This is a genomic window from Paraburkholderia graminis, from assembly GCF_003330785.1.
In the GTDB taxonomy this organism is placed as follows: Bacteria; Pseudomonadota; Gammaproteobacteria; order Burkholderiales; family Burkholderiaceae; genus Paraburkholderia; species Paraburkholderia graminis.
In genome coordinates this window covers 3159670-3216804 of the sequence record NZ_CP024934.1, presented here as the reverse complement: position 1 = coordinate 3216804, position 57135 = coordinate 3159670, and the positions used below count along the sequence as shown (strand labels likewise).

At 63.2% G+C, this 57135-nt stretch carries 52 protein-coding genes (1 of these 52 only partly in view); 25 read left to right on the top strand and 27 right to left on the bottom strand.

All coding sequences use genetic code 11. The annotated features are described in order from the left end of the window. Nucleotides 1-45: 45 nt before the first annotated feature. Nucleotides 46-891, top strand: coding sequence for an aldo/keto reductase (locus tag CUJ91_RS14325; protein ID WP_029968070.1), 846 nt, complete (start codon nucleotides 46-48; stop codon nucleotides 889-891). 31 nt (nucleotides 892-922) lie between these two features. Here CUJ91_RS14325 and CUJ91_RS14320 read toward each other — a convergent pair whose 3' ends face one another. From CUJ91_RS14320 to CUJ91_RS14270, 11 genes are all read right to left on the bottom strand, one after another. Beyond that, nucleotides 923-1405: a hypothetical protein gene (locus CUJ91_RS14320; RefSeq protein WP_006050079.1), complete on the bottom strand. Its 483-nt coding sequence runs from the start codon at nucleotides 1403-1405 to the stop codon at nucleotides 923-925. Nucleotides 1406-1519: 114 nt separating this feature from the next. Next, nucleotides 1520-3664 (bottom strand): ABC transporter ATP-binding protein, encoded by a 2145-nt coding sequence (locus CUJ91_RS14315; protein ID WP_114156427.1) that lies wholly within the window; start codon nucleotides 3662-3664, stop codon nucleotides 1520-1522. Then, on the bottom strand, nucleotides 3661-4530 hold the full coding sequence (locus tag CUJ91_RS14310; protein ID WP_006050081.1) for an ABC transporter permease: 870 nt from the start codon (nucleotides 4528-4530) through the stop codon (nucleotides 3661-3663). Before CUJ91_RS14310 ends, CUJ91_RS14315 begins: the two co-directional genes overlap by 4 nt. Beyond that, nucleotides 4527-5534: an ABC transporter permease gene (locus CUJ91_RS14305; RefSeq protein ID WP_006050082.1), complete on the bottom strand. Its 1008-nt coding sequence runs from the start codon at nucleotides 5532-5534 to the stop codon at nucleotides 4527-4529. Before CUJ91_RS14305 ends, CUJ91_RS14310 begins: the two co-directional genes overlap by 4 nt. A gap of 59 nt (nucleotides 5535-5593) precedes the next feature. Beyond that, nucleotides 5594-7267, bottom strand: a complete 1674-nt coding sequence (locus CUJ91_RS14300) for an ABC transporter substrate-binding protein (protein ID WP_114156426.1) — start codon at nucleotides 7265-7267, stop codon at nucleotides 5594-5596. Between the two features lie 351 nt (nucleotides 7268-7618). Further along, entirely contained in the window at nucleotides 7619-8647 is a 1029-nt protein-coding gene (locus CUJ91_RS14295; protein WP_053858665.1) for a HoxN/HupN/NixA family nickel/cobalt transporter, read from the bottom strand. An 18-nt stretch (nucleotides 8648-8665) separates the two neighbouring features. Then, a complete protein-coding gene (locus tag CUJ91_RS14290; protein WP_006050085.1) occupies nucleotides 8666-9190 on the bottom strand; it encodes a cupin domain-containing protein in 525 nt (174 codons plus the stop codon). Between the two features lie 196 nt (nucleotides 9191-9386). Further along, nucleotides 9387-11492, bottom strand: coding sequence for an elongation factor G (fusA, locus tag CUJ91_RS14285; protein WP_006050086.1), 2106 nt, complete (start codon nucleotides 11490-11492; stop codon nucleotides 9387-9389). A 266-nt stretch (nucleotides 11493-11758) separates the two neighbouring features. After that, on the bottom strand, nucleotides 11759-12289 hold the full coding sequence (locus tag CUJ91_RS14280) for a DUF192 domain-containing protein (protein ID WP_053858664.1): 531 nt from the start codon (nucleotides 12287-12289) through the stop codon (nucleotides 11759-11761). Between the two features lie 144 nt (nucleotides 12290-12433). Beyond that, nucleotides 12434-12628: a hypothetical protein gene (locus CUJ91_RS14275; RefSeq protein WP_027212290.1), complete on the bottom strand. Its 195-nt coding sequence runs from the start codon at nucleotides 12626-12628 to the stop codon at nucleotides 12434-12436. Nucleotides 12629-13014: 386 nt separating this feature from the next. Beyond that, nucleotides 13015-13584, bottom strand: coding sequence for a pseudouridine synthase (locus tag CUJ91_RS14270; protein ID WP_114156425.1), 570 nt, complete (start codon nucleotides 13582-13584; stop codon nucleotides 13015-13017). Nucleotides 13585-13923: 339 nt separating this feature from the next. On the opposite strand from CUJ91_RS14270, the gene icd reads away from it, so the two are divergent. The 3 genes from icd (at nucleotide 13924) to CUJ91_RS14255 (ending at nucleotide 16689) form a co-directional block, all read left to right on the top strand. Further along, nucleotides 13924-15180 carry an NADP-dependent isocitrate dehydrogenase gene (gene icd / locus CUJ91_RS14265; RefSeq protein ID WP_006050089.1) on the top strand — a complete coding sequence of 419 codons (1257 nt, stop codon included), beginning with the start codon at nucleotides 13924-13926 and terminating at the stop codon, nucleotides 15178-15180. A gap of 236 nt (nucleotides 15181-15416) precedes the next feature. Next, on the top strand, nucleotides 15417-15722 hold the full coding sequence (locus tag CUJ91_RS14260) for a DUF1330 domain-containing protein (RefSeq protein WP_114156424.1): 306 nt from the start codon (nucleotides 15417-15419) through the stop codon (nucleotides 15720-15722). A gap of 157 nt (nucleotides 15723-15879) precedes the next feature. Further along, nucleotides 15880-16689 (top strand): hypothetical protein, encoded by an 810-nt coding sequence (locus CUJ91_RS14255; RefSeq protein WP_244230943.1) that lies wholly within the window; start codon nucleotides 15880-15882, stop codon nucleotides 16687-16689. 165 nt (nucleotides 16690-16854) lie between these two features. Here the strand turns inward: CUJ91_RS14255 and CUJ91_RS14250 are convergent, their stop codons facing one another. Beyond that, nucleotides 16855-17061: a cold-shock protein gene (locus tag CUJ91_RS14250; RefSeq protein WP_007180614.1), complete on the bottom strand. Its 207-nt coding sequence runs from the start codon at nucleotides 17059-17061 to the stop codon at nucleotides 16855-16857. Nucleotides 17062-17609: 548 nt separating this feature from the next. Between CUJ91_RS14250 and clpS the strand changes: the two genes are divergently transcribed. Beyond that, nucleotides 17610-17924, top strand: coding sequence for an ATP-dependent Clp protease adapter ClpS (clpS, locus tag CUJ91_RS14245; protein ID WP_006050100.1), 315 nt, complete (start codon nucleotides 17610-17612; stop codon nucleotides 17922-17924). Then, on the top strand, nucleotides 17921-20218 hold the full coding sequence (gene clpA / locus CUJ91_RS14240) for an ATP-dependent Clp protease ATP-binding subunit ClpA (RefSeq protein WP_006050101.1): 2298 nt from the start codon (nucleotides 17921-17923) through the stop codon (nucleotides 20216-20218). Before clpS ends, clpA begins: the two co-directional genes overlap by 4 nt. 95 nt (nucleotides 20219-20313) lie before the next feature. Here the strand turns inward: clpA and dut are convergent, their stop codons facing one another. The 6 genes from dut to CUJ91_RS14210 form a co-directional block, all read right to left on the bottom strand. Beyond that, on the bottom strand, nucleotides 20314-20760 hold the full coding sequence (gene dut / locus CUJ91_RS14235; protein ID WP_006050102.1) for a dUTP diphosphatase: 447 nt from the start codon (nucleotides 20758-20760) through the stop codon (nucleotides 20314-20316). A gap of 17 nt (nucleotides 20761-20777) precedes the next feature. After that, a complete protein-coding gene (locus CUJ91_RS14230; RefSeq protein ID WP_029968046.1) occupies nucleotides 20778-21797 on the bottom strand; it encodes an LLM class flavin-dependent oxidoreductase in 1020 nt (339 codons plus the stop codon). Between the two features lie 64 nt (nucleotides 21798-21861). Further along, complete coding sequence (coaBC, locus tag CUJ91_RS14225) at nucleotides 21862-23076, bottom strand: bifunctional phosphopantothenoylcysteine decarboxylase/phosphopantothenate--cysteine ligase CoaBC (RefSeq protein WP_114156422.1); 1215 nt, start codon at nucleotides 23074-23076, stop codon at nucleotides 21862-21864. A 140-nt stretch (nucleotides 23077-23216) separates the two neighbouring features. Continuing rightward, entirely contained in the window at nucleotides 23217-23723 is a 507-nt protein-coding gene (lspA, locus tag CUJ91_RS14220; RefSeq protein WP_035569887.1) for a signal peptidase II, read from the bottom strand. Nucleotides 23724-23734: 11 nt separating this feature from the next. Beyond that, nucleotides 23735-26572 (bottom strand): isoleucine--tRNA ligase, encoded by a 2838-nt coding sequence (ileS, locus tag CUJ91_RS14215; protein WP_053858655.1) that lies wholly within the window; start codon nucleotides 26570-26572, stop codon nucleotides 23735-23737. 165 nt (nucleotides 26573-26737) lie between these two features. Then, nucleotides 26738-27733: a bifunctional riboflavin kinase/FAD synthetase gene (locus tag CUJ91_RS14210; RefSeq protein ID WP_006050108.1), complete on the bottom strand. Its 996-nt coding sequence runs from the start codon at nucleotides 27731-27733 to the stop codon at nucleotides 26738-26740. A 116-nt stretch (nucleotides 27734-27849) separates the two neighbouring features. Here CUJ91_RS14210 and purN point away from each other — a divergent pair, with 116 nt between their 5' ends. From purN to nadC, 6 genes are all read left to right on the top strand, one after another. Beyond that, nucleotides 27850-28503 carry a phosphoribosylglycinamide formyltransferase gene (gene purN / locus CUJ91_RS14205; RefSeq protein ID WP_006050109.1) on the top strand — a complete coding sequence of 218 codons (654 nt, stop codon included), beginning with the start codon at nucleotides 27850-27852 and terminating at the stop codon, nucleotides 28501-28503. Continuing rightward, nucleotides 28500-29759, top strand: a complete 1260-nt coding sequence (locus CUJ91_RS14200) for an RsmB/NOP family class I SAM-dependent RNA methyltransferase (RefSeq protein WP_006050110.1) — start codon at nucleotides 28500-28502, stop codon at nucleotides 29757-29759. The genes purN and CUJ91_RS14200 overlap by 4 nt, the downstream gene beginning before the upstream one ends. A 72-nt stretch (nucleotides 29760-29831) precedes the next feature. Then, on the top strand, nucleotides 29832-31205 hold the full coding sequence (locus CUJ91_RS14195) for a mechanosensitive ion channel family protein (RefSeq protein WP_006050111.1): 1374 nt from the start codon (nucleotides 29832-29834) through the stop codon (nucleotides 31203-31205). A 202-nt stretch (nucleotides 31206-31407) separates the two neighbouring features. Further along, nucleotides 31408-32604 carry a DesA family fatty acid desaturase gene (locus tag CUJ91_RS14190; RefSeq protein WP_006050112.1) on the top strand — a complete coding sequence of 399 codons (1197 nt, stop codon included), beginning with the start codon at nucleotides 31408-31410 and terminating at the stop codon, nucleotides 32602-32604. A 130-nt stretch (nucleotides 32605-32734) separates the two neighbouring features. After that, nucleotides 32735-33874, top strand: coding sequence for a quinolinate synthase NadA (gene nadA, locus CUJ91_RS14185; protein ID WP_114156740.1), 1140 nt, complete (start codon nucleotides 32735-32737; stop codon nucleotides 33872-33874). After that, entirely contained in the window at nucleotides 33874-34803 is a 930-nt protein-coding gene (gene nadC, locus CUJ91_RS14180) for a carboxylating nicotinate-nucleotide diphosphorylase (RefSeq protein ID WP_114156421.1), read from the top strand. Before nadA ends, nadC begins: the two co-directional genes overlap by 1 nt. Nucleotides 34804-34884: 81 nt before the next feature. Here nadC and nadB read toward each other — a convergent pair whose 3' ends face one another. The 4 genes from nadB to radC all read right to left on the bottom strand — a co-directional run bounded on the left by nadB (nucleotide 34885) and on the right by radC (nucleotide 38181). Continuing rightward, on the bottom strand, nucleotides 34885-36483 hold the full coding sequence (gene nadB / locus CUJ91_RS14175; protein ID WP_114156739.1) for an L-aspartate oxidase: 1599 nt from the start codon (nucleotides 36481-36483) through the stop codon (nucleotides 34885-34887). 238 nt (nucleotides 36484-36721) lie between these two features. Beyond that, entirely contained in the window at nucleotides 36722-36889 is a 168-nt protein-coding gene (gene rpmG / locus CUJ91_RS14170) for a 50S ribosomal protein L33 (protein WP_006050116.1), read from the bottom strand. A gap of 10 nt (nucleotides 36890-36899) precedes the next feature. Next, on the bottom strand, nucleotides 36900-37133 hold the full coding sequence (gene rpmB, locus CUJ91_RS14165) for a 50S ribosomal protein L28 (protein WP_053858652.1): 234 nt from the start codon (nucleotides 37131-37133) through the stop codon (nucleotides 36900-36902). A gap of 283 nt (nucleotides 37134-37416) precedes the next feature. Further along, entirely contained in the window at nucleotides 37417-38181 is a 765-nt protein-coding gene (gene radC / locus CUJ91_RS14160; RefSeq protein WP_029968031.1) for a RadC family protein, read from the bottom strand. Between the two features lie 177 nt (nucleotides 38182-38358). Between radC and CUJ91_RS14155 the strand changes: the two genes are divergently transcribed. The 7 genes from CUJ91_RS14155 (at nucleotide 38359) to CUJ91_RS14125 (ending at nucleotide 45413) form a co-directional block, all read left to right on the top strand. Next, complete coding sequence (locus tag CUJ91_RS14155; protein ID WP_006050119.1) at nucleotides 38359-38814, top strand: FKBP-type peptidyl-prolyl cis-trans isomerase; 456 nt, start codon at nucleotides 38359-38361, stop codon at nucleotides 38812-38814. A 2-nt stretch (nucleotides 38815-38816) separates the two neighbouring features. Further along, on the top strand, nucleotides 38817-39776 hold the full coding sequence (gene ispH, locus CUJ91_RS14150) for a 4-hydroxy-3-methylbut-2-enyl diphosphate reductase (RefSeq protein ID WP_006050120.1): 960 nt from the start codon (nucleotides 38817-38819) through the stop codon (nucleotides 39774-39776). Between the two features lie 543 nt (nucleotides 39777-40319). Then, a complete protein-coding gene (locus CUJ91_RS14145) occupies nucleotides 40320-41519 on the top strand; it encodes a branched-chain amino acid ABC transporter substrate-binding protein (protein ID WP_029968029.1) in 1200 nt (399 codons plus the stop codon). 229 nt (nucleotides 41520-41748) lie between these two features. Next, nucleotides 41749-42699, top strand: a complete 951-nt coding sequence (locus CUJ91_RS14140; protein ID WP_006050122.1) for a branched-chain amino acid ABC transporter permease — start codon at nucleotides 41749-41751, stop codon at nucleotides 42697-42699. Between the two features lie 22 nt (nucleotides 42700-42721). Beyond that, nucleotides 42722-43891 carry an ABC transporter permease subunit gene (locus CUJ91_RS14135; protein ID WP_006050123.1) on the top strand — a complete coding sequence of 390 codons (1170 nt, stop codon included), beginning with the start codon at nucleotides 42722-42724 and terminating at the stop codon, nucleotides 43889-43891. A gap of 23 nt (nucleotides 43892-43914) precedes the next feature. After that, entirely contained in the window at nucleotides 43915-44691 is a 777-nt protein-coding gene (locus tag CUJ91_RS14130) for an ABC transporter ATP-binding protein (protein WP_006050124.1), read from the top strand. Nucleotides 44692-44708: 17 nt separating this feature from the next. Beyond that, nucleotides 44709-45413, top strand: coding sequence for an ABC transporter ATP-binding protein (locus CUJ91_RS14125; protein ID WP_029968028.1), 705 nt, complete (start codon nucleotides 44709-44711; stop codon nucleotides 45411-45413). A 147-nt stretch (nucleotides 45414-45560) separates the two neighbouring features. On the opposite strand, the gene CUJ91_RS14120 is transcribed toward CUJ91_RS14125, so the two are convergent. The 3 genes from CUJ91_RS14120 to CUJ91_RS14110 all read right to left on the bottom strand — a co-directional run bounded on the left by CUJ91_RS14120 (nucleotide 45561) and on the right by CUJ91_RS14110 (nucleotide 48525). Then, nucleotides 45561-46028: a GNAT family acetyltransferase gene (locus CUJ91_RS14120; protein WP_114156738.1), complete on the bottom strand. Its 468-nt coding sequence runs from the start codon at nucleotides 46026-46028 to the stop codon at nucleotides 45561-45563. 19 nt (nucleotides 46029-46047) lie between these two features. After that, nucleotides 46048-47232: an acetylornithine transaminase gene (locus CUJ91_RS14115; protein WP_114156420.1), complete on the bottom strand. Its 1185-nt coding sequence runs from the start codon at nucleotides 47230-47232 to the stop codon at nucleotides 46048-46050. A gap of 261 nt (nucleotides 47233-47493) precedes the next feature. Beyond that, entirely contained in the window at nucleotides 47494-48525 is a 1032-nt protein-coding gene (locus CUJ91_RS14110) for a CDP-6-deoxy-delta-3,4-glucoseen reductase (RefSeq protein WP_114156419.1), read from the bottom strand. A gap of 137 nt (nucleotides 48526-48662) precedes the next feature. On the opposite strand from CUJ91_RS14110, the gene CUJ91_RS14105 reads away from it, so the two are divergent. Further along, on the top strand, nucleotides 48663-49721 hold the full coding sequence (locus tag CUJ91_RS14105; protein WP_044021327.1) for a Rossmann-fold NAD(P)-binding domain-containing protein: 1059 nt from the start codon (nucleotides 48663-48665) through the stop codon (nucleotides 49719-49721). Nucleotides 49722-49824: 103 nt separating this feature from the next. Here CUJ91_RS14105 and CUJ91_RS14100 read toward each other — a convergent pair whose 3' ends face one another. Together CUJ91_RS14100 and CUJ91_RS14095 are read right to left on the bottom strand one after the other, a co-directional pair. Beyond that, the gene (locus CUJ91_RS14100; protein WP_006050130.1) at nucleotides 49825-50013 is read right to left on the bottom strand and encodes a hypothetical protein; all 189 of its coding nucleotides are present in this window, start codon (nucleotides 50011-50013) and stop codon (nucleotides 49825-49827) included. 189 nt (nucleotides 50014-50202) lie between these two features. Then, complete coding sequence (locus CUJ91_RS14095) at nucleotides 50203-50922, bottom strand: pseudouridine synthase (protein WP_114156418.1); 720 nt, start codon at nucleotides 50920-50922, stop codon at nucleotides 50203-50205. 93 nt (nucleotides 50923-51015) lie between these two features. Between CUJ91_RS14095 and CUJ91_RS14090 the strand changes: the two genes are divergently transcribed. The 5 genes from CUJ91_RS14090 to gsiB all read left to right on the top strand — a co-directional run. Continuing rightward, nucleotides 51016-52269 (top strand): MFS transporter, encoded by a 1254-nt coding sequence (locus CUJ91_RS14090; RefSeq protein WP_114156417.1) that lies wholly within the window; start codon nucleotides 51016-51018, stop codon nucleotides 52267-52269. Nucleotides 52270-52426: 157 nt separating this feature from the next. Next, nucleotides 52427-53410 carry a MurR/RpiR family transcriptional regulator gene (locus tag CUJ91_RS14085; protein ID WP_114156416.1) on the top strand — a complete coding sequence of 328 codons (984 nt, stop codon included), beginning with the start codon at nucleotides 52427-52429 and terminating at the stop codon, nucleotides 53408-53410. Continuing rightward, complete coding sequence (locus CUJ91_RS14080; RefSeq protein ID WP_114156415.1) at nucleotides 53407-54408, top strand: isoaspartyl peptidase/L-asparaginase family protein; 1002 nt, start codon at nucleotides 53407-53409, stop codon at nucleotides 54406-54408. Before CUJ91_RS14085 ends, CUJ91_RS14080 begins: the two co-directional genes overlap by 4 nt. 59 nt (nucleotides 54409-54467) lie before the next feature. Then, a complete protein-coding gene (locus CUJ91_RS14075; RefSeq protein ID WP_114156414.1) occupies nucleotides 54468-56390 on the top strand; it encodes a dipeptide ABC transporter ATP-binding protein in 1923 nt (640 codons plus the stop codon). A 130-nt stretch (nucleotides 56391-56520) separates the two neighbouring features. Then, nucleotides 56521-57135: the 5' end (the start) of a glutathione ABC transporter substrate-binding protein GsiB gene (gene gsiB, locus CUJ91_RS14070; RefSeq protein ID WP_114156413.1), read on the top strand. Its footprint extends 948 nt past the window's final position; 615 of the gene's 1563 nt are visible here — the first part of the coding sequence; its start codon is at nucleotides 56521-56523; its stop codon lies off the right edge, out of view.

Genomic DNA, 57135 nt, shown 5'->3' with positions numbered 1-57135 from the left:
GCATGGTCGGACATTCAGCCATAGTCAGTCACTTCAGGAGCCAGCATGACGAGCGACATCGCAAGCGTGAGCCTGCCCGACGGCGAGCGCATCCCGAAACTCGGGCAGGGCACATGGGAGATGGGCGAGCAGCCGGCGCGCCGCGCGGCTGAGATCGACGCGCTGCGATGCGGCGTCGAGCTCGGCATGACGCTGATCGATACCGCCGAAATGTACGGCGACGGCGCAACCGAGTCGCTGCTCGGCGAAGCGCTTGCAGGACTGCGTGACCAGGTGTTCCTTGTCAGCAAGGTGTATCCGCATAACGCGAGCCGGCGCGGCGTGATTGCGGCGTGCGAACGCAGCCTCAAACGTCTGAACACGGATCGGCTCGATTTGTATCTGCTGCACTGGCGCGGCTCGGTGCCGCTCGCGGAGACGGTCGCGGCCTTCGAGGCGCTGCGCGAAGCCGGCAAGATCCGCCACTGGGGCGTGAGCAACTTCGATACCGACGACATGGAAGAACTCGTGGCCACGCCCGGCGGCGAGTCGTGCGCGACGAACCAGATTCTGTATAACGTCGCGCGGCGCGGGCCGGAGTTCGACCTGCTGCCCTGGCTCGCCGCGCGCAATATGCCGGCCATGGCCTACAGTCCCGTCGATCACGCGCGTCTGCCGCGCCGCTCGCCGCTCGACGATATTGCGAGCGCGCGCGGCGTCTCGGTGTTCCAGGTGGCGCTTGCGTGGGTATTGCAGCAGCCAGGCGTGTTCGCGATTCCGAAGGCGGGCCGCGTCGAGCACGTGCGCGACAACTATCGTGCGCTCGAGTTGCGGCTCGACGCAGAGGAGCTTGCCGCCATCGACGGCTACTTCAAGCCGCCGCGCGGCAAGCGCGCGCTGGAAATGCTCTGAGCGTCGTGCTCATCGCACGGGCAGTGCGTCGTCAATTGCAACTGTGATGCATGTGCACCGAGCCCAGCACCGCGACTTCGGCGGGCGTGTGCTTGAGCGACTCGTCGTTGACCTGGCCCGCGTCCGTGACGAATTCCTCGACGATCGACGACACCGGCGCATTGCGCAGACACAGCGACACGCGCTGCGTTTCGTTGGCCGGCAAGGACGTGCGTTGACCGAGGAACAACACGCCGTACTGATAGCCGTGGATGATCCCGCGAATCGCGCCGACACACTGGCCCTGCGCGACGTTATCGTTTTTCTGCTTGCAGGTCTGCGCGAGCGAGTACGCGGAGAAGCTGGGATCGACAGGCGGCGCGGCCTGCGACAACGTGGGCGAGAGCGGCTGCGCGGCCGGCGCCGGCTTTTGCGTGCCGGTCTGCGCATGCGCAAGCGAGGCGAGACTCAAAGCGGCGGCCGCGGCAAGGCCGGCGACCGCACGCACCGCGTAGCGGGGGACGTTTCGTTGCATGTTGTGATGCCCTCATATCGAACGTTGAATTGATATGAGGCAATTGCGGCGCTTTGGTTCCAGGCACGCGCGGCTGGCGCATCTATTGCGATGGGTCGCGTCCGGCGTTTTGCGTTAGACAGTTGGCGCGTCGTCGGGAATGTCGTTGACCTCGTCGCGCGGGGCGGCTTGCAGCATGCGCAATTGATCGACGGGAATATGGCAGCGGATCAGGTGCTTGCCTTCGGTAGTTTCCGTGCCGCCGCTTGCGTCCGCAAACGGCGGGTCCTGCTGCTCGCAGATCGCGCCCAGCTTGCGCGGGCAGCGCGTATGAAACACACAACCCGACGGCGGCGATGCGGCGCTCGGCAAATCGCCTGAAAGCCGAATGCGGGTTTTACGCGCGTGGGCATCGAGTGTCGGTACCGACGACAGCAGCGCTTCCGTATAAGGATGCTGCGGTCCGTCGAACACCGCGGCAGCCGGCCCGATTTCGAGCAGCCTGCCGAGATACAACACGGCGATACGATCGGACAGATAGCGCACGACATGCAGATCGTGCGAAATGAACACGTAGCTGACGCCGCGCTCACGCTGCAAGTCGGCGAGCAGATTGAGAATCGCGGCCTGCACGGAGACGTCGAGCGCGGAAGTCGGCTCGTCACACACCACCACGCGCGGCTCGCCCGCGAATGCGCGCGCAATCGCGACGCGCTGCTTGAGTCCGCCGGAAAGCTGGCGCGTGCGCGAGCCGAGATAGCGCTCCGGCAAACGCACGGCGGCGGTCAGCGTGGCAAGCCGTTCGTCGATGGCGGCGCCGCGCAGCGCGCCAAGACGCGACAACGCGCGGCCTATCAGACGCTTGACCGAATGCGCGCGATTCAACGCCGAGTCGGGATTCTGGAATACGATCTGCAGCGACTTGACCTGCTCGTCGTTGCGTCGCGTGACGCGCGCGGCGAGCGGCGCGCCGTCGAGTTCGAGCACGCTGCCGGGGTCGGGCGTGAGCAGGCCGAGCATCAGCTTCGCAAGCGTCGTCTTGCCGCTGCCTGATTCGCCGACGAGGCCGAGCGTCTCGCCGGCTGCGAGATCGAGCGATACGTTGTCGACCGCGCGCAACCCGCCGCCCGATACATGGAAAGTCTTCGACAGATTTTCGGCCCGCAGCACGAGCGCACGCGGCTCGTTGCCGCTCATCGCGCGATGGTCCGCGGGCAACGCTTGCGCGCTCGCGCGCGGCAACTCGATCGCGCGCTCGTGATAATGGCAACGCGACATCTGATCGCCATGCGCTGCGCTCACGCGATACGGCGGCGGCGCTTCGCGGCGGCAGCGGTCGTCGGCGAGACGGCAACGCTCGGCATAGATGCAGCCTTGCGTGACCGACCCCGGCGACGGCAAGCCGCCCGCAATCGTATCGAGCCGCTCGCTGTCCTTGCTGCGCCCCGCCGTGGGCAGGCAGCGCAACAAGCCCACCGTGTACGGATGACGCGGCCGCGTGAAGACATCTTCGGTCGCGCCTTCCTCGACCAGCTTGCCCGCGTAAAGCACGCCGACGCGCTCACACATGCGTCCGATCACGGCAAGGTTATGGCTGATGAACAGCACGGCCGTGCCCAGCTCCGCACGCAGTTGCGCGACGAGATCGAGCACTTCGGCTTCGACAGTGGCGTCGAGCCCCGTGGTCGGTTCGTCGAGAATCAGCAGCGCCGGGTTGGAAGCGAGCGCCATCGCGATCACCACGCGCTGCTGCATGCCGCCCGACAATTGATGAGGATAGCTGGCCATCACCCGCTCGGGCGACGCAATGCGCACCCGTTGCAACATCTCGAGCGAGCGCTGCAATGCTTCTTCGCGCGCGAGACCGGCGGCTTCGAATGCTTCGGACACTTGCCGCGCAACCGTGAGCGACGGATTCAACGCGCGGCCGGGGTCCTGATAGACCATCGAAATCGTATTGGCGCGCAGCGCCCGCAATGCATCGGCGTCGAGCTTGTTCACCTCCGCGCCCGCGATCGCGATCTTGCCCGCCTTCACTTTGCCGTTGCGCGGCAGATAGCGCAGCGCCGCCATCGCGACGGTCGACTTGCCGCAGCCCGATTCGCCGACGAGCCCATACGCCTCGCCGCGCCGCACGCGAAACGACACGTCTTGCAGCACTTCGCGATCGCGTCCGCGCATCCGGTACGTGACCGTCAGGCCGACGACGGTCAGCGCATCCGTGCGATCGCTCTTCGAGACGTCGAAGGCGGGGAACGAGGAGGGCGGCGGTCCGTTCATCGGTCGAGTACACCTTGTACGCCGTCGGCGATCAGATTCACGCCGACCACGAGCGACGCAATCGCGGCGGCCGCGAACACGACGGTCCACCATGCGCCGCCTGCCATCAGCGTGTACGACTCGGAGAGGGCGAGGCCCCAGTCGGCGGATGGCGGCTGAATGCCGAAGCCGAGAAACGACAGCGTGGCCACCGCGAAGATCGCGTAGCCGAGCCGCACGGTCGCCTCGACGATGATGGGCGGCAGCACGTTCGGCAAGATCTCCGCGAACATGATGTACGGCGCGCGTTCGCCGCGCAGTTGGGCGGCGGCCACGTAGTCGAGATGGCGCTCGGCGAACACGGCCGCGCGCACGGTGCGCGCGGTGATCGGCGCGAACGTGATGCCGATCACGAGTATTACCGTGAAGTTCGACGCGCCCACCGCGGCAAGCGCGAGCAACGCGACGATCACGAGCGGCAGCGCGAGAATGGCGTCGATCGCGCGGCCCACCACGTTGTCGACCCAGCCGTCGAAGTAGCCGACCACGAGACCGAGCGCGGTGCCCGTCGCCGTGCCGAGCAGCGTCGCGAGCGGCGCAATCGTGAGAATGTCGCGCGCGCCGACGATCACGCGCGAGAACACGTCGCGTCCCAGTTGATCGGTGCCGAACCAGTGCGTGTGATCAGGCGGCATCAGCGAGTTGAGCGGGTCGGACGCGTAGGGATCGACGGGCACAAACCACGGCCCGGCGATCGCGCAAACAATCCACCATACGACGATGACAAGGCCGACGACGAACGTCGGCGAGCGCAGCAGCACGCGCAACGGGTCGAAGCGCGGCTCGCTGGCGGCGCGCGGCGCGGCCGGTGGAACGATCGTGCTCATTCGGCGCTCCTCACGCGCAAGCGCGGATTGAGCAGCACGTGCAACGCATCCGCGATCAGATTGGCGGCGGTGTACACCACGCCGATGGTCAGTACGCCGGCTTCGAGCATGGGGAAGTCTTTGGCCTTCGCGGCGTTGTAGATCAGCGAGCCGATGCCCGGATAGCGGAATAGCGTCTCAACCACGACGAGGCCGCCGATCATGTAGCCGAGCTGAGTCGCGGCCACGGTGATGGTCGGCAGCAGCGCATTGCGCAGCACATGCCGCCAGATCACGACATGACGCGGCAAGCCCTTCAATATCGCGGTGCGCGTGTAGTCGGCGTCGAGCGCTTCGACGGTGCCGGCGCGCGCCATCCGCGCGATGTAGCCGAAGAACACGAGCACGAGCGGCAGGATCGGCAGGATCAGGTAACGCAACTGTTCGAGCGCGCCGGCATCCGGCGGATACGACGCCTCGATGGGCAGCCAGCGCAGCCACACGCCGAACACGAGAATCAGCACGATCGACGAGACGAACTCGGGCACGACAGTCGCCGACAAGCCCGCGATGCTGATCGTGCGATCGAGCCAGCGTCCCGCGTGCATGGCGGACCACACGCCGCCCGCAATGCCGAGCGGCACGACGACGATGAACGCGAGCAAGCCGAGCTTCGCGGAATGCGCGAGCGCATCGGCGATGAACGGTCCCACCGGCTCGCGATACGCGTACGAAAGCCCCATGTCGCCGCGCAGAAAATGCGTGATCCAGTCGACGTATTGCGTCGTCAGCGGACGGTCGGCGCCGAGTTGATGATTCAGCGCGGCGACCGCGCGCGCGTCGGCGAGCGGACCGAGCACCGCGCGGCCGATGTCGCCGGGCAACAGTTGGCCGCCCGCAAACACGATCATCGACAACAGCCACAGCGTGATCAACGAGAGGCCGACGCGCGTCGCCAGAAAACGCACGACGCGCCCGGCGTTGCCGTTCGGCGCGGAAGCGGAGGGATTTGCAGTGGTCGACATAGTGAACGGCTGACCAGTCAAAGGCGGCGCGCGAGTAAAACGCTCAGACGCTGGGACGCTCAGGCGCTCAGCACCGCGCGGTCGAAATAAAGCTGCGCGAGCGCGGTGAAACGCACGCCGTTCACGCCCTTGCGCATCGCGATCAGTTGATCGTAGAAGAATGGAATGATGATCGGCGTTTCGTCGAGCAACAAGGTCTGAATCTGCCCGGAGATTTTCTTCTGCGAGGCGAGGTCGACAGCCGCGACGAACTGCGCGACCAGTTGATCGTATTGCGGATTCTGAAAGTGCGCGGCATTCCATGTGCCGCCGCTCGTGAGCGGCGCGTTCAGAAACACATTCGGCACGCCGCGATGACCGTAGTCGGTGATGCCGAGCGGCGAGTCGAGCCAGTCCGATTTGCCCGGCGTACCCGCGCCGTAATACAGCGACTGGCTCTCGACTTTCAGATTGATGCGCACGCCGATCGCCTTCGCCGCGTTCTGCACGACGACCGCGAGATCGGGAATCTCCATGTACTTTTCGGTGGTCAGCGTGACGTCGAAGCCGTTGGGCACGCCCGCTTGTGCGAGCAACTGCTTGGCCTTCGCGACGTCGATCCTGCGCTGCGGCACGCCCGCATCCGACGAAGGAAACACCGGCGCGAACGGACTGTCGTTGCCGAGTTGCGCGCGGCCCTTGAAGAGGCCGCGCACCAGCACATCGCGATCGAGCGACAACGCGAGCGCCTGGCGCACGCGCTTGTCCTTGAAAAGCGGATTGTCGTTGCGCATATGAATCTGCCGATGCGCGCTCGACTTGACGCCCACTGCCTTGTAGTCGGGATTGTTCAGAATGGCCGCGCCGCCCTGCACGGTGAACGTGCCCATCACATCGGCCTGATGGCCTTGCAGCGCGAGCAGTTGCGCCTGCTGGTCCGCGTAAAACGAAAACTGTACCCGTTGCGGTAACGCTTTTTCGCCCCAGTAATCGGGATTGCGCACGAACGACGCGTCGACCTTCGCCTGATACTTTTCGAGCTTGAACGGCCCGGTGCCGATGAAGCTCTTTTCATAACCGCCCGCGTAATTCGCCGGCAGGATCACTGCGTTGTAATTGTCCGAGGAAACGTAGTAGGGGAAGTTGCCGTTCGGTGCGTCGAGGTGGAAAGCGACCGTGTGGTCGTCGACCGCCTTTGCGCCGCCTTTGGACAGCACGCCCTTTAGCACCGACAGCGCCGCCGAGCCGCTTGCCGGATCGGCGAGACGGTCGAACGTCGCGACCACGTCTTTCGCGGTGAACGGCTGGCCGTCGTGGAACTTCACGTTCTCGCGCAGCTTGAAGGTCCACACATCGCCCTTGTCGTTTGGCTTCCACGACAACGCGAGCGCCGGCTTCAAAACGAGCTTTTCGCCGTCGTCGTCGATCAGGAATTCGCCGGTCTGGTTCAGCAGCGCGAGGCTCGCTGCGTCCGTCACCGTGAGCGGATCGACCGCGCCGGCGGGCGTCAGATGCGCAACGCGAATCGTCTGATTCGACGGCGTGCCGGGTTTCGCGCTGCCCTGTGCCGATGCGCGCGGCGCGTCGAGCACGCCGCCGCCCACGAGCGACAAGCCGATCACGCTCGCATAGCGCAGCAGTTCGCGGCGCGTGATGCGGCCGGCGCGGAATTCGTCGATGGCGTGATTGCCGTAGGCGTCGGCGGTGCGGCGGGCGAGGTCGAGAGCGGGAAATCGGTCAGCGGGAGTCTTCATCGTTGGAATGTCCAGTCCGTTCGGTTGCCGGTTCTGAGAAGCCGCGCCGGATGCGCGGCAGGTTGACTGCGCATGGGCGCTGTTTCGGCGATGCAAGGCCGTTTCAGTTTAAGCGATTGCTCGCGGATTGGAGCGCTCGCGTCGGCGTGAGATCCGCGATCGGCGGATAAAAAGGGCCGGTGTGTGTCGTGATGACAACGGTTGCGATGGCTTCACGGGGCATCGCGCGGAAGCCGCGCGTCCCTGCTGCGGGCTGCGCGCGTGGACTTCGATTGCCATTGGTGGCGCTATAGCGAACGAACCGGCAACGGAGCTATGAAGAGCTTCAACGCTCGAGCGCGGTTCATCAACTCACCGCGCTGCGACGTCCGGCCGCCGCCAGCGATGAAACAGCACCGAGCCGATCCAGCACGCCATGAACGCCGCGACGATTCCGTAGCCGAGCACACCGAACTGCTCGTTGACGCTCGCCGCCGCATCCCACACGCCGCCACTGAGCCCGAGTTTGTCCGACAGCAGTCCCAACGCTTCGACGCCGCCGATCACAATCGCGATGACCGCCGACACGAACGTGATGCTCGCGTTGTAGTAGAGCTTGCGCTTGGGGTCGTCCATCGCCCAGCCGTATGCGTGGACCATCAGCACGTTATCCGTCGAATCGACGAGCGTCATGCCCGCGGTGAAGAGCGCGGGGAACACGAGGATTGAATACAGCGGCAAGCCCTTGCCGGCTTCGGACGCGGCGATCGCGAGCAGACCGATCTCGGTCGCGGTGTCGAAGCCGAGGCCGAACAGCACGCCGACAGGGTACATATGCCAGCTTTTCGTCACGAGCCGGAACAGCGGCCGCAGCGCGCGCGATAGCAGGCCGCCGGGCGCGCCCGCATCGGCACGATCGAACGCGATCACAGCGGCTTCGCCGTCGCGCTGCACATGACGATAGCGGCGCCATACATCGCGCAGAATCACGAGATTCACAGCCGCGAGCACGAGCAGAAACGTCGCCGAAACCAGCGTGCCGATCGTGCCGCCCACGGCCTTGAACGTCTCGAAGCGGCCGTGCAGCGAATGCGCGGTCCACGCTATGCCGAGCGTCGCCAGGATCACGATGGTCGAATGTCCCAGCGAGAACGCGAGACCCACGCCAAGCGGGCGCTTGCCGGTCTGCATCAGCTTGCGTGTGACGGCGTCGATGGCGGCGATGTGGTCCGCGTCGACCGCATGGCGCAGACCGAATCCATACGCGAGCAAGGCCGTGCCGATGAGCAGCGGATAGTGGCGGAACGCGATCAACGCCCACGCCCAGGCGGCGAGATTGGCGGCGATCAGAACGGCGTACAGCGTGAGAAGGCGAGGGCGCAGCGAAGCGGTCGGCGTCATGAGTCGCGTGAGAGTGGATTAGTGATCGTGCGGATGTTTGTGAATCGGATCGACCCAGTACACCGTTTCGGGCTGCTCGACGGCGTCGATGTTCAGATTGACCACGACCGCTTCGTTGTCGCTGCGCACGAGCACGCATTCGAGCGGATCGTCGGTGCTCGCATTGATCTCCTGATGCGGCACATACGGCGGCACGAAGATGAAGTCGCCGGGGCCCGCTTCGGCGGTGAACTCGAGATGCTCGCCCCAGCGCATGCGCGCCTGGCCGCGCACCACGTAGATCACGCTTTCGAGCGCGCCGTGATGATGCGCGCCGGTCTTCGCATTCGGATGAATCGTCACGGTGCCGGCCCAGATTTTCTGTGCACCGACGCGTGCCGCATTGATCGCGGCGGCGCGATTCATGCCGGGCGTCTGCGCCGTGTTGGTGTCGAGCTGATCGCCCCTGATGACCTTGACGCCATGCTCGCGCCAATCGACAGGCGCCGGCTGCGGCGCGTCTTTCTCGTCGTTGTAATGCGGATGTTCGTGATCCTGGCTCATCGCGTGTCTCCTCGTGGCTTGGGAGGCGGGGCGAGCTTCGCGGCCCCGTCCGGCATTTTTACACGTTAAAAAAGCTGCGCGTCGCGTGAGTGCGCTCACGAGCTTATTCGATCGACGAAAAAAAGCCCGTCCACGAGGGACGGGCTTCGCCTGCTTTGCCTTGCAGAACCCAGGCTTTTGTCACCGGCGCACAGGCTTACTTGTGCTTCGCGTTGATGACGGCTTCCGCGACGTTGTTCGGCGTTTCAGCGTAGTGCTTGAACTCCATCGTGTAGGTCGCGCGGCCTTGCGTCGCCGAACGCAGCGATGTCGAATAGCCGAACATTTCTGCGAGCGGCACTTCCGCGCGCACGAGCTTGCCGCCGCCGCCCGCGATGTCTTCCATGCCTTGCACCATTCCGCGACGGCTCGACAGATCGCCCATCACGTTGCCCATGAAGTCTTCGGGCGTTTCGACTTCGACGGCCATCATCGGTTCGAGCAGCACGGGCTTGGCCTTGCGCATGGCTTCCTTGAACGCCATCGAGCCGGCCATGCGGAACGCGTTTTCATTCGAGTCCACGTCGTGGTACGAACCGAAGGTCAGCGTCACCTTCACGTCGACCACCGGATAGCCCGCAAGCACGCCGGCCTTCAGCGTTTCCTGGATGCCCTTGTCGACGGCCGGAATGTATTCGCGCGGAATCACGCCGCCCTTGATCGCGTCGACGAATTCGTAGCCCTTGCCCTGCGGCGCCGGCTCGAGCGTGATGACCGCGTGGCCGTACTGGCCGCGGCCGCCCGACTGCTTGACGAACTTGCCTTCGACGTCCTCGACCTTGTTGCGCACGGTCTCGCGATACGCAACCTGCGGCTTGCCGACCGTTGCCTCGACACCGAACTCGCGCTTCATCCGGTCGACGAGAATTTCCAGGTGCAGCTCGCCCATGCCGGAGATGATCGTCTGACCGGATTCCTCGTCCGTTTGCACGCGGAACGACGGGTCTTCCTGCGCGAGACGATTGAGCGCGATGCCCATCTTTTCCTGGTCGACCTTGGTCTTCGGCTCCACGGCCTGCGAGATCACCGGCTCGGGGAAGATCATCTTTTCGAGGATGATCACGTTGTTCGGATCACACAGCGTGTCGCCGGTTGTCGCTTCCTTCAGGCCGACTGCCGCGGCGATGTCGCCTGCGTAGACTTCCTTGATTTCCTTGCGCTCGTTCGCGTGCATCTGCAGGATCCGGCCGAGGCGCTCCTTCTTTTCCTTGATCGCGTTGTAGACGGTGTCGCCCGAATTCACCACGCCCGAGTACACGCGGAAGAAAATCAGCTGGCCGACGAACGGGTCGGTCATGATCTTGAAGGCGAGCGCCGAGAACGGATCGGTGTCGTTCGGATGACGCTCGATTTCGTTGTCGTGCTCGTCGTGACCGGTGATGGCGGGCACGTCGACCGGCGACGGCAGGTAGTCGATCACCGCGTCGAGCATGGCCTGCACGCCCTTGTTCTTGAACGCGCTGCCGCACAGCATCGGCACGATTTCATTGGCGATGCAGCGTGTGCGGATGCCGTGCTTGATTTCGTCTTCGGTCAGCGTGTCGCCGCCCAGATATTTTTCCAGCAGTTCCTCGCTCGCTTCGGCGGCGGCTTCGACCATCTTGTCGTGCCACTCCTTCGCCGTAGCCGCGAGTTCCGCAGGGATATCGCGGTACTCGAACTTGATGCCCTGGTTCTCTTCGTCCCAGAAGATCGCCTTCATCTTGACGAGATCGACCACGCCCTGGAAGTGCTCTTCCGCGCCGATCGGAATCTGGATGGGCACGGCGATACCTTTCAGGCGGTCGCCGATCTGACGCTGCACGCGGAAAAAGTCCGCGCCGACGCGGTCCATCTTGTTGACGAACGCGATGCGCGGCACCTTGTACTTGTTCGCCTGACGCCAGACGGTTTCCGATTGCGGCTGCACGCCGCCGACCGAGTCGTAGACCATGCAGGCGCCGTCGAGCACGCGCATGGAGCGCTCGACTTCGATCGTGAAGTCGACGTGCCCCGGCGTGTCGATGATGTTGATCCGATGCTCGGGATAGTTGCCGGCCATGCCCTTCCAGAAGGCGGTGGTGGCCGCCGACGTGATCGTGATGCCGCGCTCCTGCTCCTGTTCCATCCAGTCCATCGTCGCCGCACCGTCGTGAACCTCGCCGATCTTGTGGGTCACGCCGGTGTAGAACAGGATGCGTTCAGTGGTGGTGGTTTTGCCGGCATCGATGTGAGCGCTGATGCCGATATTCCGGTAGCGCTCGATGGGAGTCTTGCGGGGCACGTGAACCTCCTTGGAATAGCGCGCCTGAAACGCTTGCCGGGCGGCAGTCTGTGCCGCCCGAACCGCGGGAGTGCTGCGTTGCTAAGACTACTAGGATAGCGCGTCGGCCCGTCTTTTGCAGGAATCTTGCCAGGTGTGGCTGTGGCGTGGCTGGCGGTGTGGCTGGCGGTGTGGCTGGCGGTGCGCGGAGCGTAAAAACGACAAAAGCCGATGCCTTATGAACAGGCACCGGCTTTGCGGTGAGCGAGGCGACGCTGCGCGTGGTTTTACTGCGCCGCCGGAAGCCCCTGAATCTTCATGCCAGGCTTGATCCCTTTCGACGTGAACCAGCCCTTGCTCATCTCGAGCGCGTACACACCGTTGTTCTTCGGGCAGTGGTTATTCGTCGTCTCGGCCTGCATTTCGTCGATGTCGGTCACGGTGCCGTCCGCGCGAATGAACGCGATCGACAACGGAATCAGCGTGTTCTTCATCCAGAAGCAATGCACGGCGTTTTCATTGAAGACGAACAGCATGCCTTCGTTGGGCGCGAGGCTGGTGCGGTACATCAGGCCCTGCTCGCGGTCGGCGTCGTTGGCGGCGACGGCCGCGTCGATCACGAACATGCCCGCGGTCAGCTTCGCGCGCGGAAATTCGCCCGGCTGTTTTGCGCCAGAGGGCATTTGCTGCGCGTGAGCAGGCAGCGCACTCAGAGCCGAAAACGATATGGCCGCGAACGGCAGGATTGCGGCAACGGCGAGACGTGCCATGAAAGGTGTCATGAAGCGCGCCATCAACGAGCGCAGGGGAAATCGCACGGCGTGACTCCTTGCTGAGATTAACCGGGGAATGTTACGCGAGCGCGTCAAAAACAAAAAGGCAGATCGCCTTGCGGTGATCTGCCTTTCAACGCCGTAAGAACGGCAATGAAGCGAGTTCTTGACTGCGTTTTTACGACAAACTTACTCCGAAGCTGCCGAAGCGGCTGCTGCAGCAGCTGCCTTCTTGTGCGACTTCTTGTGAGCGTGCTTCGTGGTCTTCTTTGCCGACGAAGCTGCTGCTGCCGGAGCTGCCGAAGCTGCTGCCGGTGCCGAAGCTTGTGCGAATGCTGCCGTTGCGAAAAGGCCAGCGACCAGAGCGGCGATCAGTTTGTTCATTTTGAAAATCCTCAGCTTGAGTTAATTAACCAAATGACCCGGTTATGTTTGAGTCATGTCGGTAAACGTGCCATCCACCTTTCGGTTGACAGCGCATCGAACAAATTTTCGACGCGTCTGCCGAGCGCTCAGACTGCCCGCACGGACCGCACAAGCGGCTTGTACAAAGGCTCTTAAGGCTGAATGCCGGACAGCTTCGGGCGGCATCTGCGTCGAATAACGCGTGAGCTTGCGCACCGGTTGACGTCAATTTTGCGGAAAATTTCAGCACGCGACATTGAGGTGAACCAGGCTTCGCGCCATGCATGCGCGAGCCGCTGTTTCACGGCTTTTTCATTAGCTGGTTTCACGCGCGATTTTGTTCGCGCATACAACGAGTTAGCGAATCAGGCGACGCCTTCCCAAGGCGCGTTGTGCGGCAACTCGACGCTCTCGCCCGGTTGCAGGCCGAGCGAAAAAATATCCAGCGCGCCGATGCCGACGCGCACGAGACGCAGCGTCGGAAAGCCGACCGCGGCCGTCATGCGGCGCACCTGGCGGTTCTTGCCTTCGGTGATGGACAACTCGATCCATGTCGTCGGAATCGCGGCGCGATAGCGAATGGGCGGCGTGCGCGTCCATAGCGTGTCGCCTGGCTCGACGTACTCGGCGCGACACGGCTTCGTCACGTAATCGCCGAGATCGACGCCGCGCGCGAGCTTCTTCAGCGCGGCCGAATCCACCGCGCCTTCCACTTGCGCCCAATAGCGCTTGACGAGCTTGTGACGCGGCTCGGCGATGCGCGCTTGCAGCGCGCCGTCGTCGGTGAGAAGCAGCAGGCCCTCGCTGTCCGAATCGAGACGGCCCACCGGATACACGCCCGGCACCTTGACCCAGTCGGCGAGCGACGCGCGCGTTTCGTGCGCGGAAAACTGGCAGATGGTGCCGAACGGCTTGTTCAGAGCGATGAGGCGCATAGGAAGGTGATGATGTCGTGCGGCGCCCGCCGCAGCAGCATGAGGCGCGACGCGGGGCCGCAGGAGCGATGCCTGTGGCGAATGGCGGGATAATAATGCATAGGGCGCGGCGGGGCGGCTGCGCTCATCGACGAGATGGACAAGACAACAGACGGACGCCGTGCTTTATCCCAGTCTGCATGTTGGAAAACCCCGAGCCGCGGCGGCCTCGATGCCGCGGCCGTGTGGGCTAGAATAACGGCCAGGCCGCGTGCGCGCGTCCGGCATTGCGCGTAGCGAGGAGCATCGTCTTGGCAGTCTCCCATCAGCTTGCAGCACAGCCTTCACTGGAGTCCGATCATGCCGTATCAGCACATCAAGGTTCCGACCGGTGGTGACAAGATCACCGTCAATGCGGATTTCTCGCTCAACGTTTCGGATCAGCCGATCATTCCGTATATCGAAGGCGACGGCACCGGCCTCGACATCACGCCGGTCATGATCAAGGTCGTGGACGCAGCGGTCGAGAAGGCTTACGCGGGCAAGAAGAAAATCCACTGGATGGAGATCTACGCGGGCGAGAAATCGACGCGAGTGTACGGGCCGGACGTGTGGCTGCCTGAAGAAACGCTACAGGTGCTGAAGGAATATGTGGTGTCGATCAAGGGACCGCTCACCACGCCCGTCGGCGGCGGCATCCGTTCGCTGAACGTCGCGCTGCGTCAGGAACTCGATTTGTACGTATGCCTGCGTCCGGTGCAGTATTTCAAGGGCGTGCCATCGCCGGTGCGTGAGCCGGAAAAGACCAACATGGTGATCTTCCGCGAGAACTCCGAAGACATCTACGCGGGCATCGAATGGCCGGCCGAATCCGAGCAGGCAAAGAAGGTCATCAAGTTCCTGCAGGAAGAGATGGGCGTGAAGAAGATCCGCTTCCCGGATACGTCGGGCATCGGCATCAAGCCGGTCTCGCGCGAGGGCACGGAGCGTCTCGTGCGCAAGGCGATTCAGTATGCGATCGACAACGACCGCCGCTCGGTCACGCTCGTGCACAAGGGCAACATCATGAAGTACACGGAAGGCGCGTTCCGTGATTATGGTTATGCGCTCGCGCAGAAGGAGTTCAACGCGGAGTTGATCGACGGCGGCCCGTGGATGAAGGTCAAGAATCCGAAGACGGGCGGCGACATCGTCGTCAAGGATGTGATCGCCGACGCTTTCCTGCAGCAGATTCTGTTGCGCCCCGCCGAATACGACGTGATCGCCACGCTCAATCTGAACGGCGATTACGTGTCTGACGCGCTGGCCGCGCAAGTGGGCGGCATCGGCATCGCGCCGGGCGCGAACATGTCGGATTCGGTCGCGATGTTCGAGGCCACTCACGGTACGGCGCCCAAGTACGCGGGCAAAGACTACGTGAATCCGGGCTCGGAAATTCTCTCGGCCGAAATGATGCTGCGCCATCTCGGCTGGCTCGAGGCGGCGGATCTGATTATCAAGTCGATGGAAACGTCGATTCTGCAAAAGCGCGTCACGTACGACTTCGCGCGTTTGATGGAAGGCGCCACGCAGGTGTCATGTTCGGGGTTCGGGCAGGTGATGATCGAGAATATGTAGTCCGGCTTTCGGGACGCGCGGCAACGTCCCGTCAGGTCGATAAAAACCCAGCTAATGCGAACGATTAGCTGGGTTTTTTATTTCATGTCCATTTGCATGGCGCGCCAACACGGATTATTAGTGCGGCTCGAATTGTCTTGTTCTTCGCGACGACTTTATCGGCGGCATTGACGCGGGCACAGTGTGAGGCTCGGGCTGCGCACAGTGCGCGGCTGTCAACCACAGGAATATCACACGTGCCAAAAGGTTATTTGATCGCACACGTCAACATCACCGACGCAAACGCTTATGCCATCTATTCAAAAGCCGCAGGCGAAGCGATAGCGAGCTTCGCCGCTAATCACGTCGCGCCAAAGGTCATCGCAGTTTCCGGCCGACACGAACATGTGGAGGGCGAGACGCACACGAAGCACATGGTTATCGAATTCGATTCGTTCGCTGACGCGAAGGCGTTCTATGAGAGCCCGGAATATCAGGCGGCGAAAGTTTTGCGCTTAGGGGCGGCGAGCGGGAATTTTGTTTTGGTGGAGGGGGCCGGTTAACTCAATCAGCCGGGTTTTCCCACGCCTAACGATCGCTGATTGCACCCACACCTCCACAGCCCCAACTTTATCGAGACGCACAACGCGCCGCCTCGGTTAAGTTACGGCGCGGCGGACGACAGCCGCCTCCCGCATGCAATCAGATAACGATCAGAACATGAACCCAGCTCACATCGCCGCAAACGTCTACGTCGCCACGCCGAGCTACGGCGCCGTCGTTACCACGGGCTACGCACTCGGACTGCTCGACCTCTACGACATGTCGTCGACACACGGTTTCGGCATTCGCGTGAACTTCAACAGTTTCGACAGCCTCATCACACGCGCGCGCAATACGATGGTCGCCGAATTCCTCGCGGACGACCGCTTTACTCACCTGATGTGGATCGATAGCGACATCGGTTTCAGGGGCGAAGACGTCGTGCGTCTCCTGCGCGCCGATCGACCCGTCGCGGCAGGCGTTTATCCGTTGAAGAACGACGGCTGGCCGGCAACCGGACTCACGCATGCGATGCCGGCCGGTTCGACCAAAGCGGACTTCCGCGCGCTTTACGCGACGTATCCGGCCGTCGCGCGCACCGACTCGCTCGAGCCGGACGCCGACGGTTTCCTCGACGCGCGCTATGCGCCGACCGGTTTCATGCTGATCCGCCGCGAGGTGTTTGTCGCGCTGATCGCGCGTTATCCGGAATTGCGGTGCCGCTCGCCGTTCGTCGGCCGCCCGGAACTCGACGAGGGCAAGACCGCCGACTTTCTTTATGCGTTTTTCGATACCGGGATCGATCCAGAGACGCGGGTATACCTGTCGGAGGACTACTGGTTTTGTCACCTGGTCGAGAGCATCGGCATCACGCCCGTCATCGATACGCGCTCGAACCTCAGCCACCAGGGCATTGCGACGTACGAAGGCGACCTTTCTCGAAGCCTCGAACTTCAGCGCTCGATGACACGCGAAGCCACACAATAAATAGCCAGCGCGACAATTTGCCCGTTATTTGGGACATCGACGATTCGCCGCGGACGGTAAATCGCCGCACCGAAAACGCACGCAAAAAAAGAAGCGAAAAAATAATCGCCCAAAAAGAAACCCGGCGCGAAGCCGGGTTTCAAAAGGACGGGTATCGAACAAGTATCAGGCGGGTGCCTGGATGTTCGATGCCTGCTTGCCCTTCGGGCCTTGCACGACCTCGAAGGTCACCTTTTGGCCTTCCTTGAGGGTCTTGAACCCATTCATCTGGATGGCCGAGAAGTGTGCAAACAGATCCTCGCCGCCTTCATCCGGCGTGATGAATCCGAAACCTTTTGCGTCATTGAACCATTTGACCGTACCAGTTGCCATTCCAACTTCCCCTGTAACTCATGTCACTACCACGAGCCCTCGAAAAGCTCGACGGCCGCGTGATGCAGCCGCTCCCTCCTCACAAGCTCACCATCGGCATTTTTTCGAAATTTGGCGCAGTGAAAAAAGTGCCAGCTTGATTGTTGAGGCTCTTTATTCGAGTGTCAAGAAAATTTTGAGATGCCCTGACACACGTTGCAAACAGGCGGTTTCCAGGGTTTTTCCCGCTTTCGTTATGTGCGGTTGCGCAAGCGGGCTGTCTTGAAAAGTCGCATAATCGTCTCACATGGTGTTCTGCGGGTCGCTCGCCGCCGGTTGCGCGAGTGGGCGGCGGTCAGCCAGCTCCGGCAGGTTGTGCGATACTCGATCCGACTGCGGCGCAGCACGGCCGCAACGCATGATCTGGACTGGAGCCGGCCCCGCAATCGGCTCGTCGAATGGCGCACGCAGGCGGTAATTTTCGCCGTGCGGTAGCGAACGGGCTCACTGGCCGGCTGGCCGGGTTTTGACAGGATTGCGGGCCTGTCCTAGTTGTTTAGAATGGGTGTATGGCGATTATCCCGGACAAGCAGGACGGCACCGTACTGGAGCGGCAGGAGAAAAAGCTCAAGCCGCCATCCATGTACAAGGTGGTGCTGCTGAATGACGACTTCACGCCAATGGAATTTGTCGTGATGATCGTGCAGGAATATTTCAATAAAGATCGTGAAACCGCAACGCAGGTGATGTTGAAGGTGCATCGCGAGGGCAGGGGAGTTTGTGGGGTCTATACGCGGGACATCGCGTCGACCAAAGTCGAGCAAGTCGTTACCCACGCACGGCAGGCCGGGCATCCGCTGCAGTGTGTGATGGAGGAAGCATGATTGCCCAGGAACTGGAAGTCAGCCTGCACATGGCGTTCATGGAAGCACGCCAGGCGCGGCACGAGTTCATAACGGTCGAACATCTCTTACTGGCGCTGTTGGACAATCCGACAGCGGCAGAGGTGTTGCGTGCATGCGCGGCCAATATCGAGGATCTGCGCCAGAACCTGCGCAACTTCATTCATGACAACACGCCGACCGTGCCTGGCACGGACGACGTCGACACGCAGCCCACGCTGGGTTTCCAGCGTGTGATCCAGCGCGCGATCATGCATGTGCAGTCCACCTCGAATGGCAAGAAGGAAGTGACCGGCGCGAACGTGCTGGTCGCGATCTTCGGCGAGAAGGACTCGCACGCGGTGTATTACCTGCAACAGCAGGGCGTGACGCGTCTGGACGTGGTCAATTTCATCTCGCACGGCATCGCCAAGACGAGCAGTTCGGACGCCGCGAAAGCGAGCGACGCGAACGCCGAGTCCGACGAAGCCGCCGCGCAGAAAGAAACGCCGCTCGCCCAGTTCACGCAGAACCTGAACCAGATGGCGAAAGACGGCCGCATCGATCCGCTGATCGGGCGCGAGTCGGAAGTCGAGCGCGTGGTGCAGGTGCTGTGCCGTCGCCGCAAGAATAATCCGCTGCTGGTGGGCGAGGCGGGCGTCGGCAAGACGGCGATCGCCGAAGGGCTCGCCTGGCGCATTACGCGCGGCGAAGTGCCGGATATTCTGGCCGACGCACAGGTGTATTCGCTCGACATGGGCGCGCTGCTCGCGGGCACCAAGTATCGCGGCGACTTCGAACAGCGTCTGAAGACGGTCCTGAAGGAACTGAAGGAGCGTCCGCACGCGATTCTGTTCATCGACGAAATTCATACGCTGATCGGCGCGGGCGCCGCGTCGGGCGGCACGCTGGACGCGTCGAATCTGCTGAAGCCGGCGCTCTCGTCGGGCACGCTCAAGTGCATCGGCGCGACGACGTTCACGGAGTATCGCGGCATCTTCGAAAAAGACGCGGCATTGTCGCGCCGTTTCCAGAAGGTGGACGTGACGGAACCTTCGGTCGAACAAACCGTGGCGATTTTGCGCGGGCTGAAGTCGCGCTTCGAAGAGCATCACGGCGTGAAGTATTCGTCGGGCGCGCTGTCGGCGGCGGCTGAGTTGTCGGCACGCTTCATCACAGATCGTCATCTGCCGGACAAGGCCATCGACGTGATCGACGAGGCGGGCGCGGCGCAACGCATCCTGCCGAAGTCGAAGCAGAAGAAGACCATCGGCAAGAACGAGATCGAGGAAATCATCTCGAAGATCGCGCGTGTCCCGCCGCAAAGCGTGTCGCAAGACGATCGCAGCAAGCTGCAAACGCTGGATCGCGATTTGAAGAGCGTGGTGTTCGGGCAAGACCCGGCCATCGACGCGCTGTCGGCCGCGATCAAGATGGCGCGCGCGGGCCTCGGCAAGCTGGACAAGCCGATCGGCGCGTTCCTGTTCTCCGGCCCCACGGGCGTCGGCAAGACCGAAGTGGCGAAGCAACTGGCGTTCACGCTCGGCATCGAGCTGATCCGCTTCGACATGTCGGAGTACATGGAGCGTCACGCGGTGAGCCGGTTGATCGGCGCGCCTCCGGGCTATGTCGGTTTCGACCAGGGCGGCCTCTTGACCGAGGCTGTCACCAAGAAGCCGCACTGCGTGCTTCTGCTCGACGAAATCGAGAAGGCGCATCCGGACATCTACAACGTGCTGCTGCAGGTGATGGACCACGGCACGCTGACGGACAACAACGGCCGCAAGGCGGATTTCCGCAACGTCATCATCATCATGACGACGAACGCGGGCGCCGAGGCAATGGGCAAGTCGGTGATCGGCTTCACGAACCGCCGCGAAACCGGCGATGAGATGGTCGACATCAAGCGCATGTTCACGCCGGAGTTCCGTAACCGTCTGGACGCGACCATCAGCTTCCGTGCGCTGGATGAAGAGATCATCATGCGTGTGGTCGACAAGTTCCTGATGCAACTGGAAGATCAGTTGCACGAGAAGAAGGTCGACGCGCTCTTCACCGACGCGCTGCGCAAGCATCTCGCCAAGCACGGTTTCGATCCGTTGATGGGCGCGCGGCCAATGCAGCGTCTGATCCAGGACACGATCCGTCGCGCGCTGGCCGACGAGCTGCTGTTCGGCAAGCTGATGAACGGCGGGCGCGTGTCGGTCGACGTCGATGCGGAAGACAAGGTGCAGTTGACCTTCGACGAGCATCCGGCGCCGCGCAATCCGAATCCGGAAGCGGTGGAAGTCGAGTAAGCGTTAGCGAGTAAGCCTGTTGCTTACTCGCCGAACAAAAAACGGCGTGGACCTCAGGGTCCACGCCGTTTTTCTTTGTGCAGAGCGAATCTGAATCAATGCTTGCCGGTGCTGCCGAATCCACCCGCGCCGCGCTCGCTTTGCTCGAACTCGTCGACGATATTGAACTGCGCCTGCACGACCGGCACGATCACGAGTTGCGCGAGACGCTCCATCGGATTCAGCACGAAGGTCGTCTCGCCGCGGTTCCACGTCGAGATCATCAGTTCGCCTTGATAATCCGAATCGATCAGGCCGACCAGATTGCCGAGCACGATGCCGTGCTTATGACCGAGACCCGAGCGCGGCAGAATCAGCGCCGCATAGCCGGGATCGCCGACGTGAATCGCGAGCCCCGTCGGCACTAATGCGGTTTGACCCGGTTCGAGCGTCAACGGCTCCTTAAGGCACGCGCGCAAATCGAGGCCCGCGCTGCCGGTGGTCGCGTACGCGGGAAGCTGATCGCGCATGCGCGCATCGAGAATCTTCAAGTCGAGTTTCATGCAGGTTTTTCGAGAGTTTAAGGAGTTGAAGCCGGGCGCCCGAGTTCGAACGCGTCGGCAAGAAGTTCATAGGAACGCAGACGCGCGCGATAGCTGCCTGCGACGGTGAGCACGATCAGTTCGTCGGCCTGGAATTGTTCCTGCAATGCATGGAGCCGCTCGGTCACGACTTCGGGCGTGCCGACGATGCTGCGCGGTTTTTCGCGATCGATCACCAGTTGCTCGCGCTCGCCGTACTCCTGCGCGATGCCTTGTTCGACGGTCGGAATCGGCTCATTCAGGCCATAAGCCATTTGCACGCGACGCAGATCGACGGCCTTTTCCAGATCCGCTGCTTCCTGTTTCGTGTCGGCGCAAATCACGAAGACGGCGGCGGCCAGATACGGTTGCTGTGTTTCCTGACTCGCCTCAAAGCGCTCGCGATACGCGCGCGCAACCTGATGTCCGAAATGCGCGTTGATGAAATGCGCGAACGCGAAGCGGATGCCCAACTGTGCGGCGAGCAGGCCGCCGAATTCGCTCGAGCCGAGCATCCATAGTTGCGGACGCGTCGGCACTTGCGGTTGCAACAGCACGCCTTGCGCGATGTGGTCGGCGGGCAGCGTGCCGTGCATCAGTCCCACCAGATCGGCCACTTGCTGCGAGAAGAATTCGCCGCGGTTGTAGTCGCCCGCAGCGACCGCCTGCGCGGTGCGCATGTCGCCGCCGGGCGCGCGTCCCACGCCGAGATCGATGCGATTCGGGAACAGCGCCTCGAGCATCATGAATTGCTCGGCGACCTTGAACGGGCTGTAGTACGGCAGCATGATGCCGCCGGAGCCGAGCCGGATGCGTCGCGTGACGCTGCCAAGGCGCGCGAGCATCACTTCCGGACATGGGTTCGACACGCCGCGCAAGCCGTGATGTTCGGCGCACCAGTAGCGCGTGTAGCCGAGGTCGTCGGCAAGTTGCGCGAGTTCGACAGTGGCGGCGATAGCGTCCGCCACCGAGTGCCCTGAGATGACGGGCGTTTGATCGAGCACGGAAAGTAGCGTCATGTCGGTGTGCTCCAGATGCTTCGGTTCGCTTCGCTTTGTGGTGTCTCGGCGGCGCGCGGCAAGTTCAGCGAATCAGGCTTGTGTCGGGCAGACGCTTCGCGATTTCCGCGATCAACGCGCGCGCGAGCGTCTGCTTGTCGGCGCGCGGCAGCCGGGTAGCACCGGCGGCTTCGAACAGGATCACTTCGTTGTCGTCCATGCCGAACGTGAGCGGCCCGAGATTGCCGATTAGGAGCGGCACATTCTTGCGCACACGCTTCTCTTCGCCATGCACTTCGAGATCGCCGCTCTCCGCAGCGAAGCCGACGGCGAACGGCGGATGCGGCAGCTTGGCCACCGAGGCCAGAATGTCCGGATTCTCGACGAACGAAAACGTGGGCAGCGCGCGGTCGGCGGCTTTCTTGATCTTGTGTTCGCTCGCGTGATCGACGCGCCAGTCGGCGACCGCGGCCACGCCGATGAAGATGTCCGCGTCCGCTACCGAACGCATCACCGCATCGTGCATCTGCTGGGCGGTCTGCACGTCCTCGCGGAACACGCCCCACGGTGTTTCGAGCGCGACCGGACCCGCGACGAGATGCACGTCGGCGCCGGCCTGCTGCGCGGCGCGCGCGAGTGCAAAACCCATCTTGCCGCTCGAGCGATTCGTGATGCCGCGAACCGGATCGAGCGGTTCGAACGTCGGGCCGGCTGTCAGCAGCACGCGCCGGCCGGACAGAATCTTCGGCGAGAAAAACGATGCGATCGCTTCGTACGTTGCCGCGGCTTCGAGCATGCGGCCGTCGCCGATTTCGCCGCACGCCTGCGGTCCCGAATCGGGGCCGAGCACTTCGACGCCGTCCGCGCGCAGTTGCGCGACATTGCGCTGCGTCGCCGGGTTCTGCCACATCTGCCGGTTCATCGCGGGCACGACGAGCAACGGACAATCGCGCGCGACGCACAACGTGGCGAGCAGATCGTCGGCCATGCCGTGCGCGAGTTTCGCGAGGAAGTCAGTGGACGCGGGCGCGATCACGATCGCGTCGGCTTCGCGCGACAGATCGATATGCGCCATGTTGTTCGCGATGCGCGCGTCCCACTGGCTCGTGTAGACGGGGCGGCCTGAGAGCGCCTGCATCGTGACGGGCGTGATGAACTGCGTGGCCGCTTCGGTCATCACGACCTGGACGGTCGCGCCGGCCTTGGTCAGAAGACGCGTGAGTTCGGCGATCTTGTAGCAGGCAATGCCGCCCGTCATGCCGAGGACGAGGTGTTTTCCTGCGAGTTCTGCGGTTGCCAACGAAAGCCTCCGACAAAGCGTGGTGACCGAGCGCGGCGCGCTTGCACCGTTGCCGGCCGTCAAAGCGGATTTCTAACGCGCGGCCGTCGAAGCGCGAAAAACCACTTCCGGCGGCCCCGCGCCTCGCAACGATCCGCCCGTTAGCGCGACCCGCGTACGCGCCGCAATTCGTCGATGACGAGCAGCACCGCACCGACCGTGATCGCGCTGTCGGCGAGGTTGAACGCCGGCCAGTGCCACGCGCGCACGTGGAAGTCCAGGAAGTCGATCACGTGGCCGTACGCGAGCCGGTCGATCACGTTGCCGAGCGCGCCGCCGAGAATCAGCGCGAGCGCCGTGCAGAACATTTTTTGCCCGCCGTGGCGCTTGAGCAGGTAGCAGATCACCAGCGCGGCGATCACGCCGAGCGCGGTGAAAGCCCAACGCTGCCAGCCGCCCGCCATCGCGAGAAAGCTGAAGGCGGCGCCGCGGTTGTACACGAGGATCAGGTTGAAGAACGACGTGACCTCATGCGCGACGCCGTAGGCAAACACCTTCTGCACCGCGATTTTCGTCAGCTGATCGAACAGGATCACGATCAGCGCGACGCCGAGCCAAGGCGCCAGCGAACTGTTGCCGGCGGACGCTTTCGATGTGGATTTCGCCATGGTTCTCGCCATTATGCCGCGCTCCTCGCCTCGCCGGTGCCGAACAGATTGCTGATGCAGCGGCCGCACAGCGTGGGGTGTTCGGCGTTCGCGCCGACATCCGCGCGGTAGTGCCAGCAGCGCTCGCACTTCAGATACTTCGACGTGATCACTTCGACGCCTTCCTCCGCTTCGCTCGCGACCTTCACGACCGTTGCCGCCGATGTGATCAGCACGAACTTGAGGTCGTCGCCGAGGCTCGTCAGCGCGTCGTAACGCGCGCCACTCGCGCGGATTTCCACTTCCGCCTGCAACGACGAGCCGATCAGGTTAGCGACGCGCGCTTCTTCCAGCGCCTTGGTCACGTCGCCGCGCGCGGCGCGCAGCAGCGTCCACTTGTCGAGCAGCGCGCCCGCGTCCGGCACGGCCGGGAACGCGTGATACGTCTCGGTGAAAATGGTTTCGCTGTTCGGCTGGAACACCTTCCACGCTTCTTCGGCGGTGAAGGAGAGGAACGGCGCCATCAGACGCAGCAAACCTTGCGCGATGTGATACAGCGCGGTTTGAGCCGAGCGGCGCGCGACCGAATCAGCAGCCGTCGTGTACAGGCGATCCTTCAGCACGTCCAGATAGAAGCCGCCGAGATCTTCCGAGCAGAACGTCTGCAGCTTGGCGACCACCGGGTGGAACTCGTACTTGTCGTAGTGCGAGAGGATGTCGTTTTGCAGATTCGCCGACAGCGCCACCGCGTAACGGTCGATCTCCAGCCAGTCTTCCACCGGGCGCGCGTTCTTCTCGTAGTCGAAGTCCGACAGATTCGCGAGCAGGAAGCGCAGCGTGTTGCGGATACGGCGATAGCCTTCCGTCACGCGCTTGAGGATTTCCTCGGAGATCGCGAGCTCGCCGGAGTAATCGGTCGACGCGATCCACAAGCGGATGATTTCCGCGCCGAGGCGATTCGCCACCTCATGCGGATCGATGCCGTTGCCAAGCGACTTGCTCATCTTGCGGCCTTCGCCGTCGACGGTAAAGCCGTGCGTCAGAAGCGCGTTATACGGCGGACGGCCGTCGAGCATGGAAGCCGTCAACAGCGACGAATGGAACCAGCCGCGATGCTGATCCGAGCCTTCCAGATACAGGTCGGCCGGGAATTGCAATTCGTCCTTGTGCGAGCCGCGCAGCACGTGCCAATGCGTCGTGCCGGAATCGAACCACACGTCGAGCGTGTCGCGGTTCTTTTCGTACAGATTCGCGTCGTCGCCGAGCAGTTCGCGCGGATCGAGCGTTTGCCAAGCCTCGATGCCGGCCTGCTCGACGCGCTTCGCGACTTCCTCGAGCAACTCGAGCGTGCGCGGATGCAGCTCGCCCGTTTCCTTGTGGACGAAGAACGCCATCGGCACGCCCCATTGACGCTGACGCGACAGCGTCCAGTCGGGACGATTCGCGATCATGCTGAAGAGCCGCTGCTTGCCCCACGACGGATAAAACGCCGTATTTTCGATGCCTTCGAGCGCGGTTTCGCGCAGCGTCTTGTCGCTGTCGTTCGGCTTCACGTCCATGCCGGCGAACCATTGCGACGTCGCACGATAGATGATCGGCGTCTTGTGGCGCCAGCAGTGCATGTAGCTGTGCGTGTACTTTTCGGTGCGCAAAAGCGAACCGGCGCTTTGCAGCGCTTCGACGATCTGCGGATTCGCCGCCCAGATCGACAGGCCGCCGAAGAGCGCGAGCGATTCGATGTAACGGCCGTCGCCCATCACCGGATTGATGATGTCGGAGTCGGCCATGCCGTGCGCCTTGCACGACACGAAGTCTTCCACGCCATACGCCGGCGACGAGTGCACGACGCCCGTGCCGGTTTCCGTCGTCACGTAGTCGCCGAGATAGACCGGCGACGTGCGCTTGTAGCTCGGATGCGCGGACGCGAGCGGATGGTTAAAGCGCAAGTTGACAAGCTTGGCGCCCGGCGTAGTCGCGATCACCGAGCCTTCCAGACCGTACGCCTTCAGGCATGCTTCGACGCGTTCCTCGGCGAGAATCAACAGGCCGCGCGGCGTATCGACGAGCGCGTAGACGATTTCCGGATGCAGGTTCAACGCCTGGTTCGCGGGAATGGTCCACGGCGTCGTGGTCCAGATCACGATGCCGCCTTCGTTGCGCGGCAGCGCGTTCAGGCCGAACGCCTGCGCGGTCTTCTCCGGCTCGGCGAAGCCGAACAGCACGTCGATGGTCGGATCGGTCTTGTCCTTGTACTCGACTTCCGCCTCAGCGAGCGCCGAGCCGCAGTCGAAACACCAGTTGACCGGCTTCAGCCCGCGGAACACGTAGCCTTTTTCCAGGATCTTCGCGAGCGCGCGGATTTCGCCGGCTTCATTCGTGAAGTTCATGGTCTTGTAGGGGTTGTCCCACTCACCGAGCACGCCCAGACGCCGGAAGCCGAGCTTCTGCTTCTCGATCTGCTCGGTCGCATACGCGCGCGCTTTCTGCATGACTTCCGCGGCGGGCAGCGACTTGCCGAACTGCTTTTCGATCTGGATTTCGATCGGCATGCCGTGGCAGTCCCAGCCCGGCACGTAGACCGCGTCGAAGCCCGCCATGTTGCGCGCCTTGACGATCATGTCCTTGAGAATCTTGTTCACCGCGTGGCCGAGGTGGATGTCGCCGTTCGCGTACGGCGGGCCGTCGTGCAGGATGAACTTCTTGCGACCCTTGCTGGCTGCGCGGATCTTCTCGTAGACCTTGCGCTCCTGCCATTCCTTGACCCATTGCGGCTCGCGCTTGGGCAAGTCGCCGCGCATCGGGAACGGCGTGTCCAGCAGGTTCACGGGGTAGCGTGATTGCGGTTTCGAATCGGCTTTCTTGTTGCTCATGATGTGGTCGCGGTGAATTCTTTATAAGCGCAGCGGGGCGCGGGTTGCGCACGGTGCGCGAGAGGGTTGGCGCGGCGGCAGGCATGTCGCGCAATGCGCGGATGTCCTTCGATACGCGCAGCGGCGGTCCATGCGGCAGGTGAACGCGCGCAGGGACCGCGGCGGCTATCTAATTCGGTCGGTGGCCGACGTGGCGAAACCGGTTGAGCGGCTGCCCGGCGTGCCCGCGCCGACGGCCGCGAACCACGCGCGCGCGTTGGCGACGTCGCGTGCAATCGCGGCGGTGAGCGTTTCGAGGTCGACGTACTTTTCCTCGTCGCGCAGCTTCTTCAGGAATTCGACGCGCACGAGCTTGCCGTAAGCGTCGCCGTGCCAGTCGAGCAGATGCACTTCGAGCAGTACGCGGCCCGAATCGTCGACGGTGGGACGCAGGCCCAGACTCGCGACGCCAGGCAGCGGTTCGTCGGTCACGCCATGCACGCGCACGACGAAAATGCCCGCGAGCGCCGGACGCTTGTGCGCGATCGGCAGATTGAGCGTGGGAAAGCCGAGATCGCGGCCGAGCTTCATGCCGTGCACGACGTGGCCGCTGATCAGATAGTCGCGGCCGAGCGCGGCGCGCGCCGCGTCGAGATCGCCGGCCACCAATGCCGCGCGCACGCCCGAGCTGGAGATGCGCGCACCGGACGGATCGGCGACCGTGGCCATTTGCTCGACTTCGAAACCGTAGTGCTGCCCTGCCGCCTTCAGCGACGTGAAGTCGCCCGCGCGCTTGGCGCCATAGCGGAAGTCGTCGCCGATCATCACCCAGCGCGCGTGCAGCCCATTCACAATAATTCGTTCGACGAACGCATCCGGCGACTGGCTCGCGAACGTGTGATTGAAGTGCTCGACGACCACGCGGTCCACGCCATTGGTGCGCAGCGCTTCGAGCTTGTCGCGCAGCATCGCGATGCGCGGCGGCGCGCCGGCCGGGTTGAAGAATTCGCGCGGGTGCGGCTCGAAGGTCATCACGCAGACGGGCAGACCGCGCGCGTCGGCCGCTGCGCGCACGTGCGCGAGCAAAGCCTGATGGCCGCGGTGGACACCGTCGAAGTTGCCGATGGTCAGTGCGCACGGCGCACGGCTTTCAGCGTTGGGAAGACCGCGGAAGACTCTCACGATAGCGCGTCGGGGTAGGGCGGGCGGGGTGCCGCAAAACAAACGATTATAAACGCTCGGCGCAACGGACGGCGGCGCCTCGCGGTTTGGGTGTCCCCGAATGATAAAATCCGCGCATGAAAAAACTCGTCATCCTGATTTCAGGGCGGGGAAGCAACATGGAAGCCATTGTTCGCGCGTGTGCGGACGAAGGGTGGGCCGCGCAGGTGGCCGCCGTGATTGCGAACCGTCCTGACGCCGCGGGCCTTGCGTTCGCGGCGTCGCACGGCATTGCGACGGCGGTGGTCGATCACCGCCAGTTTCCCGACCGCGAGCGCTTCGATGCGGCGCTGGCCGAACAAATCGATAGTTTCTCGCCGGATCTCGTCGCGCTCGCCGGCTTTATGCGCGTGCTGACGGACGGTTTCGTCGACCGTTATGCGGGGCGCATGCTGAACGTGCACCCGTCGCTGCTGCCGAGCTTTCCTGGACTCAAGACACATCAGCAGGCGCTCGACGCCGGCGTGCGACTGCACGGCGCGTCGGTGCATTTCGTGACGTCGCAGCTCGATCACGGGCCGATCGTCGTGCAGTCGGCGGTGCCCGTCGTGGCCGGCGACACGCCCGCGACGCTCGCCGAGCGCGTGCTCGCGACCGAACACATTATTTATCCACGCGCGGTGCGCTGGTTCGTCGAAGGGCGTCTTGCTCTTGACGGCCTGCGTGTCACGCTTACGCCGCCGGAGCCGCAATGGCTCTTTGCCGGTCACACCGCCGGAGAGGGCGCATGAGATTGCATGGTTTTTTGATTGGACAAACTGAGACTTTGCTGGCTGAAGTCCTAAGACTGAATGGTCCCGCCGACGCCACCACGAGCCGCTTTTTCCGCGCGCATCCGAAGCTCGGACACGGTGAGCGCGGCGTCATCGCCGAGGCGGTTTTCGCGGTGCTGCGCCGGCGCATGGAATTCGCGCATCTGGCCGAAAGCGGCGCCGGCAGCCCGGCGCGCCGCATGGCTTTGCTCGGTCTGATGCAGACGGCGGGCCGCTCGGCGCTCAAGCCGTTCGTGTCGGACTCGGAATCCAGGTGGCTCGAACACGTCGCGATGATCGACCCGGAAAGCCTGCCGCTGCGGATTCGCCTGAATCTGCCGGACTGGATCTATCAGGCGCTGGCCAAGCGTTTTGAAGCCGCGGAACTCGCGCAACTGGCCGCCGCGCTCAACTACCCGGCGCCTCTGGACCTGCGCGCGAACCCGATCAAGGCGAGCCGCGACGACGTGCTGAACGCGCTGTCGAAGGCCGGCATTGAAGCCGGCGCCACGCCGTTCGCGCCGTTCGGCGTGCGCGTGGTCGGCAAGCCGCCGCTCACCAAGCTCGACGCGTTCCAGCAAGGCTGGCTCGAAGTCCAGGACGAGGGCAGCCAGTTGCTGTGCTCGCTCGTCGCGCCCAAGCGCGGCGAAATGATCGTCGACTTCTGCGCGGGCGCGGGCGGCAAGACGCTCGCGCTCGGCGCGGCGATGCGCTCGACCGGGCGTCTGTACGCATTCGACATCTCCGAGCGGCGTCTCGCCAAGCTCAAGCCGCGGCTTGCGCGCAGCGGTTTGTCGAACGTGAATCCGGTGCTGATCGACAGTGAACACGACGCCAAGATCAAGCGGCTTGCCGGCAAGATCGACCGCGTGCTGGTCGACGCGCCGTGCAGCGGCCTCGGCACGCTGCGCCGCAATCCCGATCTGAAATGGCGTCAGTCGCCGGAATCGGTCGCGGAGCTTGCGCCCAAGCAGGCGTCGATTCTCGCGAGCGCGGCGCGGCTCGTGAAGAAGGGCGGGCGTCTCGTGTACGCGACGTGCTCGATCCTCGAAGCGGAAAACGAAGCGGTCGTGCAGCAGTTCCTCGCGGATCACCCGGACTTCGCGCTCGTCCCGGCGCGTGAAGTGCTGGCCGAGCAGCGCATCGACCTCGAAATGGGCGATTACCTGTCGCTCTGGCCGCATCGCCACGCGACCGACGGCTTCTTCGCCGCCGTGCTCGAACGCCAGAGCTGAGGCCCGACGGGCTGCGCGCCGGCTCGCCGATCGATTCTTCGATCCCGGCGAGCCGGCCATTCCCGCAACATCATGCAAAACAGACTCTTTTCGCACCTTTTCGGCGATCTCACGCGCGACTTCGGCCAGCCGGTCATGCTGTGGCAAATCGGCTTGCTTCTCACGACGCTCGCGCTCGCGTGGCTGCTCGCGCGCGTGCTGCGCCGGGCGCTCGATTTGCGCCGGCAGACGCGCTACCAGACGTTGCGCTTCGGCGCCGAAAGCCTGAACCGCGCGTTTTTCCCGCTGATCGGCGCGGTGCTGGTGTGGCTCGCGCGCGCGATCGCGGGCCAGTTCATCCACACTGCGCTGCTCGATCTCGCGTTGGTGCCGCTCTTCGGCATCGGCTTGATTTACATCGTGTTTTTCTTCGCGCGACGCGTCTTTAGCCACGACGGCGAGACGCATCCGTGGCTTTTCGTCGTCGAAAAAATCGTCTCGCTGGTCGTCTGGGTCGCCATGGTGCTGACCGTGATGGGCATTCAGGACGACGTGATCGAGTGGATGGCGAGCGTTCACTTTCGCATCGCCAATGCGCATATGACGCTGCTTTCGCTCGTCACCGGCCTGCTGTGGGTGGGCGTCACGATGATCGTCGCGATGTGGCTCGGCTCGGCGTTCGAAGACCGGCTGATGCGCGCCACCACGCTCGACGCCAATCTGAAAGTGGTGGTGGCGCGCGTCGGCCGTGCGGCTTTCGTGCTGGCGGCCGTGCTGATCAGCCTGTCGCTCGTGGGCATCGACATCACCGTGCTCGGCGTGTTCGGCGGCGCGCTCGGCGTGGGGCTCGGTTTCGGGCTGCAGAAGATCGCGAGCAACTATGTGTCGGGCTTCATCATCCTGATCGACCGGTCGTTGCGGATCGGCGACACGATCAACGTGAGCGGCCTGCAAGGCATGGTCACGCAGATCCGCACGCGTTACACGGTCGTGCGTGGCCTCGACGGCATCGAGACGCTGATTCCAAACGAGAAGCTGATCACCGACGTCGTGCAGAACCAGTCGTCGTATCTGACGCGCGGCTATGCGAAGGCGGCGGTGCAGATCGCCTACACGGCCGACGTCGAACAGGCGATGGCGCTGCTCGCGCAAGCCGCCGCCGGCGTGCCGCGCGTCCTCGCGGACCCGGCGCCCACGCCTTACCTGACGAGTTTCGGCGCTGACGGCATCAACCTCGAACTGGGTTTCTGGATCGCCGACGCCGCAACCGGCACCTCGGCCGTGCGCTCGGCGGTCAATCGCAACATCTGGCAGCTTTTCTCCGCGCACGGCATTTCGATTCCTTTCGCGCAACGCGAAGTGCGGATCGTCGGCAACGTCGGACACATTGCAAATGTCTCCGGTGTCGCACCGCAGCCGGTAACTATGACCGCGCCTGCCGCCAATCAGGCAGACAACGCGCTCTGACGGGCACTTCTGGGTCTGCGGTGAGTCAAAATGGGCTCATTGCAGACTATCGCTCGTTGATGCCGCACAAAAAATCCCTATTTGTTACAAACACTTGGAACGCTTCCAGTAGAATGTCGTCCAATCCCGCTGTATGCTTTCACTTTCTTGACACGCGCAGTCCGCGGGTGTCTCGTGTCTCTCGTTCCACAGGTAAATTGCCTTGTTGAATTCCTTGCTCGATTTCCTTGCCCACGGCCTGCTGCGCTTCTCCTGGTGGCAACTTGTGCTGTACACCCTCGCGGTCACGCACGTCACGATCATCGGCGTGACGGTTTATCTGCACCGCTGCCAGGCGCACCGCGCGCTCGAATTGCACCCTGTCGTCAGTCATTTTTTCCGGTTCTGGCTGTGGATGACCACGGGCATGCTGACCGGTCAATGGGCGGCTATCCACCGTAAACACCACGCGAAGTGCGAGACCGAAGAAGATCCGCACAGCCCGCAAACGCGCGGCATCTGGAAGGTGCTGCTCGAAGGCGCGGAACTGTATCGCACCGAAGCGAAAAACGAAGAAACGATGCGCAAGTTCAGTCACGGCACGCCGAACGACTGGATGGAGCGCAACGTCTACACGAAGTACCCGATTCTCGGCGTGAGCCTGATGATGGTGCTGAACGTCGCGCTGTTCGGCGTCGTCGGCCTGACCATCTGGGCTGTGCAAATGGTGTGGATCCCGTTCTGGGCGGCCGGCGTCGTCAACGGTCTCGCGCACTTCTGGGGCTACCGCAACTTCAACTCGTCGGACGCCAGCACGAACATTTTCCCGTGGGGCATCATCATCGGCGGTGAGGAACTGCATAACAATCACCACACGTATGCGACGTCGGCCAAGCTGTCGAACAAGTGGTATGAGTTCGACATCGGCTGGATGTATATCCGCATCATGTCGGCCTTCCGTCTTGCGAAGGTGAAGAAGATCGCGCCCACGCCGCGTCTGACCACCGGCAAGCTGGTGCTCGACCAGGACACGTTGCAGGCCGTGCTGGCAAACCGTTACGAAGTGATGGCGCGTTACGGCAAGGCGCTTAAGCGTGCGTATCGTCAGGAACTCGCGCATCTGAAGGAAGTCGGCGCACGCGAGAAGTATCAGCTCATGCGCGGCGCGCGCAACTGGTTCCATAAGGAAGAAGCGGGGCTCGACGAGCCGCAGAAACGTCTGCTGCCGCAAATCTTCGCGAACAGCCAGAAACTGAAGACGTACATCGACATGCGCAACGAACTCGCGGCAATGTGGGAGCGCTCGAACGCGTCGCGCGACCAGTTGCTGGTTCAGTTGCAGGACTGGTGTCATCGCGCTGAGGCGAGCGGCATCAAAGCGCTGCAGGATTTTGCAATGCGACTGCGCCGTTATGCTTGATCGCGAAATCCATTAAAATTTCGTTACGTCACAAAACCCCGCGTTGGCGGGGTTTTGCTTTTTGGGCCGCGGAAAATGCAGCATGACGCAGTGCGCAGGCCGCGGCGGCAGAGCGAAGGCAGAGGAGATCATGGATCAGCAGGCGATCAGGACCGTCGAATACGACCGGCCGCAGGCGCAGGGCACGTCCTGCGGGATCGGACAGGCGTGGGCGAAGGTGCCCGACATGCCGTCGGCAGAACAGAAAGTGGCGCTGAAGGAGCGCATCCGCGCATTGCTCAAGCGCGAGAAGGCAGTGCTTGTGGCCCACTACTATGTCGATGCCGAATTGCAGGAGCTTGCCGACGAAACCGGCGGCTGCGTCGCCGATTCGCTCGAAATGGCGCGCTTCGGGCGTGACCACGACGCACAAACTTTGGTCGTTGCCGGCGTGCGTTTCATGGGCGAGACCGCGAAGATTCTGAGTCCCGACAAGCGCATTCTGATGCCGGACCTCGACGCTACCTGCTCGCTCGATCTTGGCTGCCCAGTGGACGAATTTTCGGCTTTCTGCGACGCCCATCCGGATCGCACGGTCGTGGTCTATGCGAACACCAGTGCCGCGGTGAAGGCTCGCGCCGACTGGATGGTGACTTCATCGATCGGACTGGAGATTGTTGCCGACTTGCACGCGCGCGGCGAAAAAATCATCTGGGCGCCGGACCGGCACCTGGGCGGTTATATCCAGAACAAGACCGGCGCGGACATGCTCATGTGGCAGGGCTCGTGTCTCGTGCACGACGAATTCAAGGGCATCGAACTCGATTTGCTGCGCGCCGAATATCCCGGCGCGAAAGTGCTCGTGCATCCCGAGTCGCCGGCCAACGTCGTGGCGCTCGCCGATGTCGTCGGCTCTACCACGCAGTTGATCGACGCCGCGCAGAAGCTCGATGCGACGCATTTCATCGTCGCGACGGACCTCGGCATCCTGCACAAGATGCAACTCGCTGCGCCCGGCAAGACGCTGATTGCCGCGCCCACGGCCGGCAACAGCGCGACCTGCAAGAGCTGCGCGCACTGTCCGTGGATGGCGATGAACGGCCTCGCGAATCTGGCCGACGTGCTCGAGCGCGGCCACAACGAGATTTTCGTCGACCGTGCTATCGGCGAACGGGCTCGTCTGCCGATCGATCGCATGCTGGACTTCGCCGCGCGTCACAAGAAGCGCGTGCAGGCGAGCGGCGATCTGGCGCGCGACGCGCAGTTGTATTCGAACGTAGGAGCCGCCTGATGAACGCGGTAGCGCAAGATTCAGCAGAGGCCGGTTCCGCCGCCTATAGCCAGGCGGAAGCCGTGTCGCCGCTCTTCGCCGAGATCCGCGCGCAGTACGGCGCCGCGTTCGACGCCGCGCTGGCACGCAACGTCGCGGACGCGCTCGCGGAAGACATCGGCACCGGCGACCAGACCGGCCGCCTCGTTCCCGCCGACGAAGTGCGCGACGCGCGCGTCATCGTCCGCGAGGATGCGGTGTTGTGCGGCGTGCCCTGGTTCAACGCCATCTTGCGGCAGGTCGATCCGCGGATCGAGGCGCAGTGGCGTTATCGCGAAGGCGACCGCATGACGGCGGACACGCCGGTGTGCGAACTGCGCGGGCCGGTGCGCGCGCTGCTTACCGCCGAACGCAACGCGCTCAACTTTCTGCAGTTGCTGTCCGGCGTGGCGAGCGCGACGCGCCGGTACGTCGACGCAATCGCGCATACGCGCACGCGGATTCTCGACACGCGCAAGACTTTGCCAGGCTTGCGGCTCGCGCAAAAGTACGCGGTGCGTGTGGGCGGCGGCGCGAATCAACGGCTCGCGTTGTACGACGGCATCCTGATCAAGGAAAACCACATTGCCGCCGCCGGCGGAGTGGGCGCGGCCATGAACGCAGCGCTTGCGCTCAACGCGGGCGTCCCGATTCAGATCGAGGTCGAAACGCTCGAACAGCTGGAAACGGCATTGGCGCATCGCGCGCAGTCCATTCTGCTCGACAACTTTTCCTTCGATGCAATGCGCGACGCGGTACGCATCACCGCTGGATGCGCGGTGCTGGAAGTGTCGGGCGGCGTCAACTTCGAGACCGTGCGGACGATTGCGGAGACAGGCGTCGACCGCGTGTCGATCGGCGCCCTGACGAAAGACGTGCGAGCGACCGATTACTCGTTGCGAATCGTCTGACGCGGTTTCCAGAAATTAGGCTTCGTGAGACATGAAACGCCATCGCCGGCATGAAAGCCGGCGATGGCGTTTCCGTTTGCATCACACGTTGCGGTTGCGCACGTATTCCGGCGAGAGCACGGTCGGCAGCGCTTTGGGCAAAGTCGCCGGCCAGTCGCGGCTGAAATGCAGGCCGCGGCTTTCGCGCCGCGAGCGCGCGCCGTCGACGATTAGCGAAGCCACGTCCACCAGATTGCGCAACTCCAGCAGGTCGCGGCTCACCTTGAAATTCGCGTAATACTCGTGAATCTCGTCGCGCAAGAGGGCGAGCCGGTGGCGCGCTCGCGCAAGCCGTTTGTCCGTGCGCACAATGCCCACGTAGTTCCACATGAGCCGGCGAAGCTCGTCCCAATTGTGGGCGACCACCACTTCTTCGTCCGGATCGGACACGCGGCTCTCGTCCCAGTCCGGCAACGGCGCATGAACCGCGCCGCTAAAGCCTTCTTCTTCGATGGCGCGCGCAGCCGAGCGGCCGATCACCAGACACTCGAGCAGCGAATTGCTGGCCAGACGGTTTGCGCCGTGCAGCCCCGTGCAAGAGGTCTCGCCGACTGCATAGAGGCCCGCGAGATCGGTGCGGCCCGCCAGATCGGTGACGACGCCGCCGCACGTATAGTGCGCCGCCGGCACGACCGGAATGGGTTCCTTCGTGATGTCGATGCCGAATTCCAGGCAGCGCGCGAGGATCGTCGGAAAATGCTCGCGCAGGAAATCGGCCGGCTGATGGCTGATGTCCAGATACACACAATCGATGCCGCGCTTCTTGATCTCGAAGTCGATCGCGCGCGCGACGATGTCGCGCGGCGCGAGTTCGGCGCGCTCGTCGTGGTTCGGCATGAAACGCGTGCCGTCCGGCAGCTTCAGCACGCCGCCTTCGCCGCGCACGGCTTCCGAAATCAGAAACGACTTGGCGTACGGATGGAACAGGCAGGTCGGATGGAACTGGATGAACTCCATGTTCGAGACGCGGCAGCCCGCGCGCCATGCCATCGCGATGCCGTCGCCCGTCGCCGTGTCCGGATTCGTGGTGTACAGGTAGACCTTGCCCGCGCCGCCGGTGGCGAGCACCGTGTGCGGCGCCTCGATGGTGACGGTGCGGCCGGTTTGCACATCGAGCGCATAGAGGCCATGACAACGGCGTCCCGGCAGTCCCAGCCGGTCGGAGGTGATCAGGTCGATCGCGCAGTGATCTTCGAGCAGTGTGATGTTCGGATGCCGCCGCACACGCTCGCTGAGCGTGGTGACAACCGCATGGCCCGTGGCGTCGGCCGCATGAATAATCCGCCGGTGGCTATGGCCGCCCTCGCGAGTCAGGTGGAAGCCGAGCTCGGCCGCGTCGTCTTTCGTGAACGGCACGCCCTGGTCGATCAGCCATTCAATCGCGGCACGCCCGTGTTCGACGATGAACCGCGTCGCCGCTTCGTCGCACAGGCCGCCGCCGGCAACCAGCGTATCGCGCACGTGATTGTCGATGCTGTCCGCGGAATCCAGCACGGCGGCGATGCCGCCTTGCGCCCAATCGCTCGCGCCTTCAGTCATCGACCGCTTGGCGATCACCGCAACCCGCCGCGTTTCTGCGAGATTGAGCGCGACGCTCAGCCCCGCGAGACCGCTACCGACAATCGCCACATCGAATTCCATTGCTTGCATCTCCGTCTTTTCGTTTTGCTGTGCAAACGCGACAATCACGCGCTGCTAAAACGAGAAAGGATACGCGCCGCGACGGTCGAGGGAAAGCTGGCCGGACGTCATAAGACTTCACGACCGGGCACATCAAGGTCAAACGACGGTTTTGACGACCCAGAAACAAAAAAGCCCCGCACGAATGCGAGGCTTTTTGCACATGTCTTTGCCTTCGTCAAAAGGCAGGAGCCAAGACTTACTTGATCTTGGTTTCCTTGTAGTCAACGTGCTTACGGACGACCGGATCAAACTTCTTGATCAGCATCTTTTCCGGCATGTTGCGTTTGTTCTTCGTAGTCGTGTAGAAGTGACCCGTGCCTGCGGTCGATTCCAGCTTGATCTTGTCGCGTGCGCCTTTCGCCATGATTTACTCCTTAGGCTTCACCGCGTGCGCGCAGATCTGCGAGCACAACGTCGATACCGTTCTTGTCGATCAGGCGCAGGCCGGCGTTCGAAATACGCAGACGCACCCAACGGTTTTCGCTTTCCACCCAAATACGGCGGCTTTGCAGGTTCGGCAGGAACCGGCGCTTGGTTTTGTTGTTCGCGTGGGAAACGTTGTTGCCGCTCATCGGCGCTTTCCCAGTTACTTGGCATACGCGTGCCATGAGAGCACTCCTAATACGCTAATTCTGAGTTCGAACGCCGTGAAAGTTTCCCGAAAAGAGTCGCGCTGAAATCAGGCACGTATCCTTTCCGGAACGCCTTGGTGGCTTCGGAACAGGGGGTTGGAAATAGGCAAACCGGAATTCTAGCAGGAAAAAAGCCGCAAAATCAAACCTTATTTGCGGTGGCGAGACACGGCGCGGCGCCTTTTCGCGTCCCGTTCACGCTTTTTTCATGTCGCCTAAAGAGCGCCGAAAGACCCGTCAAGCTGCCGGTCGCACTGCGTCACGGCCACCCGGCGCGGGCGAACGAGTATACGCTGTCCGCGCCGATCACGAGATGATCGACGAGTTGCACGTCGATCAGCGCCAGCGCTTCACGCAGTGTGCGCGTGAGACTGCAGTCGCTGGCGCTCGGCTGCACCGCGCCCGACGGATGATTATGCGCGACGATCAGGCTCGCCGCATTGAGCGCCAGCGCCCGCCGCACGATCTCGCGCGGATACACCGCCATGCGCGTGAGCGTGCCGCGCGCGCTTTCCTCGCTGCGAATCAGCCGATGCCGCGCGTCCAGGAACAGCGACACGAACACTTCCTGCGGACGGCCGCCGATCAGAAGCCGCAGGTAATCTTCCACGGCCTCGGGCGAATTCATCAGCGAACGCCGGCGCATCTTGTCGACCAGCGAACGGCGCGCCATTTCCATGATCGCGAGCAACTGCGCTTTTTTCGCGGGCCCGATGCCGCGCAAGCCGTCGAAATCCGCGTAAGTCGCATCGAGCATGGCCCGCAGCGAGCCGAAGCGGTCGAGCAGCTCGCGCGCCACGCTGAACACGTCGTGGCCGGGCAGGCCGGAGCCGAGCACGAGCACGATCATCTCCGTGTCCGACAGCACAGCCGGGCCCTGATCGATGAGCCGTTCGCGCGGCATATCGTGTTTGGGCCATTTGCGCCGGCGGCGCGGATTGGGCGCATCGGCAGGGCGGGCGACGGGCGGCGAACGAGCGAAATCCAACATTGGATCGCCGATTGTGGACGCATAATCAGACATATAGAGACAATTCCTCCGCTTAGGGTTGAAGCTTCGTGCGTGCGATGGACGCAAGCCGAGGCCAGCCATGTGGCTTACAATAGACGCTTTGCGCACGGCACGCCGACGGTGTGCCGCACGCGTCGGCTGCGCCCGCGGCGCACGCGTGAGAGCGCGCTTCGACTGAGCGAGCACTGCATGAGCATCATCGACATTTCCGAAGTGAAGCCCGGTTCACACGTAACGCTTCACTACCGGCTTTCCCTTGCCGATGGCGCCGAAGTCATCAATACCTTCAACGACAAGCCCGCCACGCTGCTGCTCGGCGCCGGTCAGCTCGCGCCGCCGCTGGAAGACATTTTGCTGGGTTTGAAGGTCGGGCACCATTCGACCTTTCGGCTAGATCCCGGCGTCGCCTTCGGTCCGCGCAATCCCGAGTTGATCCAGCGCGTGTCGCTGGCCACGCTGCGCGAAAACAGCATGATCGGTGAGGATTTTTCTCCGGGCGACCTGGTCGAATTCAACGCGCCGGGTGGCGGCCGCTACGCCGGCGTTCTGAAAGAAGTGAGCGAAACGTCGGCCCTGTTCGATTTCAACCACCCGCTTGCCGGCCAGGCGCTGGCGTTCGAAGTGAAAATCATCGGGATTTTGTAAACATGACCATCGCGGATACGACCCTTGCCGAAACCGAGATCCTGCTGGCGCAGCCGCGCGGGTTCTGTGCCGGCGTCGATCGGGCTATCGAGATCGTCGAACGCGCGATCAAGCTGCACGGCTCGCCGATTTACGTGCGTCACGAAATCGTCCATAACGCCTACGTCGTCGAAGATCTGCGCAAGAAGGGCGCGATTTTCATTGAGCGGCTGGAAGAAGTGCCGCCTGGCAACACGGTTATCTTCAGCGCGCACGGCGTGTCGAAAGCGGTGCGCAGCGAGGCCGAATCGCGCGGGCTGCGCGTGTACGACGCGACCTGTCCGCTCGTGACCAAGGTGCACATCGAGGTCGCGAAGATGCGCCAGGACGGCTTCGACATCGTGATGATCGGCCACAAGGGCCATCCGGAAGTGGAAGGCACGATGGGCCAGGCGGGCGAGGGCATGCATCTCGTCGAAGACATCGAGGACGTGCAGGCGCTGCAACTGGCCGACCCCGAGCGGATCGCATTCGTCACGCAAACCACGCTGTCGGTCGACGACGCCGCCGAAATCATCGGCGCGCTGAAGGCGAAATACCCGTCCATCCGCGAGCCGAAGAAGCAGGACATCTGCTACGCGACGCAGAACCGCCAGGACGCCGTGAAGTTCATGGCGCCGCAGTGCGACGTGGTGATCGTGGTCGGCAGCCCGAACAGTTCGAACTCGAACCGGCTGCGCGAACTGGCTGAAAAACTCGGCGTGCCGGCCTATATGGTCGATTCGCCGGATCAGATCGATCCGACATGGGTCGAGGGCAAGCGCCGCATCGGCGTGACTGCGGGTGCTTCGGCGCCGGAAGTGCTGGCGCAGGCGGTCATCGCCCGTTTGCGGGAGTTGGGTGTGCGCAATGTCCGCGCGCTCGACGGCATCGAGGAAAACATCGCGTTTCCGCTGCCGCGTGGCTTGGGTCTGCCGGCCTGACGGTTCGCAGCCACCATAGACCATAAGAAAGCGCGCCTTCGGGCGCGTTTTTTTCATCCTGACGCCGCGAAGGCCATTCAAGAAACGGTGCCACATCACTGCGAAATGCGGTTTCCCACACCGACGCAGGCAATCTTTTTTGAAATTCGATCTGGCGTTAAATCGGTTTTTCGATGATGCGTCCCCGATTATTTGCGACCTATCCGCCCTGTTGCAATTTTGGCGCACTAAAATGGTGCTCGTCAAAGGCGGCTCAACAAAACCCACCATTTGACGTAAACCACGCTGTAGCAGGCCGCAGCGCCGTTCGGCCGCAACACTTGATGCCATGCGTTCCCAAGCCGGTGCAACTGATGCACGAAAAACAGTCGCAACCGGGTTGCGCCTTTTGCGCGAAAGCGGTCTCAAAATACGGTTGCAATGCAGGAAAACCCTGCCGGTTCAACAATATTGCCCGTCGCAAAATTGGAGTTACAATGCGCGCGTTCTCAAGGCCTTAGCGCCTTCAGACGATGGAATTTGCAAGGGCGGGAGACCTACTTAATGCGAGTCAAGTTTGCTTACGCCGTGTCCATCGCGGCCGCGGTTGCGATGTTGACCGCGTGCGGCAAAAAACAGGATGGCGAGGCGGGAGCAGGTGCGTCGGCGGCAGCAGCATCCGCGGCGCCGGCAAGCGAAGCAATCGTCGTGAAAATCGGCCACGCGGCTCCGTTGACGGGCGGCATTGCGCATCTCGGTAAAGACAACGAAAACGGCGCGCGTCTCGCGGTCGAGGAAATCAACGCGCAGGGCCTGACGATCGACGGCCACAAGATCGACTTGCAACTCGACGCGCAGGACGACGCCGCCGATCCCAAAACGGGAACGGCCGTCGCGCAAAAGCTGGTGGACGATCACGTGGTGGCCGTCGTCGGGCATCTGAATTCGGGCGTGTCGATTCCGGCTTCCAAGGTCTATAGCGACGCGAGCATCGTGCAGATCTCGCCGTCGTCGACGAACCCGGCTTACACGCAGCAGGGTTTCAAGACGACCTACCGCGTCGTCGCCACCGACGCGCAGCAGGGTCCCGCACTCGCCAATTACGCGACGAAGGCGCTGGGCGCGAAACGCATCGCCGTTGTGGACGATGCGACCGCCTACGGCAAGGGACTCGCGGACGAATTCGCGAAGACCGCGGAGGCGAACGGAGCGAAAGTCGTCACGCGCGAAGCGACGAACGACCGGGCCACGGACTTCCGGGCCATCCTCACGAAGATCAAGAGTGTTCACCCGGACGCCATCATGTTCGGCGGCATGGACGCAACGGGCGGGCCGTTTGCCAAACAGGCGGCGGCGCTCGGTATCAGGGCAAAAATCCTTGGCGGCGACGGCGTGTGTACCGACAAGGTAGGTGAGCTGGCGGGAACCGCCGTGCAAAACCTGGTCTGTTCGGAAGCGGGACTCGCGCTTTCGAAAATGGACAGGGGAGCGGACTTCGAGAAGAAGTACGTCGACCGCTTCCACACGCCGGTGCAGATTTACGCACCGTTCACGTACGACGCTGTGTACGTGATTGTCGATGCAATGAAGCGCGCTAATTCGATCGAGGCGCCCAAGGTGCTGGCTGCGATGCCGTCCACCGATTACCACGGGGTAATCGGCCGCATCGCGTTCGACGACAAGGGTGATTTGAAAGAGGGCGCCATTACGCTTTACGACTTCAAGGACGGCAAGAAAGCGGTTCTCGACGTCGTGAAGATGTAATGACGGGACGTTCAGCCTGACGGCACCGAACCACCCGACGGTGCCGTTTTTGCATCCGCTGAAGGCTAGCCTGCGACTGTGACCCAGTCGTGAAGGCGAATCGGCGGCGGATAAACCCTTACCGGTCTTTTACATCAGTACCCGCAGTGCCGTTGAGATTGCGTGACGCATCACCGCCCACCGGCTGATGAAGAGCGCGAATCCAGCCGCACGGGCTAAGGAGCATTAAATGGATATCTTCATCCAGCAGGTCCTCAACGGGCTGGTGCTTGGCAGCGTTTACGCCATCATCGCACTGGGCTATACGATGGTTTACGGCATTCTGGGCATCATCAACTTCGCTCACGGCGACGTGTTGATGGTCGGCGCGATGGTTGCGCTGTCAGCCATAGGCGTGCTGCAGAACCACTTCCCCGGCTTGGGCAATGTGCCGACGCTCTGCATCGCGCTGGCGATTGCCGCCGTGGTCTGCGCGGTCGTCGGCTACACAATCGAGCGCGTGGCATACCGGCCGCTGCGCAAGGCGCCGCGTCTCGCGCCGCTGATCACCGCGATCGGCGTGTCGATCCTGCTGCAGACGCTCGCCATGATGATCTGGTCGCGCAATCCGCTGCCGTTCCCGCAGCTTCTGCCCACCGATCCGCTGAACGTGATCAAGGCCACCGATACGACGCCCGGCGCCGTGATCTCGATGACTGAAATCGTGATCATCGTCGTTGCGTTCCTCGTGATGGCGGGCCTGCTGCTCCTCGTGCACAAGACCAAGCTCGGCCGCGCAATGCGCGCAATTGCCGAGAACCCGGGCGTTGCCTCGCTGATGGGCGTGAACCCGAACTTCGTGATCTCGGCCACCTTCATGATCGGCTCGGCGCTCGCCGCGCTCGCCGGCGTGATGATCGCCTCCGAATATGGCAACGCGCACTTCTACATGGGCTTCATCCCAGGCCTGAAGGCGTTCACCGCGGCCGTGCTCGGCGGTATCGGCAATCTCGGCGGCGCGATGGTCGGCGGCGTGATTCTGGGGCTCATCGAACAGTTGGGCGCGGGTTATATCGGCAACCTGACAGGTGGTGTGTTCGGCAGTAACTATCAGGACGTGTTTGCGTTCATCGTGCTGATCATCGTGCTGGTGTTCCGTCCGTCGGGTCTGCTCGGCGAACGCGTTGCGGATCGCGCTTGATCCAGGCCAAGGAGTAAATCAAATGACCTCAATTCAACCGATCGAGCCGTCCACGACGCTCATTCCCGAGAAGAACCTGGCGAAGACGCTGACCGTCGGCATCATCACGGCGGTGCTCGTGATCGCCGCGCCGATGATCATCGGCACCGCGGGCGGCAACTACTGGGTGCGCGTGCTCGACTTCGCGATGCTGTACGTGATGCTCGCGCTCGGCCTCAATGTCGTGGTCGGCTTCGCCGGCCTGCTCGACCTGGGCTACATCGCGTTCTACGCGGTCGGCGCGTACACGGCGGCGCTGCTGTCGTCGCCGCACCTGTCGTCGCAGTTCGAATGGATCGCGCATCTCGCGCCGAACGGGCTGCACGTGCCGTTCCTCATCATCGTGCCGTGCGCGATGGGCGTGGCCGCGCTGTTCGGCGTCTTGCTCGGCGCACCGACGCTGCGTCTGCGCGGCGACTACCTCGCCATCGTGACGTTGGGCTTCGGGGAAATCGTGCGGATTTTCCTGAACAACCTCGACCGTCCGGTGAACATCACCAACGGCCCGAAGGGCATTACGGCAATCGCGCCGGTGCACCTGGGCGACTTCAGCCTGTCGCAGTCGCACTCGCTATTCGGCTTCCAGTTTCCGTCGGTGTACTCGTACTACTACCTGTTCGTGCTCGCCGCGCTGCTCGTGATCTGGGTGTGTACGCGTTTGCAGCACTCGCGCATCGGCCGTGCATGGGCCGCGATCCGCGAAGACGAAATCGCCGCGAAGGCGATGGGCATCAACACGCGCAACGTGAAGCTGCTCGCGTTCGCGATGGGCGCGTCGTTCGGCGGTCTGTCAGGTGCGATGTTCGGCGCGTTCCAGGGCTTCGTGTCGCCGGAATCGTTCACGCTGCCCGAGTCGATCGTGGTGCTCGCGTGCGTGGTGCTCGGCGGCATGGGCCACATTCCGGGCGTGATTCTCGGCGCGGTGCTGCTCGCGGTGCTGCCTGAATTCCTGCGCTCGACGATGGGTCCGCTGCAGCACATGATCTTCGGCCATGAAATCGTCGATACGGAAGTGATCCGTCAGCTCGTCTACGCGTTGGCGATGGTGCTGATCATGCTGTACCGCTCGGAAGGCCTGTGGCCGTCGCCGAAGCACGAAGACAAGATTGCGAAGCTGTCGAAGCGTGCCGGCAAGAAGCCGGTGCGCGCGTAACGGACGCGGATAGGAGAAATCACATGAGCGATAAAAAAATCCGTCTGTCCGTGCAGGGCGTCAACAAGCGCTTCGGCGGTTTGCAGGCGCTATCGGACGTCGGTCTTCAGATCGAGGAAGGCACTATTTACGGTCTGATCGGCCCGAACGGCGCCGGCAAGACCACGTTCTTCAACGTGATCACGGGCCTTTACACGCCTGACTCGGGTGACTTCAAGCTCGACGGCCAGAACTACACGCCGACGGCCGTCTATCAGGTTGCGAAGGCCGGCATCGCGCGCACGTTCCAGAACATTCGTCTGTTCGGCGGCATGACCGCGCTGGAAAACGTGATGGTCGGCCGCCACGTGCGCACGAAGCACGGCCTGATCGGCGCGGTGTTCCAGACGCCCGCCGAGCGCAAGGAAGAGCGCGAGATCAAGGAGCGCGCGATCGAACTGCTGGAGTACGTCGGCATCGCGCAGTACGCGGACTACACGTCGCGCAATCTGTCGTACGGTCACCAGCGCCGGCTTGAAATCGCGCGCGCGCTCGCGACCGATCCGAAGCTGCTCGCACTCGACGAACCCGCTGCCGGCATGAACGCAACGGAAAAAGTTGAACTGACCAGGCTGCTCGACAAGATTCGCGCGGACGGCAAGACGATTCTGCTGATCGAGCACGACGTGAAACTCGTGATGGGTCTGTGCAACCAGATGACGGTGCTCGACTACGGCAAGGTGATTGCGCAAGGTCTGCCGCAAGACGTGCAGAAGGATCCGAAGGTGATCGAAGCTTATCTGGGTGCAGGAGTCCACTGATGTCCACGACGCAAACCATGTTGAAAATCAAGGGCCTTCAGGTCAACTACGGCGGCATCCAGGCAGTCAAGGGCATCGATCTCGAAGTCGCGCAGGGCGAGCTGGTCACGCTGATCGGCGCAAACGGCGCGGGCAAGACCACGACGATGAAGGCGATCACGGGTCTGAAGCCGTATGCTGCGGGCGACATCGAGTATATGGGCCAGTCGATCAAGGGCGTGCCGCCGCACGAGCTTTTGAAGCGCGGCCTCGCGATGGTGCCGGAAGGCCGCGGCATCTTCGCGCGCATGTCGATTGTCGAGAACATGCAGATGGGCGCTTATCTGCGCACCGACACCGACGGCATCAAGGCCGACGTCGATCGCATGTTCGGCTTTTTCCCGCGTCTGAAGGAGCGCGCCACGCAATACGCGGGCACGCTGTCGGGCGGCGAACAGCAGATGCTGGCGATGGCGCGCGCGATCATCTCGCGTCCCAAGCTGCTGCTGCTCGACGAGCCGTCGATGGGTCTGTCGCCGATCATGGTCGAGAAGATCTTCGAAGTGGTGCGCGCGATTTCGGGTGAAGGCATGACCGTGCTGCTGGTCGAGCAGAACGCGCGTCTCGCGTTGCAGGCGGCGAACCGCGGCTATGTGATGGACTCGGGTCTCGTCACGATGTCGGGGGATGCGAAGCAGATGCTGGACGATCCGAAGGTGCGGGCGGCTTATCTGGGTGAATGAGCTGGGTGAATGAGCTGGGTGAATAAGTTGGGCGAATAAGCCTCGCAAACTAAAGCCTCAATAACAAAGGCCGCATGCGTAACTAACGCATGCGGCCTTTGTCTTTGCGCGGCGCGGCGCGGCGCAGCACAGCGCACCACGAAGCACTCACCCCCGCGAAGAATCCGCCAACTCGCCAAGACGTTTGCCGAAACTCACGACTTCATCCGCGCGATAACCGAGCGCCTCATAAAACGCGCGCACGTCGTTCTTCGCGGACAGCACTTGCAGATTCAGCTTCGGGCAGCCGAGCGCGGTCAGCGCCGCTTCGACGTGCGCGACCAGACGCGAGCCGATGCCATGCCGCCGCAACGACTCATCGACGGCGAGCGAGTACAGCCAGCCGCGATGGCCGTCGTAGCCGCCCATTACCGTGCCGACCACGCGTTCACCCAGCACGGCCACGAAGAACAATTCGGGCTGCGTCGCGAGCTTGTTTGCGATCGACAGACGCGGGTTGCGTTGCGGCCTCGTCGCGTCCCGGTACTCGGGAAACGCCTGTTGCCACAGCGCGATCACGGCGTCGGTGTCGCGTGCGTCGAAACGGCGGATCGAAAGCGCGGCAGTCGTGCTCATCATGCGTGGCCCGCTTCGATTACAGCGTGTCGAGGATCGAACGCAGCATCGCCATCATCTGGTCGATCTCTTCATTCGTGACGTTCAGCGCCGGCATGAAGCGCAGCAGGTTCGGACGCGCCGCGTTCAGCAGCAGGCCATCGGGCTGCATGTCGCGCGCCTTTTCGACGATCTGGTTACCGATGTCCTTGCCGAGCAGCAGCGAGCGCAGCAGACCTTCGCCGCGCTCGCCCTTGAAGCCGCGTTCTTCCGACAACTCCAGCAGCTTCGCGCGCAGATAGTCGCCGCGCGCGCGCACGCCTTCGAGGAAACCCGGCGCGGTCAGTTGCGAGATCACCGAATAGCCGACGGCCGTCATCAACGGATTGCCGTTGTAGGTGCCGCCCTGATCGCCCGCTTCGAAGATCGCAACTTCGGCTTTCGAAAGCAGCGCAGCCAGCGGCACGCCGCCGCCGATACCCTTGCCGAGCGTCATGATGTCCGGCTCGATGCCCGACAGCTCATACGCGAACAGCGTGCCGGCGCGACCGCAGCCGCTTTGCACTTCGTCGACGATCAGCAGCAGGTTGTGCTTGCGGGTCAGCTCGCGCAGTTGCTGCATGAATTCGCGCGTGGCGGGAATCACGCCGCCTTCGCCCTGAATGGGTTCGAGCATCACCGCGACCGTCTTCGCGTTGATCAGTTTTTCCACTGACGCGATGTCGTTCAGATCCGCTTTCGGGAAGCCCGGCACTTGCGGCGCGTAGATCGTGTCCCAGCCCGGCTTGCCGCTCGCCGACATGGTGGCGAGCGTGCGGCCGTGGAAGCTGTGATCGAACGTGATGATTTCGAACGCGCCGTCCTTGTTCTTCTTGCCCCACTTGCGCGCGAGCTTGATCGCGCCTTCGTTCGCTTCCGCGCCGCTGTTCGCGAAGAACACCTTGTCGAAGCAGCTATGCTGCGTGAGCAGGCCGGCGAGCTTCGCCATCGGCTCGTTATAGAAAGCCGGCGACGGATTGATGAGCAGTTGCGCCTGCTTGTTCAACGCTTCGATCATGCCTTCATTGCAGTGCCCGAGCGAGTTCACGGCCCAGCCCTGAATGAAGTCGAGATAGCGCTTGCCGTTGTTGTCGTAGATCCACGAGCCCTTGCCGTGCGTGAAAACGATGTCGGGCCGGTTCGTGATGTACATCAGCGACTCGATCGGATACTCATTGAAGTTCATGACGGCAGGCTCCAGGCAGCGGGTAACAAGTGGGTGAGGGAAAAACAAAAAAGCCACGGCATGCCGTGGCTTTCATGATTCGAACAGCTTGCGCTCTGTTGTAGCGCGAATCCGTGACGAAGCCGGCGGCGTCCCTAGGGAAGCGGCGAGCGGCGACGTCGAAGTTCGGACTGGATGCGGTTCATGCGCGAAAGAATACGACAAGGCAAGCGCCGGTGTAAACCATGAATTTGCACACAGCGCGTTGCGTCGGCGTTTTGCTTAGACCGCGTTGGCGAGATCCGCCGCGCTCGTGAACGAATCCGCGTAGAACTCGTCTTCGGGCAGGCGATGATGCAGCGTGAAATCGCGCTGCGCCGATTCGACCATGACCGGCGCGCCGCACGCATACACCTGATACGCGGACAGATCCGGCAGATCCTCGATCACCGCGCGATGGACGAAGCCGACACGGCCGGTCCACGCATCGCTCGCATCCGGCTCCGACAGCACCGGCACGAACTTGAAATTCGGAATCTCGCGCGCCCATTGCTCGGCAAGCTCGAGCAGATACAGGTCTTTCTTGCGACGCGCGCCCCAGTACAGCGTCATCGGGCGATTCAGGTTCTTGAACACCGCATGTTCGACGATGGCCTTCAGCGGCGCGAAGCCCGTGCCCGACGCGAGCAGCACGATCGGCTTGTCCGATTCTTCGCGCAGGAAGAACGTGCCGAGCGGCGCTTCGAAGCGCAGAATGTCGCGCTCTTTCATCGTGTTGAATACGTGGTCGGTAAAGGCGCCGCCGGGCATGTGGCGGATATGCAGCTCGATCGGGCCTTCGGCGTGCGGCGCGTTCGCCATCGAATAGCTGCGGCGCTTGCCGTCCTTCAGAATGAACTCGAGGTACTGGCCGGCAAGATACTGAAGGCGTTCGTTCGCGGGCAGTTGCAGCTTGAGCACGACGACGTCGTCGGCCTTGCGCTCGATCGCGTTCACGCGGCACGGCAGCTTTTTGACCTGCACGTCGCCCACGCCGGCCACTTCGCGGATGTCGATTTCCAGATCCGAGCACGCCGTCGCGCAGCAGAAGAGCGCCATGCCGCGAGTCTTTTCATCGTTCGACAACGCCGACGACGAGTGCGCGCGCTGCTCGACCTGGCCGTTCACCACGGCGCCCTTGCACGAACCGCATGCGCCGTTCTTGCAGCCGTACGGCAGACCGATGCCCTGACGCAAGGCCGCGGTCAACACCGGTTCGTCCTGTTCTACCTGAAACTGCCGGCCGCTTTGCCGGAGCGTGACGTTAAATGCCATATGTGTTCGGAAATGGAAAGTCGGTAATCGTTAATAAGTCACGGCGAGGCTACGGCGAAGCTACAGCGAGGAGCAGCAAGGGCTGCGCCCACTGCCGCCCGATGCGCGCGGCGCGTGGCGGCTACAATGCCTGCACCATGAAAGCGACACGAAACTTCCGCCGTCCGCGCGTGTTGATCGTAGGTTGCGGCGATGTCGGCATGCGCTGCGTGCCTCTGCTGCTGCCGCACGCTCACGTCTTCGCGCTCACCAGCCACGCCGGGCGCTGCGCCGAATTGCGCGCTGCGGGCGTGTCGCCGCTGGTCGGCGATCTCGACGAGCGCCGCAGCCTGAAACGGCTCGCGGGTCTCGCGCCGACCGTGCTGCATCTCGCACCCCCGCAGAAAACCGGCGACGACGACCGCCGCACCCGCGCGTTGCTCGCCACCTTGAGCATGCGCCGCGACTTTGCTTTGGCACGCGCAACACGCTATGCAACCTCGGCGCCGCTTGGGCGCATGCGCCGCGCTCGCGCCTCGTGGGCAACAGCAGGCACAGCGGCAGAACCAGCCAATATTGTACCCGACGGCCTTCGCCGGACCGCGGCTTCGCGCGCGCCCGTGTGCTTCGTCTATGCGAGCACGACGGGCGTCTATGGCGATTGCGGCGGCGCGTGGATCGACGAAACGCGCAGCGTCGAACCGGCCAATGCGCGCGCGAAGCGCCGCGTGTCCGCCGAGCGCCAGTTGCGGCGCGCAACCGCGCGCGGCTCGATTGCCGCGAGCATCGCGCGCATTCCCGGCATCTATGCGGGCAATCGCCTGCCGCTTGCGCGGCTCGAAAAACGCACGCCCGCGCTCGTCGCTACTGACGACGTCTACACGAACCACATTCACGCCGACGACCTCGCCGCGATTCTCGTGCGTCTCGCGACACACGGCCGGCCCGCGCGCGTGATCCACGCGTCCGACGACTCATCGCTGAAAATGGGCGAGTACTTCGATCTCGTTGCGGATGCATTCGGTTTGGCCCGCCCGCCGCGCATCACGCGGGAGCAAGCCGAAGCGCAGATCGAGCCGACCTTGCTGTCGTTCATGCGCGAGTCGAGGCGGCTCGTGAATCGCCGTCTGAAAGAGGAACTGGGCGTGCGTTTGCGCTATCCGAGCGTCGAGGATTTTTTGCGCGAAGCGGGGCGTGGCGAGCAGCGCTCGAAGTGATGAACGACGCCAAACTGTGAAGCGCGATAGCCACGTCGCGTGGCCGCGGACAACAGAGAACCCGGCGCGACCGCTGCGCGCCATGCGCCGCTCGCTTCGCCGTTCAGGTCAGCGCCGGCAGCGCCTCAAGCAGCAAAAAGCACAGCATTGCGCCGACCAACGCGCCGATCAGATTGGGATCGTACTTGTGCCGCCGCCGCATCACGATCAGCAATCCGCCGATCAGCAGCACCCCGAGACACACGAACGCCACCATCACATATGAGTTCATGATTCCGTTATGGACGATCATGGCGCCTCCTTGAACTCTTTGTAGTCTTTGTTTAGACGAGTATAGGGCGAGCCATGAGCAACCGCATGCTGCGGCGCAGCGTTCAACGCATGCAGGGCGCGAGCGAATGTGCGTCCGCGCGCATCGAATGTCCTGTGCCGTCAGACAGTTGCGTGCGCTATAGCGGCGCTGTTGTCGCGCTGTTGTCGTTTACCCAGTCGGTGAAGATCCCAACAGCTTGAGTTCGGTTTCGTCGAGCCATTGCCACGCGCCGGGCGCAAGCGTCGCGGGCAACGCAAGGCCGCCAACGCGCTCGCGATGCAGCGCTTCGCAACGGTTGCCCGCCGCGGCGATCATCCGCTTGACCTGGTGATACTTGCCTTCCATCACGGTAAGCGCGAGCGAATGCTCGCCGCGCGCGTGAGCGTCGATCGCGGCCACCGCTTTCGACTCGCCGTGCAACAACACGCCATTGCGCAACGCGCTCAACTGCCGGTCGTCGATGGGGTGACGCGTGGTCGCGACGTACACCTTCGGCACCTTGCATTTCGGCGACGTGAACATGTGCACGAACTTGCCGTCGTCGGAGAGGAGCAGCAGGCCGGTCGTGTCCTGATCGAGCCGGCCCACGCATTGCACGCCGCGCTCGGCGAATTGCGGCGGCAGCAGACTGAACACGCTCAAATGATGCTGCGGATCGCGCGAGCATTCATAGCCCGCCGGCTTGTTGAGCAGCAGATACGCATGCTCGCGATACGGCCACGGCACACCGTCGACGCTGAAGCTGAACGACGCGTCGTCGGTTGCAAAGTCCGCATCCGGGTCCGTGCATGCGATGCCGCCAATCGCGACGCGAGCGTCCGCAATCAGCGCGCGGCATTGACGGCGTGAGCCGAAGCCCTGGGAGAAAAGAATGCTTTCGAGATTCATGGCGAGCGAAGAATAACACCGCAAGAAGCGGGGCGTGCCGCGCGGCGATCGCGGCCACGATGGTCACTTCCTAATCCGTTGCAGGAGCCATCGATGCACGCCACGCCGTCCTCATCCCGTGTCGCTTTGCCGGCCGCTTTTCAGCGGCTCGCATGGTCGAATCTCGTCGCGCAATCGGCCGAGCAGATCAGTCTTGCCGCCGCGCCGCTCGTTGCAGTGTTCGCGCTCGGCGCCGACGCGCGCGGCACCGGCCTGTTGCAGACAGCGCAGACGTTGCCGTTCCTGTTGCTGTCGATTCCGCTCGGCGTCTGGGCCGACCGCCGCTCGCGCCGCACGTTGATGGCGCTCGCCGAAAGCCTGCGTGTCGTCGCGATGCTGTGCGTTCTCATGCTTCTGCTGACTCATGCACTCAATCTTCCCTTGCTCGGCGTGCTCGGTTTCATCGCCGCGACGGGCACGGTCGCCTACAACGTTGCCGCGCCGTCACTGGTGCCGTCGATCGTCTCGCGCGAAGCGTATGCGAGCGCCAATGGACGCCTCGAACTGGCGCGCAGCGTTGCCTATTCGGCGGGGCCGGCGCTCGGCGGGTTGCTGGTCGGCTGGATCGGCGCGGGCTGGGCATACGGCTGCGCGGCCGGCTTGTCGGCGTTGGCGGTGGCTTTGCTCGCGGGATTGCGCGAACCGCCTCGCGCGCCAGTGCCCGCGCGTCACTTCATGCACGAACTGCGCGACGGCACGCGCTTCGTTTGGCGCGATGCGTTGCTGCTTCCGATGCTCGCGACCGCGGTCTTTTTCAACCTCGGCTTCTTCGTGCTGCAAGCGGTGTACGTGGCGTATGCGGTGCATCGGCTCGGGCTCAGTGCGTCGGCGGTTGGCATCACGCTTGGCGCGTATGGCGTCGGCATGGTGTGCGGCGCGCTGGCCGCGCCCGCCATCGCGCGACGCCTCGCGTTCGGGCGCGTGCTGATGATCGGGCCGTCGTGCGGACTGCTGGCTTCGCTCGTGATGGTGGCGACGCTCGTCGCGCCGTCGTTCTGGCTCGCGCTGCTGAGCTTCTTTCTGCTCGGCGTTGGGCCGATCCTCTGGGTGGTCGGCTCGACCACGCTGCGTCAGGCCATCACGCCGCAACGGATGATGGGCCGCGTCTCGGCGCTCAACAGCACGGCCACGTACGGCGCGCGGCCTGCGGGCGCATTGCTGGGTGCGTTGATCAGCGCGCATTGGAGTGTGGACGCGTGCCTCGTCGTAGCGGCAGCGGCCTTTCTCGTGCAGGCGTCGATCATTGCGATGTCGCCTGCCGCGCGGCTCGCCCGCATTCCCGAACAGCAACATGCCGCCGCTTGCTGAAGATCAATTCCATTGCGTGCAGGACGCCAGGGCAAACCCGTAAAAATGAAAATGAATTTTTTTCTAGGCCGATTCCATGTAAATATACTTTCATGCATTCCGCTTACACCACTAAAAACTCGCTGTTGCAAAGACACTACCGCGCTGCATCGCCCGCATGATTCATCAATCGTCCGTTGCATCCAGTCAGGCCGAGCAGGCTATCGCCGCGCGCATCGCGGCAGCCATGCCCACGCTCACGCCGATTCATCGGCGCATGGGCGAGTACGTGCTGGCCAATCTGTTTCGCGCGGCCACCATGCGGATCGACGAGCTTGCGAGCGTGGTCGGCGCGTCGGTTGCAACGGCGAATCGCTTCGCGCGCGCGCTCGGCTTCGACGGCTATCCGCAGTTTCGTGAGGCGCTCGTGCGCGGATTCGAGGCGACGCTCGCGCCGGTCGAGCGGCTACGCAGCGCGCAAGAGTCGCTCGCCGCGGGCGACGATGTCGTCGACGCTTCGCTCGAACAGGCGGCCAGCAATCTGCATTTGACGCGCACCGCGATCGACAGCGCCGCCGCCGAAGCCGTCGTCGAAGCCATTCTCGCGGCGCGCCGCGTGTTCGTGCTCGGCGCGGGCACGAGCGCGTTTCTCGCCGGGCTGATGGAGCACAACCTGATGGCCTATCACGACAACGTGCAGTCGCTCGCGTTCATCGGCGGACCGTCGCATGCCGCGCGGCGTCTGTTCAATTGCGATAAAGGCGACCTGGTGATCGGCATCGCCTTCCCGCGTTATGTCGACGACACCATCGAACTCGCGCGCCGTGCCGCGACGCGCGGGGCACGCGTGCTTGCGCTCACCGACGGTCCGCGCTCGCCGCTCGCGCAATTCGCCGACCTGTCGTTGTATGTGCGCTCCGAACGCCGGCTCGCGGCGAACGCGGACGCGGCCGTTCTCGCCGTGATCGAAGCGCTGTGCGACGCGGTTGCGTATCGCGCGAAACGCTCGGTGAAGGCGGCCGCCGAAGTCACCGAATTCGTCCTGCCGTGGCTTACCGATCCGCTCTCCGCGTCGGCGTCGGCGAGTACGGTCGCGCAAGCGGCCGGCGCTGCTGTCGCAAAACCTCGCACTGCAAAAGCCCAACCCAAACTCAAACGATGAACACCAACGCAGTCATTGCCATTCACGGCGGCGCGGGCACGATCCTGCGGGCGTCGCTCACGCCGAGCGCCGAAGCCGAATATCACGCGGCGTTGCACGCGGTGCTGAGCGCCGGTCAACGCGTGCTCGCGGACGGCGGCAGCGCGCTCGACGCGGTGAGCGAAGCGGTGCGGCTGCTCGAAGACTGTCCGCTGTTCAACGCGGGCCGTGGCGCTGTGTACACCGCGGCGGGCACGCACGAACTCGACGCGGCGATCATGGACGGCAGCACGCTCGAAGCCGGCGCGGTCTGCTGCGTGAAGCGCGTGCGCAATCCGGTTCTGGCGGCGCGCAGTGTGCTCGAGCGCAGCGAACATGTGCTTTTCACCGGCGAAGGCGCCGAAAGTTTCGCGGCTGCGCAGGGACTCGAATTCGTGGAGCCCGCGTACTTCGATACCGAGGCGCGTCATCGTCAATGGCTGCTTGCGCGCGATCAGCAACGTGCGATGCTCGACCACGACGGCGCGAGCCTCGCTGCATCGTCATCGTCAACGTCAACGGCTGCTCACGAGCCCACGCCGCACGAACCGATCGATCCGAACCGCAAGTTCGGCACCGTCGGCGCGGTCGCGCTCGACCGGCACGGCCACGTGGCCGCGGCGACATCGACGGGCGGCGTCACCAATAAACAGGTGGGACGCGTGGGCGATACGCCGCTGATCGGCGCGGGCTGTTATGCGGACGACGCGACCTGCGCGGTCTCGACAACCGGCTCCGGCGAAATGTTCATGCGCATGGTCGCCGCCTACGACGTCGCCGCGCAAATGGCCTATCGCAACGTGTCGTTGCACGACGCCGCGCACGACGTCGTGATGAACCGCCTGCCGAAGATCGACGGCCGCGGCGGCCTGATCGCCGTCGACGCGCGCGGCAACATTGCGCTGCCGTTCAATACCGAGGGCATGTACCGCGGTTTCGCGCGCGTCGGCGAAACGCCGGTGACGGCGATCTACCGTTAGTTCGTCATCCAGAACAATATTGCAGAACCGCCAGCGCGTTCGAATTTAAAGGAACCACCGTGCCGACTTCATCGCACACCGCCAGCCCGCTTATTGAACCCTTGCCGCCGCAGCGCGTGCTCTCGGTCGACAACCTGTCGGTTGCGTTTCGCAGCGGCGAGACCACGTTTAACGCGGTGCGCGATCTGTCGTTCACGGTCGAGCGCGGTGAGACGCTCGCGATCGTCGGCGAATCGGGGTCCGGCAAATCGGTGACATCGCTCGCGTTGATGCGGCTGATCGAGCACGGCGGTGGGCGCCTTGCCGGCGGCAGCATCATGTTCCGGCGCCGCGACGGCAACGTGCTCGACCTCGCGAAAGCGTCGTCGGGCACGATGCGTTCGATTCGCGGCGCCGACATCGCGATGATCTTTCAGGAGCCGATGACGTCGCTCAATCCGGTCTTCACGGTGGGCGATCAGATCAGCGAGGCCATTTCGCTGCATCAGGGCAAGAGCCGTTCCGCGGCGTTCGCCGAGACGTTGCGCCTGCTCGAACTCGTGCGCATTCCCGAGGCGCGGCGCGTGGCCGCGCGCTTTCCGCATCAACTGTCGGGCGGCATGCGCCAGCGCGTGATGATCGCGATGGCGCTGTCGTGCAAGCCCGCGTTGCTGATCGCCGACGAACCCACCACCGCGCTCGACGTGACCATTCAGGCGCAGATTCTGCAACTGATCCGCGGCTTGCAGGACGAGATGAACATGGGCGTGATCTTCATCACGCACGACATGGGCGTGGTCGCGGAAGTCGCAGACCGCGTGCTCGTGATGTATCGCGGAGAAAAAGTGGAAGAGAGCGCGTCGGATACGATTTTTGCCGCTCCGTCGCATGCTTATACGAAGGCGCTGCTCGCGGCCGTGCCGCGTCTCGGCGCGATGCAAGGCACCGATCAGCCCGCGAAGTTTCCGATTCTGACCGTCGAGCAGGCGAGCTTGAGCGGCGCCGATGAACCCGTGCGCCCCGCGGCCGCCGTCGCGAAAGAAGAACAACCGCGCGTCGATGAAAGCACGCCGCCTATTCTGCGTGTGCGCGATCTCGTCACGCGCTTTCCGGTGCGAAGCGGTCTCTTTGGCCGCCTGACCGGCCGCGTGCATGCGGTCGAAAAAGTCAGCTTCGATTTGCGGCCGGGCGAGACGCTCGCGCTCGTCGGCGAGTCGGGCTGCGGCAAGTCGACCACGGGTCGCTCGTTGTTGCGACTGGTGCAAAGCCAAAGCGGTTCGATCGAATTCAACGGCCGCGAAATCAGTTCATTGACCGGCGCGTCACTACAGGCATTACGCCGCGACATCCAGTTCATTTTTCAGGACCCGTTCGCGTCGCTCAATCCGCGGCTCACGGTCGGCTTTTCGATCATGGAGCCGCTGCTCGTGCACGGCGTCGCGCAAGGTGCCGAAGCGCAAGCGCGAGTCGCGTGGCTGCTCGAAAAAGTCGGCTTGCCGCCCGAGGCCGCGCGCCGCTATCCGCATGAATTCTCCGGCGGTCAGCGGCAACGCATCGCGATTGCGCGCGCGCTCGCATTGAATCCGAAAGTCGTGATCGCCGACGAATCCGTTTCCGCGCTCGATGTCTCCGTGCAGGCGCAGATCGTCAATCTGATGCTCGATTTGCAGCGCGAACTGGGCGTCGCGTATCTGTTCATTTCGCACGACATGGCGGTGGTCGAGCGCGTCAGTCATCGCGTGGCCGTGATGTATCTCGGACAGATTGTCGAGATCGGGCCGCGTCGCGCGGTGTTCGAGGCGCCGCAGCATCCGTACACGAGAAAGCTGATGGGCGCGGTGCCGGTTGCCGATCCGGCGCGCCGTCACGCGAAACGCATGCTCGCCGCCGACGAAATCCCGAGCCCGATCCGCGCATTGAACGATGAGCCTGTGGTAGCGCCGCTTATCGCGGTCGGACCGGATCATTTCGTCGCGCAGCATCGCGTGGGCGGTGCGTATTGAACGAGTCGTCAAAGCAGAACGATTAAAGCAGCACAGCAAAAAGCAAAGCAAAAAAGCCTCGGCGCAACACGCCGAAGCAAGTCGTCAAACACAACCTAAACCGTTTCAACTCGCAGCCTGGAGCCAACTCATGAACCTGCTGGTCCCGTCTTCTCCGTTTCGTTTGCGCGCGCTGCTCGGCGGCGGCGCAGTAGTGTTCGCCATGCTCGCGGGCAACGTCGCGCACGCCGAAACCACTGCCATGATGGCCGTCGCCACGAACTTCACGACGCTCGATCCGTACGATGCCAACGACACGCTCTCGCAAGCCGTCGCGAAGTCGTTCTATCAGGGCCTGTTCGGCTTCGACAAGGACATGAAGCTCGTCAACGTGCTCGCCGACAGCTATGAAGCGAGCCCCGATGCGCGCGTCTACACGTTCAAGCTGCGTCATGGCGTCAAGTTCCAGGACGGCACGGACTTCAACGCAAACGCTGTCAAGGCGAACTTCGACCGCGTGACCGATCCGGCGAACAAGCTCAAGCGCTACAACATGTTCAACCGTATCGAGAAGACCGAAGTGGTCGATCCGTACACGGTGAAGATCACGCTGAAGGCGCCGTTCTCGGCATTCGTGAACGTGCTCGCGCATCCGTCGGCGGTGATGATTTCGCCTGACGCGCTGAAGAAATACGGCAAGGACATCGCGTTCCATCCGGTCGGTACGGGCCCGTTCGAATTCGTGAAGTGGGACCCGGCAGGCGAC

Excerpts from the sequence above, each read along its gene's own strand:
- nadB (WP_114156739.1), bottom strand. The coding sequence starts at position 36,483 with ATGGAATTCGATGTGGCGATTGTCGGTAGCGGTCTCGCGGGGCTGAGC.
- CUJ91_RS14115 (WP_114156420.1), bottom strand. The coding sequence starts at position 47,232 with ATGAACTTCAATGAGTATCCGATCGAGTCGCTGATGTACATCACGAAC.
- lspA (WP_035569887.1), bottom strand. The coding sequence starts at position 23,723 with ATGGCGAAATCCACATCGAAAGCGTCCGCCGGCAACAGTTCGCTGGCG.
- icd (WP_006050089.1), top strand. The coding sequence starts at position 13,924 with ATGCCGTATCAGCACATCAAGGTTCCGACCGGTGGTGACAAGATCACC.
- CUJ91_RS14255 (WP_244230943.1), top strand. The coding sequence starts at position 15,880 with ATGAACCCAGCTCACATCGCCGCAAACGTCTACGTCGCCACGCCGAGC.
- CUJ91_RS14085 (WP_114156416.1), top strand. The coding sequence starts at position 52,427 with ATGATTCATCAATCGTCCGTTGCATCCAGTCAGGCCGAGCAGGCTATC.
- CUJ91_RS14270 (WP_114156425.1), bottom strand. The coding sequence starts at position 13,584 with ATGCGCCTCATCGCTCTGAACAAGCCGTTCGGCACCATCTGCCAGTTT.
- CUJ91_RS14230 (WP_029968046.1), bottom strand. The coding sequence starts at position 21,797 with ATGACGCTACTTTCCGTGCTCGATCAAACGCCCGTCATCTCAGGGCAC.
- CUJ91_RS14090 (WP_114156417.1), top strand. The coding sequence starts at position 51,016 with ATGCACGCCACGCCGTCCTCATCCCGTGTCGCTTTGCCGGCCGCTTTT.
- nadC (WP_114156421.1), top strand. The coding sequence starts at position 33,874 with ATGAACGCGGTAGCGCAAGATTCAGCAGAGGCCGGTTCCGCCGCCTAT.
- CUJ91_RS14295 (WP_053858665.1), bottom strand. The coding sequence starts at position 8,647 with ATGACGCCGACCGCTTCGCTGCGCCCTCGCCTTCTCACGCTGTACGCC.
- clpA (WP_006050101.1), top strand. The coding sequence starts at position 17,921 with ATGATTGCCCAGGAACTGGAAGTCAGCCTGCACATGGCGTTCATGGAA.
- CUJ91_RS14110 (WP_114156419.1), bottom strand. The coding sequence starts at position 48,525 with ATGGCATTTAACGTCACGCTCCGGCAAAGCGGCCGGCAGTTTCAGGTA.
- rpmG (WP_006050116.1), bottom strand. The coding sequence starts at position 36,889 with ATGGCGAAAGGCGCACGCGACAAGATCAAGCTGGAATCGACCGCAGGC.
- CUJ91_RS14145 (WP_029968029.1), top strand. The coding sequence starts at position 40,320 with ATGCGAGTCAAGTTTGCTTACGCCGTGTCCATCGCGGCCGCGGTTGCG.
- purN (WP_006050109.1), top strand. The coding sequence starts at position 27,850 with ATGAAAAAACTCGTCATCCTGATTTCAGGGCGGGGAAGCAACATGGAA.
- CUJ91_RS14200 (WP_006050110.1), top strand. The coding sequence starts at position 28,500 with ATGAGATTGCATGGTTTTTTGATTGGACAAACTGAGACTTTGCTGGCT.
- CUJ91_RS14130 (WP_006050124.1), top strand. The coding sequence starts at position 43,915 with ATGAGCGATAAAAAAATCCGTCTGTCCGTGCAGGGCGTCAACAAGCGC.
- ileS (WP_053858655.1), bottom strand. The coding sequence starts at position 26,572 with ATGAGCAACAAGAAAGCCGATTCGAAACCGCAATCACGCTACCCCGTG.
- CUJ91_RS14275 (WP_027212290.1), bottom strand. The coding sequence starts at position 12,628 with ATGAACAAACTGATCGCCGCTCTGGTCGCTGGCCTTTTCGCAACGGCA.
- CUJ91_RS14155 (WP_006050119.1), top strand. The coding sequence starts at position 38,359 with ATGAGCATCATCGACATTTCCGAAGTGAAGCCCGGTTCACACGTAACG.
- radC (WP_029968031.1), bottom strand. The coding sequence starts at position 38,181 with ATGTCTGATTATGCGTCCACAATCGGCGATCCAATGTTGGATTTCGCT.
- nadA (WP_114156740.1), top strand. The coding sequence starts at position 32,735 with ATGGATCAGCAGGCGATCAGGACCGTCGAATACGACCGGCCGCAGGCG.
- dut (WP_006050102.1), bottom strand. The coding sequence starts at position 20,760 with ATGAAACTCGACTTGAAGATTCTCGATGCGCGCATGCGCGATCAGCTT.
- CUJ91_RS14310 (WP_006050081.1), bottom strand. The coding sequence starts at position 4,530 with ATGAGCACGATCGTTCCACCGGCCGCGCCGCGCGCCGCCAGCGAGCCG.
- clpS (WP_006050100.1), top strand. The coding sequence starts at position 17,610 with ATGGCGATTATCCCGGACAAGCAGGACGGCACCGTACTGGAGCGGCAG.
- CUJ91_RS14290 (WP_006050085.1), bottom strand. The coding sequence starts at position 9,190 with ATGAGCCAGGATCACGAACATCCGCATTACAACGACGAGAAAGACGCG.
- CUJ91_RS14125 (WP_029968028.1), top strand. The coding sequence starts at position 44,709 with ATGTTGAAAATCAAGGGCCTTCAGGTCAACTACGGCGGCATCCAGGCA.
- CUJ91_RS14325 (WP_029968070.1), top strand. The coding sequence starts at position 46 with ATGACGAGCGACATCGCAAGCGTGAGCCTGCCCGACGGCGAGCGCATC.
- CUJ91_RS14100 (WP_006050130.1), bottom strand. The coding sequence starts at position 50,013 with ATGATCGTCCATAACGGAATCATGAACTCATATGTGATGGTGGCGTTC.
- CUJ91_RS14305 (WP_006050082.1), bottom strand. The coding sequence starts at position 5,534 with ATGTCGACCACTGCAAATCCCTCCGCTTCCGCGCCGAACGGCAACGCC.
- CUJ91_RS14300 (WP_114156426.1), bottom strand. The coding sequence starts at position 7,267 with ATGAAGACTCCCGCTGACCGATTTCCCGCTCTCGACCTCGCCCGCCGC.
- CUJ91_RS14320 (WP_006050079.1), bottom strand. The coding sequence starts at position 1,405 with ATGCAACGAAACGTCCCCCGCTACGCGGTGCGTGCGGTCGCCGGCCTT.
- CUJ91_RS14105 (WP_044021327.1), top strand. The coding sequence starts at position 48,663 with ATGAAAGCGACACGAAACTTCCGCCGTCCGCGCGTGTTGATCGTAGGT.
- CUJ91_RS14080 (WP_114156415.1), top strand. The coding sequence starts at position 53,407 with ATGAACACCAACGCAGTCATTGCCATTCACGGCGGCGCGGGCACGATC.
- CUJ91_RS14195 (WP_006050111.1), top strand. The coding sequence starts at position 29,832 with ATGCAAAACAGACTCTTTTCGCACCTTTTCGGCGATCTCACGCGCGAC.
- ispH (WP_006050120.1), top strand. The coding sequence starts at position 38,817 with ATGACCATCGCGGATACGACCCTTGCCGAAACCGAGATCCTGCTGGCG.
- CUJ91_RS14135 (WP_006050123.1), top strand. The coding sequence starts at position 42,722 with ATGACCTCAATTCAACCGATCGAGCCGTCCACGACGCTCATTCCCGAG.
- CUJ91_RS14095 (WP_114156418.1), bottom strand. The coding sequence starts at position 50,922 with ATGAATCTCGAAAGCATTCTTTTCTCCCAGGGCTTCGGCTCACGCCGT.
- CUJ91_RS14120 (WP_114156738.1), bottom strand. The coding sequence starts at position 46,028 with ATGAGCACGACTGCCGCGCTTTCGATCCGCCGTTTCGACGCACGCGAC.
- CUJ91_RS14140 (WP_006050122.1), top strand. The coding sequence starts at position 41,749 with ATGGATATCTTCATCCAGCAGGTCCTCAACGGGCTGGTGCTTGGCAGC.
- rpmB (WP_053858652.1), bottom strand. The coding sequence starts at position 37,133 with ATGGCACGCGTATGCCAAGTAACTGGGAAAGCGCCGATGAGCGGCAAC.
- CUJ91_RS14250 (WP_007180614.1), bottom strand. The coding sequence starts at position 17,061 with ATGGCAACTGGTACGGTCAAATGGTTCAATGACGCAAAAGGTTTCGGA.
- CUJ91_RS14315 (WP_114156427.1), bottom strand. The coding sequence starts at position 3,664 with ATGAACGGACCGCCGCCCTCCTCGTTCCCCGCCTTCGACGTCTCGAAG.